The organism is Lactobacillus sp. W8093, from assembly GCF_016100925.1.
GTDB classification, from domain to species: domain Bacteria; phylum Bacillota; class Bacilli; order Lactobacillales; family Lactobacillaceae; genus Lactobacillus; species Lactobacillus helsingborgensis.
Genome location: NZ_JACFRL010000004.1, coordinates 1 through 57,671 on the forward strand (window position 1 = coordinate 1; position 57,671 = coordinate 57,671).

At 36.1% G+C, this 57,671-nt stretch carries 42 protein-coding genes and 1 riboswitch (1 of these 43 running past the window's edge); of the genes, 7 read left to right on the plus strand and 35 right to left on the minus strand.

Annotated elements, in window-relative coordinates:
* The first annotated feature begins 117 nt into the window (after window positions 1-117).
* Together H3T47_RS03490 and H3T47_RS03495 are read left to right on the plus strand one after the other, a co-directional pair.
* Window positions 118-651 carry a helix-turn-helix domain-containing protein gene (locus tag H3T47_RS03490; protein WP_199282560.1) on the plus strand — a complete coding sequence of 178 codons (534 nt, stop codon included), beginning with the start codon at window positions 118-120 and terminating at the stop codon, window positions 649-651.
* The gene (locus H3T47_RS03495; protein WP_370567570.1) at window positions 639-1,514 is read left to right on the plus strand and encodes an IS3 family transposase; all 876 of its coding nucleotides are present in this window, start codon (window positions 639-641) and stop codon (window positions 1,512-1,514) included. Before H3T47_RS03490 ends, H3T47_RS03495 begins: the two co-directional genes overlap by 13 nt.
* 211 nt (window positions 1,515-1,725) lie before the next feature.
* On the opposite strand, the gene H3T47_RS03500 is transcribed toward H3T47_RS03495, so the two are convergent.
* The 8 genes from H3T47_RS03500 to guaA form a co-directional block, all read right to left on the minus strand.
* The gene (locus H3T47_RS03500; RefSeq protein ID WP_199282561.1) at window positions 1,726-2,115 is read right to left on the minus strand and encodes a DUF3021 family protein; all 390 of its coding nucleotides are present in this window, start codon (window positions 2,113-2,115) and stop codon (window positions 1,726-1,728) included.
* A 2-nt stretch (window positions 2,116-2,117) separates the two neighbouring features.
* The gene (locus tag H3T47_RS03505; RefSeq protein ID WP_199282562.1) at window positions 2,118-2,570 is read right to left on the minus strand and encodes a LytTR family DNA-binding domain-containing protein; all 453 of its coding nucleotides are present in this window, start codon (window positions 2,568-2,570) and stop codon (window positions 2,118-2,120) included.
* 1 nt (window position 2,571) lies between these two features.
* Complete coding sequence (locus H3T47_RS03510) at window positions 2,572-3,417, minus strand: ABC transporter permease (RefSeq protein WP_199282563.1); 846 nt, start codon at window positions 3,415-3,417, stop codon at window positions 2,572-2,574.
* Window positions 3,418-4,272 (minus strand): ABC transporter ATP-binding protein, encoded by an 855-nt coding sequence (locus H3T47_RS03515; protein WP_199282564.1) that lies wholly within the window; start codon window positions 4,270-4,272, stop codon window positions 3,418-3,420.
* 166 nt (window positions 4,273-4,438) lie between these two features.
* Window positions 4,439-5,200, minus strand: coding sequence for a galactose mutarotase (locus tag H3T47_RS03520; protein ID WP_199282565.1), 762 nt, complete (start codon window positions 5,198-5,200; stop codon window positions 4,439-4,441).
* 203 nt (window positions 5,201-5,403) lie between these two features.
* On the minus strand, window positions 5,404-9,006 hold the full coding sequence (locus H3T47_RS03525; protein WP_199282566.1) for a TaqI-like C-terminal specificity domain-containing protein: 3,603 nt from the start codon (window positions 9,004-9,006) through the stop codon (window positions 5,404-5,406).
* 41 nt (window positions 9,007-9,047) lie between these two features.
* Window positions 9,048-9,803, minus strand: coding sequence for a hypothetical protein (locus H3T47_RS03530; RefSeq protein ID WP_199282567.1), 756 nt, complete (start codon window positions 9,801-9,803; stop codon window positions 9,048-9,050).
* Between the two features lie 338 nt (window positions 9,804-10,141).
* A complete protein-coding gene (guaA, locus tag H3T47_RS03535; protein WP_370567564.1) occupies window positions 10,142-11,692 on the minus strand; it encodes a glutamine-hydrolyzing GMP synthase in 1,551 nt (516 codons plus the stop codon).
* A 191-nt stretch (window positions 11,693-11,883) separates the two neighbouring features.
* Window positions 11,884-11,981, plus strand: a riboswitch (purine riboswitch).
* Between the two features lie 80 nt (window positions 11,982-12,061).
* Here guaA and H3T47_RS03540 point away from each other — a divergent pair.
* Together H3T47_RS03540 and H3T47_RS03545 are read left to right on the plus strand one after the other, a co-directional pair.
* Window positions 12,062-12,640 carry a xanthine phosphoribosyltransferase gene (locus tag H3T47_RS03540; protein WP_199282568.1) on the plus strand — a complete coding sequence of 193 codons (579 nt, stop codon included), beginning with the start codon at window positions 12,062-12,064 and terminating at the stop codon, window positions 12,638-12,640.
* Entirely contained in the window at window positions 12,640-13,953 is a 1,314-nt protein-coding gene (locus tag H3T47_RS03545) for a nucleobase:cation symporter-2 family protein (RefSeq protein ID WP_199282569.1), read from the plus strand. The genes H3T47_RS03540 and H3T47_RS03545 overlap by 1 nt, the downstream gene beginning before the upstream one ends.
* 72 nt (window positions 13,954-14,025) lie before the next feature.
* On the opposite strand, the gene H3T47_RS03550 is transcribed toward H3T47_RS03545, so the two are convergent.
* Together H3T47_RS03550 and H3T47_RS03555 are read right to left on the minus strand one after the other, a co-directional pair.
* Window positions 14,026-14,910, minus strand: coding sequence for a phosphotransferase (locus H3T47_RS03550; RefSeq protein WP_199282570.1), 885 nt, complete (start codon window positions 14,908-14,910; stop codon window positions 14,026-14,028).
* Between the two features lie 237 nt (window positions 14,911-15,147).
* A complete protein-coding gene (locus H3T47_RS03555) occupies window positions 15,148-15,315 on the minus strand; it encodes a hypothetical protein (protein WP_199282571.1) in 168 nt (55 codons plus the stop codon).
* A gap of 285 nt (window positions 15,316-15,600) precedes the next feature.
* Here H3T47_RS03555 and H3T47_RS03560 point away from each other — a divergent pair, with 285 nt between their 5' ends.
* Entirely contained in the window at window positions 15,601-17,016 is a 1,416-nt protein-coding gene (locus H3T47_RS03560) for a C69 family dipeptidase (RefSeq protein ID WP_199282572.1), read from the plus strand.
* 166 nt (window positions 17,017-17,182) lie between these two features.
* On the opposite strand, the gene tkt is transcribed toward H3T47_RS03560, so the two are convergent.
* The 13 genes from tkt to H3T47_RS03625 form a co-directional block, all read right to left on the minus strand.
* The gene (gene tkt / locus H3T47_RS03565) at window positions 17,183-19,168 is read right to left on the minus strand and encodes a transketolase (RefSeq protein ID WP_199282573.1); all 1,986 of its coding nucleotides are present in this window, start codon (window positions 19,166-19,168) and stop codon (window positions 17,183-17,185) included.
* Window positions 19,169-19,194: 26 nt separating this feature from the next.
* Window positions 19,195-20,562 (minus strand): PTS ascorbate transporter subunit IIC, encoded by a 1,368-nt coding sequence (locus H3T47_RS03570; RefSeq protein ID WP_199282574.1) that lies wholly within the window; start codon window positions 20,560-20,562, stop codon window positions 19,195-19,197.
* Window positions 20,562-20,867, minus strand: coding sequence for a PTS sugar transporter subunit IIB (locus H3T47_RS03575; RefSeq protein ID WP_199282575.1), 306 nt, complete (start codon window positions 20,865-20,867; stop codon window positions 20,562-20,564). The genes H3T47_RS03570 and H3T47_RS03575 overlap by 1 nt, the downstream gene beginning before the upstream one ends.
* Window positions 20,864-22,903: a BglG family transcription antiterminator gene (locus tag H3T47_RS03580; RefSeq protein ID WP_199282576.1), complete on the minus strand. Its 2,040-nt coding sequence runs from the start codon at window positions 22,901-22,903 to the stop codon at window positions 20,864-20,866. Before H3T47_RS03580 ends, H3T47_RS03575 begins: the two co-directional genes overlap by 4 nt.
* Window positions 22,904-23,124: 221 nt before the next feature.
* Complete coding sequence (gene scrK / locus H3T47_RS03585) at window positions 23,125-23,997, minus strand: fructokinase ScrK (RefSeq protein ID WP_199282577.1); 873 nt, start codon at window positions 23,995-23,997, stop codon at window positions 23,125-23,127.
* A gap of 199 nt (window positions 23,998-24,196) precedes the next feature.
* Complete coding sequence (locus H3T47_RS03590) at window positions 24,197-24,832, minus strand: hypothetical protein (RefSeq protein ID WP_199282578.1); 636 nt, start codon at window positions 24,830-24,832, stop codon at window positions 24,197-24,199.
* Between the two features lie 146 nt (window positions 24,833-24,978).
* A complete protein-coding gene (locus H3T47_RS03595) occupies window positions 24,979-26,250 on the minus strand; it encodes a UDP-N-acetylglucosamine 1-carboxyvinyltransferase (RefSeq protein WP_109918718.1) in 1,272 nt (423 codons plus the stop codon).
* 128 nt (window positions 26,251-26,378) lie between these two features.
* Complete coding sequence (locus H3T47_RS03600) at window positions 26,379-27,998, minus strand: CTP synthase (protein WP_199282579.1); 1,620 nt, start codon at window positions 27,996-27,998, stop codon at window positions 26,379-26,381.
* A 125-nt stretch (window positions 27,999-28,123) separates the two neighbouring features.
* Window positions 28,124-28,678 (minus strand): DNA-directed RNA polymerase subunit delta, encoded by a 555-nt coding sequence (gene rpoE / locus H3T47_RS03605; RefSeq protein ID WP_199282580.1) that lies wholly within the window; start codon window positions 28,676-28,678, stop codon window positions 28,124-28,126.
* A 47-nt stretch (window positions 28,679-28,725) separates the two neighbouring features.
* Window positions 28,726-29,130: a DUF1934 domain-containing protein gene (locus tag H3T47_RS03610; protein WP_038523927.1), complete on the minus strand. Its 405-nt coding sequence runs from the start codon at window positions 29,128-29,130 to the stop codon at window positions 28,726-28,728.
* Window positions 29,131-29,257: 127 nt separating this feature from the next.
* Entirely contained in the window at window positions 29,258-29,431 is a 174-nt protein-coding gene (locus H3T47_RS03615; protein ID WP_199282581.1) for a hypothetical protein, read from the minus strand.
* 168 nt (window positions 29,432-29,599) lie between these two features.
* Window positions 29,600-31,204: an ABC transporter ATP-binding protein gene (locus H3T47_RS03620; protein ID WP_199282582.1), complete on the minus strand. Its 1,605-nt coding sequence runs from the start codon at window positions 31,202-31,204 to the stop codon at window positions 29,600-29,602.
* A gap of 461 nt (window positions 31,205-31,665) precedes the next feature.
* Window positions 31,666-32,556: a helix-turn-helix domain-containing protein gene (locus H3T47_RS03625; protein ID WP_199282583.1), complete on the minus strand. Its 891-nt coding sequence runs from the start codon at window positions 32,554-32,556 to the stop codon at window positions 31,666-31,668.
* A 139-nt stretch (window positions 32,557-32,695) separates the two neighbouring features.
* Here H3T47_RS03625 and H3T47_RS03630 point away from each other — a divergent pair, with 139 nt between their 5' ends.
* The gene (locus tag H3T47_RS03630) at window positions 32,696-34,054 is read left to right on the plus strand and encodes an HD domain-containing protein (protein WP_199282584.1); all 1,359 of its coding nucleotides are present in this window, start codon (window positions 32,696-32,698) and stop codon (window positions 34,052-34,054) included.
* Window positions 34,055-34,104: 50 nt separating this feature from the next.
* Here the strand turns inward: H3T47_RS03630 and H3T47_RS03635 are convergent, their stop codons facing one another.
* From H3T47_RS03635 to H3T47_RS03690, 12 genes are all read right to left on the minus strand, one after another.
* Window positions 34,105-35,697, minus strand: coding sequence for an ABC transporter ATP-binding protein (locus tag H3T47_RS03635; protein ID WP_199282585.1), 1,593 nt, complete (start codon window positions 35,695-35,697; stop codon window positions 34,105-34,107).
* Between the two features lie 91 nt (window positions 35,698-35,788).
* Window positions 35,789-37,378 (minus strand): ABC transporter ATP-binding protein, encoded by a 1,590-nt coding sequence (locus H3T47_RS03640; protein WP_199282586.1) that lies wholly within the window; start codon window positions 37,376-37,378, stop codon window positions 35,789-35,791.
* A complete protein-coding gene (locus tag H3T47_RS03645; protein WP_199282587.1) occupies window positions 37,368-38,969 on the minus strand; it encodes an ABC transporter ATP-binding protein in 1,602 nt (533 codons plus the stop codon). Before H3T47_RS03645 ends, H3T47_RS03640 begins: the two co-directional genes overlap by 11 nt.
* Before the next feature lie 157 nt (window positions 38,970-39,126).
* Window positions 39,127-40,101, minus strand: coding sequence for a ribose-phosphate diphosphokinase (locus H3T47_RS03650; protein WP_038523978.1), 975 nt, complete (start codon window positions 40,099-40,101; stop codon window positions 39,127-39,129).
* A gap of 236 nt (window positions 40,102-40,337) precedes the next feature.
* Entirely contained in the window at window positions 40,338-41,234 is an 897-nt protein-coding gene (gene murQ / locus H3T47_RS03655; RefSeq protein ID WP_199282588.1) for an N-acetylmuramic acid 6-phosphate etherase, read from the minus strand.
* A gap of 39 nt (window positions 41,235-41,273) precedes the next feature.
* On the minus strand, window positions 41,274-42,710 hold the full coding sequence (locus H3T47_RS03660) for a PTS transporter subunit EIIC (RefSeq protein ID WP_199282589.1): 1,437 nt from the start codon (window positions 42,708-42,710) through the stop codon (window positions 41,274-41,276).
* Window positions 42,711-42,723: 13 nt separating this feature from the next.
* Entirely contained in the window at window positions 42,724-43,617 is an 894-nt protein-coding gene (locus H3T47_RS03665) for an esterase family protein (protein ID WP_199282590.1), read from the minus strand.
* A gap of 269 nt (window positions 43,618-43,886) precedes the next feature.
* Complete coding sequence (locus H3T47_RS03670) at window positions 43,887-44,942, minus strand: DUF871 domain-containing protein (protein WP_199282591.1); 1,056 nt, start codon at window positions 44,940-44,942, stop codon at window positions 43,887-43,889.
* Window positions 44,943-45,071: 129 nt separating this feature from the next.
* Window positions 45,072-46,169: a DUF871 domain-containing protein gene (locus H3T47_RS03675; RefSeq protein ID WP_199282592.1), complete on the minus strand. Its 1,098-nt coding sequence runs from the start codon at window positions 46,167-46,169 to the stop codon at window positions 45,072-45,074.
* Between the two features lie 18 nt (window positions 46,170-46,187).
* Entirely contained in the window at window positions 46,188-47,543 is a 1,356-nt protein-coding gene (locus H3T47_RS03680) for a PTS sugar transporter subunit IIC (RefSeq protein ID WP_038523995.1), read from the minus strand.
* Window positions 47,544-47,965: 422 nt separating this feature from the next.
* On the minus strand, window positions 47,966-49,522 hold the full coding sequence (locus H3T47_RS03685) for an SLAP domain-containing protein (protein WP_199282593.1): 1,557 nt from the start codon (window positions 49,520-49,522) through the stop codon (window positions 47,966-47,968).
* A gap of 183 nt (window positions 49,523-49,705) precedes the next feature.
* The gene (locus H3T47_RS03690) at window positions 49,706-51,049 is read right to left on the minus strand and encodes an MFS transporter (RefSeq protein WP_109918734.1); all 1,344 of its coding nucleotides are present in this window, start codon (window positions 51,047-51,049) and stop codon (window positions 49,706-49,708) included.
* Between the two features lie 353 nt (window positions 51,050-51,402).
* On the opposite strand from H3T47_RS03690, the gene H3T47_RS03695 reads away from it, so the two are divergent.
* Window positions 51,403-57,671 carry the 5' portion of an SLAP domain-containing protein gene (locus H3T47_RS03695; protein ID WP_199282594.1) on the plus strand. It continues 4,633 nt past the right edge of the window, so only the first 6,269 of its 10,902 coding nucleotides appear in the window; its start codon is at window positions 51,403-51,405; its stop codon lies beyond the right edge, outside the window.

The following is a 57,671-nucleotide window of genomic DNA, read 5'->3' on the forward strand; positions in this document are numbered from 1 at the left end:
CCATTTTCAAAGCAGTTGAATATTTAGTCATGAAAAAAGTGCTCCTAATAGTCAGATTAATGTCTAACTATTATGGAGCACTTCAATTGGACAAAAATCCAACTGGAGGGTTTTACTATGGTTAAATTTACCGTCAAACAAAAATTACAAGCGCTTAACTTGCTTAAAGAAGGCTACAGCAGCCATTCTGTGGCGCAAATGATTGGCACCGGATCACATCAACTAATTGATACCTGGGCTGCACAATACCAGCATTTTGGCGTTAAGGGCCTAGAAATTCGGCACACCTCGCAAAATTATCGTGGTCAATTCAAGCTTCAAGTCTTAAACTGGAGAAAAGAACATGACGAGACCTATCAAAATACCGCCATTCACTTCAAAATTGCCACACCCAGCTTAATTTGTACTTGGCAAAAACGTTTTGATGAAGGCGGGCTTGATGCGCTCTTTACCAAACGAGGCCGACCACCAATGAACAAATTGCCTAAAAAACCAGTTAAGTATACCAGCAGCGAGTTATCTGAATTAGAGCGGCTGCGCTTAGAAAACCGTCAACTCCACATTGAGAACGACTACCTAAAAAAAGTCGAAGCCTTAGCTCGGCGCAAAGACGCTCAACGCAAGAAGAACGGACCATCATCCAAGAGCTAAGGCATGAGCACAACTATCAACTGCAAGAACTATTGCACTATAGCTTTTTAGCCAAGAGCACCTACGAGTATCACCCGCGCAACAGGCGGAAAAAATACAGCGATCTGGCTTTACTGTCGCTGATTAAAGTGGTTAAAAGGCATAATCCCAGCTTCGGCTACCTGCCCATGACCGACACGCTAAAAATCAAGTACGGCTTGCAGGTGAACCATAAACGCATTTACCGCCTGATGAAGGAGCACAAGCTGCTGGCCCGCAAATACAACTTGCGTGCAGGCAAGTATGATTCATCAAAAGGTCCGCAAGGCAAGAAGGCGAAGAACCGCTTCCACCAGAAGTTTAAGACCGATCGGCCCTACCAAAAGGTAGTCACCGATATCAGCGAGTTTCGCTATGGCAGTAAGAGCATGAGCAAGCGGTTATATTTCTCGCCCTTTAAAGATCTTTACAGCGGTGAAATCATCAGTTACACCATCAGTCAGTGGCCGCAGACCAAATATGTTCTAGATGGACTCAAGCAGGTTTTGGCGATCCGGCCCAAACTGCCTTACCGCATGACGATTCACAGCGATCAGGGCATTCAATACCAGTCCAAAGCATATTGTCAGACCCTAAAACAGCACCACGTTTTTCAAAGCATGTCGCGACGGGCGACCTGCCACGACAATGCGGCCTGCGAGAGTCTCTTTCACATCATGAAGGTTGAGCTAGACTACTACACCTATACCTATCCTACTAAGAAGGCGCTGCAGGAGGCCATGGAAAAATGGATCAAATACTACAATCAAGCTAGAATCAGGCACACGCTAAAAGGCCGCACCCCGATTGAATATCGGAATACGGCCTTAGCAAACATGAATTAATGTTAACGTCCAATTCTAGGGGTTAACTTCAACCATTTTAGTGATTTGCCTTTTTATTTGGTGAAAAAATAATATTTTCCAATATCTTTAGATTTTAAATATTAATACAGTACAGCTAAAGAACTTTTATATTGTTATCAAAATCATTTGTTTATTATTTATCAAATTTGTTAAATCTCTTTTTAACCACCACCAGAATTTTTAATTAATTTTATTTTTTCGCATTCCTCTTTTTAATGCTGGAATTAATTTCCTTAACAATCCGCACTTGCGACAAAATAACGATCAGCCAAATAATGATATAAACTAATATAAATACGCCTACCAACCAAAAATTAATTGGCCACTTATTTATCCAGGACATTAATAACACCAGCAAAAATGTGCCTATAATATGAACACTAAAGGCAATAGCAGGTGGTACATCCATTGCAAAGATCATTGATAAAATGCCTATTAACCCTGAAATAATAAAAACAGAAATAACACCTAAACGGGTAGGAACACTAGGAGAAGCAAAAGTCAGTATTATCAAATAAGTAGCTGCACCAAAGCCCACACCGGTAAAGAAATAGTTAATGAAATTACTCAATTTCCTCATTTTTATAGCCCCAATTCTTTTTTTAATGCCGGCAAATATAATCTGGAAACGTCAGCTTTTAAATTATTTTTTAAAAGTGCGATCATATTTCCTGCAAAGCCTACTTCTATCGATTCCAGAAAATTAATATTGATAATGGCATGTTTTGAAATCTGAATAAACCCATCTCCCAATTTTTCAAGTACCTGATATAAGCGACCAGTGGTTTTTATTATGTCTTTAGTAGTATAAAATGTGATGTCTGTTGTTTGGATTTCTACTTTAATAATCTCAGTAGGTTTGATTGTGACTATGCGGTCTTCTACCTTAATTGGTAAAAGATGATATTTCTTTTCGCCGAATTTATGCAAATAATCTATTAAATTATCAACTGCTTCACTTTTTTGAGCGGCCTTAATTTCAACTTCAATGTCTTGTTTGTTTAAAGCAGAATCGGCCTTAAATTCAATCTTCACTTTACTTATTGCGCCTTCTGTCAGTGGTAAACGAAAGTAAAATAATTACTAAAATTAGTATTGCAATCATTAAAAGTAAAACAAACATATTATTTAGTCTATTATTATTAATTTTATACTGTATTCCTAAATAGTTAATTAAATGCCTTTTTACGTTAATGGGGAAAGTAGCTAATGTTGGTTTAAGTAAAAAACCTCTTAAAGCAGCTGCTTCATAGCTACTTGGTACTAATTTTACCAAATTTTGTGCTCCAGAAACCAATATACCGTAAGGTAAATAAGTTGCAACAGCGAAACCGGCAGCAGCACCAAGGACGGCAGAAAACCGGCTAAAAGTAGTGCTGGAATGCATGAAAAAAGCGATAACTTCATCTAATAAAGTTGCTCCCAGAGCGCCTAATAAAATAAACAGCAATCCGGGTAAAAGTGCTTTTTGAGGAATCGTCACGTGATCAACTAATGAAAAGTACAATGCCATTACGATAAAGGTAATGATTTGCATAAAAAAGCTAACAACTGTACCGGATAAAATGTAAGCAAAATTTTGTGCAAACTGTGATATGCCTGTTAGCTTAAAATCAGCGTTGGCTCGAGTTTCGCGGTCACTTACTTGCTGACCCAGAGCCTGAAAAGCAGTAGTAATACCAGAAACCGCAACAATGCCAGCTATCATCCACAAATCTAACATTTTAGTAACGTGAGGTAAATTTTGCCAATTGGATTTTAAATTGTTTTGCAAAAAGCCGATATAAATAAAGAAGGATATCAGTGCACCGAGGCATGACATAATTACACCAGTAATGTTAGAAAAATAGATTTTTAAATTTCTGCGAAACAAAGCAACCATTTACTGTATCTCCTTTCCTGTAATCTGCAAAAACGCATCATTGATCGTTCCCTTAGAATAAGTGAAGTCAGTGATATTTGCTTGATTGTTTTTTAATAATTCAACGGTTTCTTGCGCCGATAAAGCATCAATTTCAACTTGCTTACGATTAAGCCGAATAACTTTTTGATTAGTGTTCAAAGCCTGAATGTTGTCAACAGTAAGTATTAATTTATTAGGAGCAAATTCATTCTTGATCGTTGCGGCAGAACCACTGGCTAAGATTTGACCATTTTCAAGAATATACATTTGATCAGCATTTTCAGCTTCTTCTAAATAATGCGTTGTCAAAAAAATAGTGAGTTCTTGTTGTTGTTGCAGTTTGGTTAATAATTCCCAAATAGCATTTCTCGTTTGAATATCAAGCCCTGTAGTTGGTTCGTCTAGAAACAGTAAATTCGGTTTACTTATCAATGCACGGGCTATATCTACCCTTCTTTTTTGACCGCCAGATAAAGTACCAAACTTTTGTTTTAAAAAGTTTTTAATGCCGATTAAGTCAATTAATTGTTCAAGCCATTCCTGTGAAAATTTGGGGTACATCTTTGCTCTTAAATAAAGATTATCTTTAACTGTTAACTCGTTATCTAAAATGCTATTCTGAAAAACTAAGCCTATTTTCAAATCTGCCGCATATGAAATGATACCTGAAGTAGGTTTTAATAATCCGGTTAGCATATTAATCGTGGTAGATTTACCCGCACCATTTGTTCCTAAATAAGCAACAAGCTGTCCCTCTTTAATTTGAATATTTGCTTTATTCACTGCAATTTTTTTACCAAATTTTTTAGTTAATTCCTGAGTTTCTATTAGCATAATTGGCATCTCCTTTTTCTAATTAGAGCCATCATACTAATAAAATAAAACTTTGTAGCAAACTTATAGATAAGTGAACAGATACCAAGCATAAAAGGGCAAAATTAAATCATGAAATATAAAGAAGGCTACGTTCAGTAGCCTTCTACATAAGATTTGATAAAAATTATTTCTGCTTAAAAGCGAAAACAATTCGATGCTCCTTGGTAGTGTTAGCTAGCAACACAATATCTCCAAAATCTTGGTGATTGATTGCATCTGGCAATACTAGCGCTTCTAAAGCAACAGCTTCACTTGACTGAGCAATAGAACCATTGTCCCGCTTAAATTTTACCCCGGGCTGTTCCTGTATCATGGTATACATCACTAAACAATTGCTTTCACTTGAAATAGTAATTTGACGGCCACTTTCTTTTTCTTTCAAAGTAGCCACAGGCTTTATTTGATTTTCTTTACCACTAATAACAAACGCGTCATCGAAACCTTTATTGGCTTCTAATGCAGCAGCCAAATTGCTAAAAACATGAAAATCATACGGAGTATTGGCATTTGCCAGCATTTTTCCAGTCGGAATTAACTCAGAGTCAAGTTGTAAATGTTTCTCACTATTTATCTTAATCTCGTGCGTACTTAAATTAGGCAGGTCACTTAAATTAAAGTAAGCATGACAAGTGGGATTGAACAGTGTTGCTTGCACGCCATTTTCAGCTTTATAAGAGATTGTTACTTTATCTTCATCATCTAAAGTATAGGTAATGGTCACCAGCATATCGCCTGGAAATCCGTCATGGTCTTCTTTAATCTGGTTTGTAAATATTTCACTTGTACTGTTAGCAGTTTTAGCGGTTTGCACTTGCCAGTTTAAAAAACGAAAGCCTTTATTACCACCATGCAGTGTATTGCCATTTTCGTTGGTGGGAACTTGCACATTAACCCCTAGAATTGGACGCCCACGGTGGTACCACTACTTTGTCCATTCAAAAATCCACCGCAGACCTGTAGTAGCAGAAACATTGTTCTACGATGTCCAACACAAACTCGCATGACACCATCATGACATGTTGGCGCAACTTGACGGTACTTTAATCACACGAGTAATAATCAATTAATACTTTAAAAAGTCTTAATATTTTAAAATTCAAATCTTCTAACAGATTCTTTTTCTTCTTCGGTGAGCCCCAGCGCACTCATTACCAATTCATCAACTTCTTTATTCTCTTTAGAGTAATTCTCACCAGCTTTTGTCTTCTCTTGTATCGTCTTAGCCTGCTTAGCAATTTTATCTTGTAGATTCTTATTAACTTTAGGAATTGGGAACTCTTCAAATTCACTTACTAAAAATCTTGGAAAAGTTCTGCGTTGAAATTTGTCAAAACGCATATTAAACCAAATGGTCATAGCCTTTGAATTAATAATTCCCAACAAAGACGGTAAAAGAAAATCTTTTGGTTCAGTAACTATCATTAAACTTTGATTACTAATATAATCTTCATCAGTGTAAGTCGCTTTAATAGCATAATTGGAAGCAGTAGGGATTTGTCTAACCAACAAACGTGGTTGAACAAATAAATTAGGATCCCGCTTTGCTGCTAAATTATCACCATATTTAATATATTTACCAGCCCAAGTTAGTGAATATCTATCTACATCTTTACCAGTCAGACTTCGTTTATAAGAATCATCTTTTTTTATATCAGAATAAAATACATCATTATCTTTATCTGACTTTACTTGCTTAGGTTTACCTTTGCCTACCTCATACTCCTTAACACCTATTTTCACTTTAGCAAAATCAGATAAATGTGTGGTTATTTCATTTAACTTCCAAAAGATATCTACCGCATATTTGTACTTTACCATTGAGATACTTATCACAGGATTGTGTTTACCAAAGAAAGACTTCTTTACAGTCCCAATTGTGCTAAAATCTCCTTTTTCCAATTCACCTACCGTAATCTCGTCAGACTTTTCTTTTTGCAAAAATACAATGCAATTGTCAACACTTGCATCCGCAAATATTTTATCAAGAGAATTAATGACAACTAATCTACCAGATTTGTGTAATAAGAAGTTTCTAATTTTTTGATTATTTTGCAAAGTTAGCATGTTATTAGGAACTATATAAGCAAAAGTACCATCTTTCTTCAGCAGCTTATAACCAAGTTCCATAAATAACGTATACGTATTAGCTTGATATTCATCAACTTCATAATGAGAAAGATAATATTGTTTCGTCTTTTCATCAAAAGAATGATTTCTAGAAAAAATATAAGGTGGATTAGCAATGACAATATCAAAACCCACAAAATCACCATTAGCATCTAAAGCTTCTGGAAATTCAATACGCCACTCAAGACTATTACGATAAAAAGGATCACTTTTTCTATTTTCAAAAGCTTCTTTAGCTTCATCAGCTTTTTTTCTTAATTCTGCGTATTTTTTAGGATCAAACTTGTTATCAAACAATGCAGTTTCATCTGCTGACATTTTAGTTAGCCGATTAATAGCTTTTTGATATGCCTCACCTTCTGGAGATCTAAAGCTACTCATAAAAGCTTTTTTAATTTTCTTAATTTCTTCATCAATCTTAGCCTTATCAGATTTATTGCTGGTTTCTTTATATCTTTTTATTAAAGTAATGTATTCTTCAAGGTTCTTTGTTTTAAAATTAAATTTATCATCTAAAGAGAAACGATGAACAAGGCTATCACCTACTTTGATATTGATATCAATATTTGGTAAAGTCGTTAAGATCCTTTGTCCATACTCATTCTCCGAATAGTATGCGTTCTTTAACAATTCAATCCATAAACGTAAGCGACAAATATTTACAGAGTTAGGATTTAGATCAACACCATATAAACAATTTTCAATAATAGTTTTCTTTTGTTCAAACAATGCTTTCTGAATTCTGAGAGAAGTTGGTTGGTTAGCATCATAAGAATAATTATTACCATAAATATCTTGAATAATTAGTTCATCATTGGCAACAGTACAGCTAATATCATTAAGTAATTTACCATCTGTATCAAATAAAACTCTAAGCCATGCCTTAATTGCTATTAATTCATTTAATACTGACACCAAGAAGTGACCAGAACCGACTGCAGGATCTAATACTTTAATAGAATCGATAGCATCACTAACCTTCTTACGTTTATCAATAGAGAAAGAAATATCTCTTGTAAGCATCCCCAACTGAACAATATCTTGTACATTTGTACCGAGGGCTTCATTTACTTTAGTTAAAACAGCCTGTCTTACAGCTCTTTTAGCCATATACATTGTGATTTTACCCGGTGTAAAGAATGCGCCATCTTTATAACCATTAATTTTTTCAAAAATCAATCCCAATACTGATGCATTAATTAACTGATCTTGACTCTCCTTATTCTTAGCATCAACAGCAGAAGTAAAATCATATGCACTTAAAAATCTAAATAAATAATCTAAAATTTCAATTTTCCCAGTTAACTTTTTACCATTAGTATCCTTTAACTTTGTCTTTGAGTATACTTCTATTTTTCCTTCTCTTAATTCACTAATTGGAAAACCTTCTCTGGACATCTCAAGTTCGGTTTGTTCAAACAATGAACTATTCATATATGGAACGTTAGGGAACTTTTGCTTGATACGATCTTTTCTTTCATCAATACTCTTAGCCATTACCATAAAGAAAAGCTCATTAACATCATCAAACGTATGTAGTTTTTTATAGTTTAAGAACTTATAACTTTCACTACGATTGAAAGAAACCAATGAAGATTCCAAAAGTTTCAAAAATAAAATTCTATTAATCCAAACAACAACTAATTGAACTGCTAGATCAAATTGCTTATCTTTAGATACATTTTTTATATCTAATTGCTCAATAGCATTTTCAACGAGGGATGCATCTTGTCTTTTACCTTCTTTGAAACGAGCAATAACTTTGTTTCCACCTTTCTTTTCTTCATGAAGCCCCATTATATAAAGTAACTCATTATAGAAATTTTTATTAAGACTGTTAGAATCTGCAAATACCATTTCATTTAACAAATTCTCAACGCTAAAGAAACGATACAAACGTGTTATATCTTGTTTCTTAAATTCTGTTGTTCCCTTTTTTATTGAATTTTTTAAGTCAAAATAACCAATTTTTATTTTCTTATTCAAAGCTTTATCAATTTCAGGAGCAATGACTTCATCAAATAAGAAATCTGTCTTTGAGCTTGATAACTGTCTTCTCTCAAACTTCTTGAAATTGTCTACTAACTTTTTATTCTTATAAAAGTACTTTTCTAATTCATTGGAATCAATAACAAAAAACTGATAGCCATTAGTTACAATACCTTTTTTAACTTCGATGTTTTTGTTAATTACACGTTCACGCAAATAATAAGCTACTAATTCTTTAAAGCCTTTAGCATTCAGATTATCCAAGCTCATCATTTCTGCTGTATTATCTAACTTCTTGTATTCGACAATTACGCCTACATTACTATCAGTTGATTTACCATTATAGATAGCCAAATCAATCTTTCCTCTAGTGTTAATTTGCTTATCAGGGATAATTTCTTCTAGGAAGTCTTTAAAAACACCCTTTTGAAATTCTTCTGATTCATGCTCATTTGCTTTAATCTTGTTGAAGTAACTTTCTAAGGCATTTTTAAAAGCTTCTTTTTGATCATCTTGGGGCATAATGGCTTCAACATTACGATTAATGCTTTGCTTTAAGTTTTGTATAGTTGCCATAATTTATATCCTTAAATTTTTATATCACAATGATAATCTTACTAATTAAAATCAGCAATTAACTGTATAGTCTTTAGCTGATCTAAAGAAAAAAATGATGCTCTCTTACTTATTCCTTTTATTTTTACATTTTGGCCTTCTTGAGGAAATTTGTCTTTTGCAATCTTTATAATTCTATATTCCCTTTGATATTTAAAATAATCCTTTTTAAGATAGCAATATGCTTTGTTACCATTTTTCAATTTTAAAAATTGAGACAAGTTATATGGATCATAATATTGAACAATATCTGCTTCATATCCAGATTTTTTTATAGATGAGAAGAAATCGGGGTTAGAAAAAATAATTAAATTACATTTGTTACCAGTGAGTTTTTCTTTATCTTTAATAAGCCGTTTTATATCATCCAAAGTATCTTTTCTTAATTTGAAATATTTTCGATTATTAAAAGATCTATCTAATTTGAAATCTCTGAAAGTTAAGAGTCCAAAACTTGCTACTCCTATTCTTTTTTCAATTCCATCTTTCAATCTATATTCCATTTGGGGATCTTGCATAAAGTCTTTATCAGTTAAAGTAATTTCTTTATCACTTTCTGGAATCCTTATGGTTATTTTACTTTTCTCCTTTTTAAAAAGTCCAACTATTTTCCCCTCATCTTCATCACCGATACCTTGACTTTCTATATTCTTATAACCTTCTAGGCTCCCAAAATGAACAGAATCTTCTAAGGTACTCTTTACATACTTATTTTCAGTTACTCTAATTGGTAATGCTAAAGTTCTAATATCGACCATTCTATATCTACCCAACTTTCATCTATTATTAATTCAAAAATAGGTAAGTTTATTCACCACTAATTTTACCCCATTCTTAAAACATAGAAAAAGAGTCTGGAAGAGTCTGGGAAAAAACTCTAACCTAACTAAAAAGGCTGACAAATCACGTCAATAAAACGTTGATTTGTCGGTCTTTTTAAATTGTAAATTTTTTAATTTAACTTCAAAGAGCACTTTTTTCCCAGACTCCTTAGTAGTTTGGCAAACAACCAAACCATTTTTTATTATTTTGTCTAAGTCTTGCCTTTGTTAATTGCTGTTAAATCAGGATTTCCTCATCAACTAACATTGTCAGCTTATTCCCACTCAATCGTTGACGGTGGCTTACTGGTGACATCGTAGACTACACGGTTAATGTTGGGCACTTCATCGACAATACGCGTTGAAATTTTTTGCAAAACATCCCATGGTAAGCGGGCAAAATCAGCGGTCATCCCATCAATTGATGTAACGGCGCGGATACCAATGGTATAGTCATAAGTGCGACCGTCACCCATTACGCCCACGGATTTGATTCCGGGTAAAACGGTAAAGTATTGCCACACTTTTTCCTGTAAACCAGCTTTTTTAATTTCATCCCTCAAAATTGCATCACTGTCACGCACCAGTTTGAGTTTATCCTCGGTTACTTCACCAAGAACGCGTATGCCAAGACCAGGTCCCGGGAATGGCTGCCGCCAAACTAAATCATGCGGAATGCCTAATTTTTCACCTAGTTCACGCACTTCATCCTTAAATAACTTGCGCAAAGGTTCAATTAATTTAAAATGCAGGTCTTTAGGTAACCCACCAACGTTATGGTGCGACTTGATTGTCTGGGCGGTATTTGTGCCGCTTTCAATCACATCGGTGTACAGGGTGCCTTGAGCTAAAAAGTCCACATCTTTAATTTTCTTTGCTTCGTCGGCAAACACCTCAATAAACTCTTTGCCAATGATTTTCCGTTTTTGCTCTGGATCGGTGACACCTTTCAGTTTATTTAAAAAGCGCTCTTGGGCATTTACCCGAATAATGTTAACGCCTAAATCACGGCTCAAGGCAGCCATTACTTCATCGCCTTCGTTTTTGCGCAACATGCCGTGATCCACAAAAATTGCTGTCAGCTGGTTGCCAATCGCTTTGTGCAAAAGTGTCGCGGTGACGCTGGAGTCTACCCCACCAGAAAGTCCCAGAATTACTTTCTTATCCCCCACAGTTTTTCTAATCTCAGCAATTTGCAAGTCAATAAAATCGGTCATTGACCAGTCAGCCTTAGCGCCGCAGACTTTAAAGGCAAAATTACGCAGGATATCAAGTCCATATTGCGTATTGCGTACTTCCGCATGGAACTGAATACCATACATTTTGGCTTGATCGTTAGCAATAGCGGCAATCGGGCAATTCTTACTTGAAGCGACCGTTTCAAAGCCAGCGGGTGCACCTGTGACCAAATCACCGTGACTCATCCAGACATATTCATCTTTGGGCAAACCGGCAAATAAAACGGAGTTAGTATCTTCAACTTCGATGTCGGCACGACCATATTCAGAATTAGCAGCTTTTTCAACCTTGCCGTTTAAATAAGAAGTCATCAGTTGCATTCCGTAACAAATGCCCAGAATAGGAATGCCCAATTTAAAAATTTCAGGGTCAACTTTCAGGGCATTTTGGTCATAAATACTGTTAGGACCCCCGGAAAAAATAATACCCTTAGGGTTAATCTGCCTAATTTTAGTCATACTAATATCATGGGGCAACAATTCAGAATAAATACCAAAATCCCGCAACCGCCGCGTTATTAGTTGATTATATTGACTGCCAAAATCAAGCACAATAATTTCATCAAAGTCACTAATATTCTTTTTCACCGACACCAATACTCCTTCACTATCCATATTTAATACTACATCAACTTTACTAAGAAATACGGTCATGGTCAATAATTTTTTACAGAAAAGCATAGCTTTTACGAACTATTTTATAGCTGCTAGCGCAAATAATTCGTTAATATCTCAAAAAAATAATCTTGCACATACTTTGTGACTCTGTTACAATGCTTGCAACAGGAAAATAAAAAATCTATATATTGCCGTAATAAGGTCGGTAGTTTCTACTCAGAACCGTAAATTCTGAACTATGGATAATTTAGCATTTAACGCAGCCGGTTACTGCCTTTAAGGGCTTTTTTTACCATAGTTTTGGTAGAAAAAGCCCTTTTTGCTATGAAGGAGGAAAAAGTGAAATTATTGGAAGACCGTATTCGCAGTGACGGAGACGTTCTACCAGGTAACGTTTTAAAAATCAACTCGTTTTTGAACCATCAGGTAGATCCCGAACTAATGAAGAAAGTCGGGGAGGAATTTAGTCATTTGTTTAAGGATAGTGGCATCACCAAGGTATTGACCTGCGAAGCCTCGGGAATCGCTCCGGGAGTGATGACAGCTTATGAATTGCACGTACCACTGGTCTTTGCCCGCAAGAAAAAACCGGCTACGCTTAATGACGCAGTTTATTGGGCTGATGTTTATTCTTACACTAAAAAAGTTACTAACCAGATTTGCGTTGAACAAAAATTTTTACATAAGGGTGAGCGGCTATTGATAATTGATGATTTTCTGGCTAATGGAGAAGCAGTTAAAGGCATGATTAACATTGCTAACCAAGCTGAAGCCGAAGTCGACGGTGTCGGAATTGTAGTCGCAAAAACTTTTCAGGGTGGCAGCGAATGGCTTAAAAATCACGGCTATCGCCTTGAAGCACTTGCCGAAATCGATAGTTTAGCCAATAATCAAGTACATTTTGTGGGAGAGAAATAATGGCGGAAAAAGAAGTTAGCCAACAAAAAGCAGCAGTTTTAGGTTTACAGCACTTACTAGCGATGTATTCCGGTGCAGTCGCCGTACCACTTCTAATCGGTAATGCACTGAAATTCTCTGCTGCCCAAATGACCTATCTTGTTTCAATTGACATTTTCATGTGCGGCTTAGCTACACTGCTGCAATTATTACGCAACAAGTACTTTGGGATTGGTTTTCCAGTTATTTTAGGTTGCGCTATTCAAGCCGTTGCTCCACTGCAAATGATCGGGCAAAAGTTTTCAATCAATGATATGTATGGCGCTATCATTGTTGCCGGCATTTTCGTGGTTCTAATCTCAGGTGTTTTTGCCAAAATCAAAAAATTCTTTCCACCTGTTGTCACCGGCACATTAATCACTACTATTGGCTTAACTTTAGTTCCAGTGGCAATCCAAAACATGGGTGGCGGCAATTCAGCTGCTAAAAGTTTTGGCAGTGGTCAGAATCTCTTTTTAGCCTTTTGCACCATGTTCATTATCTTGGCTTTAGAAATTTGGACCAAAGGCTTTATCAGGTCAATTTCAGTTTTAATCGGCTTAGTTGCTGGAACTGCTATTGCAGCCTGCATGGGACTTGTTTCCTTCACTCCTGTCATGGAAGCATCTTGGTTTCACTTGCCGCAACTCTTTTACTTTGGCGTACCAAAATTTGAATGGTCTTCCAGCCTGACGATGATCATCATTGCTCTAGTCTCAATGGTTGAGTCAACCGGAGTATTCTTTGCAATTGGTGACCTTTTACACCATGACGTCACTGAAGAAGATTTGAAAAAAGGTTATCGTGCAGAAGGTATCGCCCAAATTTTTGGCGGTTTATTCAATGCTTTTCCCTATACCACTTTTTCGCAGAACGTTGGACTTTTACAACTATCAGGCATAAAAACCAAGCGTCCGATTTACTGGGCCGGTGGATTACTCATGGCTATGGGATTGTTACCTAAAATTGGCGCAATGGTAACAATCATCCCTACCCCAGTCTTAGGTGGAGCCATGCTTGTCATGTTTACCATGATTGCTGTTCAGGGCATTAAGACTTTAGCTAAAGTTGACCTCACTGACAACAACAATGTCTTGATTATTGCGATCTCAGTTGGACTGGGACTAGGCGTTACTATTTATCCGCAATTTTTTAAAAACCTGCCGGCAACCGTTCAACTGTTCTTAAGCAACGGCATCGTGATTACCAGCTTGTCAGCAACAATTCTGAATTTCTTACTTAAAGGAGGTGATAGGAAGACAAAACAAGAAACACAACCTGCAAATATCATGTAAATAAGATTGTTTTTACCCTTGAGACAATTTTATTTGCGCCAAAAAAGTATCTTCTTATAAGAAGATACTTTTTTAATTTGCATATATTAAAGCGTGCATGTTAGCCTTGTCGTTATCGTGACTGTCGACACCTAAAAATGAAAAACAAGTTGCCAGCATTTGCTCACCAATTTCCTTAAAAGGTTCGTCCACAATTTTTTCAGTATATTTCATAATACCAATTGCAGTTATAAAAATGAGGAAAACTTGCGTCAAAGGAGTCACTGCCACTTCTTCACTACATTCCTGATAACCGTTGATAAAGGAAGTTATTAATCCTTGATTTAACCTAAAATCTTGGTAAAAGAGTTTTATGAAGTCCTGATAATTTACCCCCATGCGAGTTCGTTCAAAATCAATTAAACTCAAATGACCTCCAACAATCTTATAATTACGCAAGCCAACATCCCCATGTAAAACTGTAGTTGCATGAGCCGTTAGGTCTTCTACAATATCCGCTTTTCGCGCTGTGAATAAAGCTAACACTTGCAGCAATCTGCTTTTAATTTCTTCATTCTGCAAACTATTACTGTCAAATTTTGCTTTCTCAAACAACCGATTATTAAGGTATATTCCAGGAAATGGTTTGACGGTTTGGTGAAAACGAGCTAACTGTATTCCCATCTTAAATGCTAAATCAGAGGTAATTCGTCCTTTAACATCAGTTGGCGCCAAATCTTTCATGACCAAAACAAATTGTTGCGTTTGTTTGACAGCAAAAGAGTCTAAGACACGAGTATTTAGTTGCTCGTTCACAGCTTTTTCAGTTAAAAATTTTCCCTTTTGTGCAAAGACTTTGACAAATATTTTTTGCTTAAACTTTGCACTATCACCAACAAAAGTGCTGTTTTTTGACTCGTGTGTGATCTTTGTTAAGTCAGCTTGCAGTTTTTCTTGTAAAAATTTTTCTATAATCATTAGCCTAATTCTTTCATTTCACCAATATGGGTAATGCCAAAGCAACATAGCATAAAAGTAGTTTAACGATTTTCTTGCCAATCAAAGTAGCAGTATGAATACGCAAAAGCTGTTCCTTCAAAATAATTATTCTACTAATAACTCAAAAGAAGGATGAAATAGAAGTAACTAAGCGTTGTAACGGCAACTTTTCAATAAATAGCTAAATAAAAAGTAAAACAGGAGAGCAGAATAAAGTTACTCTACCACAATATAGTATGCTCGCAGCATTAAGTTCCATTCACGTTCATCATTATGTGACATACCGACTGGATACCTATCACTTTTCCGATCTAATGTGCGCTTGAGGTTTAAACCGAACTTTTCTACTTGCACTCTTTCTAAAACTGAGCACACCAATTCCAATAGGATAATGGTCAATCTAAAAAAGAAAGGAAAATTTGGGGAAATCGCAAATAAAACTTGCAAAGTAAACACAACTGCAATTAAAAACGCACTATAACCCTAAAATTAGAACAATTTTAGCAAAACTTCTTTTACATTTTATGTCAATCATAAATTAGAATTTAATTAAAAGCAATAATTGACAAGAGTAATAAATAATTTAGGTTTAAGCTTACTCATTTTTTTGCAAACAACCTACTTTTTTTAATACAATATAGGTTAAGTAATTTTGAAAGGACAGATTAAATGAAAAAAGCAGAATGTACGACTATTCTTGTCGGCAAAGCCGCATCAATTGACGGCTCAGCAATGATTGCCAGAAGCGAAGACGGCGGTCGTGAAATAATTCCTGAAGGATTTGAACTTATTACCCCTGAAAAGCAACCTAAGCATTATGAAAGTGTCATTAGTCACCAAAAGATTGATGATGAAGATTTAGTAGAAAAGCCTTTACGTTATACCAGTGCGCCTGATGTTTCTGGAGAAAGCGGCATCTGGGCTGCAGCCGGAATTAACTCAGAAAACGTGGCAATGACTGCTACTGAAACTATTACCACTAACGCACGTATTCAAGGGATCGATCCACTGGTTACTGAGGGTGGCCTTGGTGAAGAAGACTTTGTTACTTTAACTTTGCCTTATATCCATAGTGCTCTTGACGGCGTTAAGCGCATTGGCTATTTACTGGAAAAATACGGTACTTACGAAATGAATGGTATGGCTTTTGCCGACCACGATGAAGTTTGGTATCTGGAAACTATTGGTGGTCACCACTGGATTGCACGTCGTATTCCTGATGACGCCTACGTTGTTGCTCCTAACCGTTTAAACATTGATGAATTCCACTTTGGTAAAGATGGTTTCTTAGCTGACGATACCCTAGAAGATTTAATCGCTGAATATCACCTCAACCCTGACCGTGAAGGTTACAATATGCGTCACATTTTCGGTAGTTCAACTATCAAAGATGCCCATTACAATAATCCGCGCGCTTGGTTTGTTCATAATTACTTTGATCCAGAATTTGGTGGCAAGCCGGGCGACCAAGATCAGCCGTTTATTTGTCATGCTAACCGCAAGATTAGCATTGAAGACATCTGTTTTATCGAGAGTTCACACTATCAAGATACGCCATTTGATCCTTATGGCGATCAAGGCACACCAGAACAAAAGAAGACATTCCGTCCAATTGCTCTTAACCGGAACTTTGAAACTCATATTCTGCAAGTTAGAAATGACGTTCCTGAAGAAATTGCAGGTGTGCAATGGCTTTGCTTTGGTCCAAATACCTTTAACAGTTTTGTCCCATTCTACACCAACGTTAATGACACACCAGCAAGTTTCCAAACTGGACCTAAATTTGATTTGAACAAGATTTTCTGGTTAAACAAATTAACAGCACAACTTGGTGATACTAACTTTAGAGTTTATGGAGAACTCGAAAATGACTTTGAACAAAAATCTTTAGCGCAATGCCACTTTATTCAACACGAAACTGATAAAAAAGCAGCCGGTCTTTCGGGCAAAGAAGCTGAAGACCTTTTAACTGCAGCTAACCAAAAGATGGCTGACCAAGTTTACAAGAACACTATTGAACTGCTCAGTAATATGGTCAATGAAGGCCACAACCTAGCAACACTTAAGTTCGATTTATTAGATTAAACTCTTAGTGTCTTTTAAATAGATTACTTAAAAGCCGCTGACATTAAATAGATGTCAACGGCTTTTTATTTTTGACAATTCTGACAAAAAAGTGCTGGGATTTCTCCCAACACTTTTTTATTATTCACTTAAATCATATTTAAACAAAGCATTACAGCTTACTGTGCTACTTACAAATATCTAGGTACGCCTTGACAATATTATCAACCGTGAACCCAGATTTCTTTATTAGTTCATCACCATCACCACTTTCACCAAAGTGATTAATGCCGATAGCTGCTCCATCTAAACCTACAAATTGTCCCCAGCCATAAGTAGATGCCATTTCAATTGATACACGGTGCTTAATTGATTTAGGTAGAACTTTTTCTTGGTATTCTGGGTCCTGCTTTAAAAATAGTTCAAAACTTGGCATTGATACCACGCGGACATTTTTGCCACTTAGTGCCAATTCTTTTTGCGCTGCTAAAGCTAAACTTACTTCTGAACCGGTAGCCAGTAAAATTCCTTCCGGTTCACCATTTTCTACTTCTGCTAAGATATAACCGCCTTTTGAAACGCCAGTTTTAACGCTGTCTTGATAATTCAAGAGAGTTGGCAAATTCTGACGACCCAATATAAACGCTACTGGGTTGTCTTTTTGATTAATCGCGTATTGCCAAGAATAAATTGTTTCCAAGTAATCAGCCGGACGAAATACTATTAAGTTAGGGATTGCCCTTATTCCCGCTAATTGTTCAATCGGTTGATGAGTAGGACCATCGGGTCCTAAAGAAATGGAATCATGACCAAAAATGAAGATTGACGGTATTTGCATTAAGGCAGACATTCTGATCGCATTTTTCATATAGTCTGAAAAGATAAAGAATGTGTTGGCAAATACTCTGGAACCACCGTATAAAGTAATGCCATTAATTGCTGCACCTTCAGCAAACTCGCGAATACCAAAGTATAAGTTGTTTTTATCGTATGAATTTGGTTGAAAACCTTCATCACCATCAAAGTAGGTTTTGTCAGAACTACCTAAATCTGCAGAACCGCCCCAAAGATTTAATTCTGACTTGCCAGTTTGCTGTATAACTTGATGAATAGAATCTCTTGTTGAAAGAGCATCTGGTATTTCTAATTTATTTTCGTCAAAATTAAGTTTGACATTATTGTTAATATTCTTAATTAGTTGGCCGCCAAGTTCAGGATTATCTTCAATGTAGTCTTGCAAAAGTTCTGACCATTGCTGGTGAGCTTTTTGTCCTTCTGCTTTAACACTCTCAAAAGCGGCATAAGCTTCTTGAGGAACCTCAAACGGACCATATTCATAACATAAGTACTTTTTAGTGGCAGCAACTTGTTCTGTATCCAAAACCGCTCCGTGAGCTAAATGGCTATCTGCGAGTGGGGACCCGTAGCCTAAAACAGTGTTTACTTCAATTAAGGTCGGTCTTTTCTTTTCATCTTGAGCAACTTTAATTGCCGCATCAATATCGTTTAGATTATTGCCATCGGCAACTTTAAGGTAATTCCAGCCGTATGCTTCAAATCTTTGTGCAACATTATCATCGCATTCTTGCGCCATACTTGCGTCCATAGTATTGCGGTTTGAATCGTACAACACAATCAAATTATTCAGTTGCAGGTGACCAGCTAAACTGGCAGATTCATGGCTGATACCTTCCATTAAGTCCCCGTCACCAACAATTACATACACCTTATTATCAATTATTTGGTAATTAGGCTTGTTGTATAGCGAACTGAGGTGTTTTTCTGCCATAGCCATACCGACTGCCATACCGAAGCCTTGTCCTAATGGGCCAGTAGCAACATCAACTCCCGGAGTAGTAATTTCCGGGTGACCAGGAGTTTTACTACCTAAAGTTCTAAATTTTTTTAAATCTGCGATTGAAATATCAAAACCAAGTAAATGTAAAGTAGCATATAACATTGCTGACCCGTGACCTCCTGATAGCACAAAACGGTCACGATTGAACCAATGTGGATCAGTCACGTCAAACTTCATATTTTGATAAATAGTATAAATTAGCGGAGCAGCACTTAAAGTAATACCACTATGTCCTGAGTTGGCTTTGTGAATTTCATCAATACTTAGGGCCCTAATAGCATTGACTGCTAAGTTATCTTTTTCCGTATATTTCATTTTTGACTCCTTAATTTTTATAAATTTTATTTGGCTGAATTAACTGCGTTCTTTTGCTTTTTATCTAAAATAATTGATACGATAAAGAAAATTACCAAAGCAGCTACCAATGCAGCAATGATTAATGAACGACCGCCAAGTAAACCACTATAGCCTACATAGGAGCCGACAATACCAAAGTCAGCGTCTGCATAACTAGCTGTGCCTAAGCCCAAATGGCCTAACACTGGGATTAAAATAATTGGTACAAAAGAAATTAATAATCCATGAATAAATGAACCAATGATACAACCACGACGACCACCAACTGTATTTCCAATAACGCCGGCAGCACCACCACACATGAAGTGAGCCACAACGCCGGGAATAACGATAGTCATGTGGCATAAAACCATTAGTAATGTGGCAACCAAGCCGCCTACAAAACTAGAAAAGAAACCAATAATTACGGCATTAGGTGCGAATGTAAACAGGATCGGGATATCCAAACCGGCTTTAGCATTAGGAACTAATTTAGTTGAAATACCCTTAAAGGCAGGAATTAATTCGTTTAAGATCATTCTTACTCCGGCTAACATAATGTAAACACCGGCAGAAAATGAACCAGATTCAATTAAGGCATAAATTATATAATTGATTCCACCGCTCAATTTTTCAACATAAACGGGACCTGCAAACAATGCAATGATCAGATATGCCACTGCCATCGTGATTGTAACGGCAATCGTGTTATCTCTTAAAAATGATACTTTCTTAGAAACGTGCAAGTCTTCCGTTGATTTGGATGGATCACCTACAACCTTTGCAACTAAACCGGCAATTAAATACCCAAAGTCACCCGTATGCGCAATCGCAATTTCATCACTCTTAGTCACCTTTTTAACAAAGGGCTGAATTAAGGCCGGCATAATCGTGTCAAACAGACCTAAAAAAGTACCACCAACTATAATTGAAGGTATTTCTGTAAAACCTGCTACTGCAAGCAGTACCGCCAACATACATGACATGTTAATCATGACATGCCCTGAAAGATAAATATATTTAAAGTGCGATATTCTGGCTAAAATGACATTGACTATCATCGCAATCAGCAAGATCATCGCAGTAGCACTGCCGTATTTTGTTAATGCAGTGGCAGTAAAAGCTTCATTGTTAGGGACAACGCCTTGAACGTGGAAAGCCTGCATAAACATTTTGCCAAACGGTGTTAAGGCATCTGTAATTACTCCCGAACCACCAGTTAAAACTAAAAAGCCGACAAAAGTTTTCAAACCACCTGAAATTACTTCTGTTGAATCTTTTTTCTGCAGAAGTAAACCTAAAACTGCTACCAGTCCGACTAAGATTGAGGGAGTTCTAGCAATACTTAAGAAGAAGTTTAAAATTTCATTCATTAGTTATCACCTTCACTTTTCTGATCAGCACTATTCAAATAAGCTTGAATTTTTTCCTTTAATTCTTCTTTATCAATGATGCTGTTCAACTCTGTCACGTTATCTTTACCAACAACATTCGCTACAGCATCATACATATCGCGTCCTACAAAAAAATGATCAGCCACGCTCGGATTAAGTCCAGAAAGATCAATGTGAGTAGTTTCTACATCCGATCTTCCTATTTCTTTAAGTACATCTTGCATATTCATGTCTACCATGAAAGATGACCCGACTCCTGTACTACAACATGCTCCTAATTTCATTTTTCGCCTTTCTTAATCAATTCTTCTATTTCACTTGCATTTTTAGCATTCATTATCTTGCTTACATCTTCTTTGTTACCTAAAATTTTGGCCAACTCAGAAAGAGCCTTTAAATGTGAAGTTGAGTCTTGGGCTGCAAGCACAATAATCAATTTAATTTTGTGTTCTTTATCTACCAAATCAATGTCATGATCCAATAACAACAAAGACATTCCTAATCTGTTAACCCCTTGACTTGGTCTTGCATGCGCCAAGGCAATTTCAGTACCAATATTAATATATGGTCCGTTATCTTTAACGTTGTTAATCATCGCAGTCACATAGGATTTTGTAATGTTACCTGCTGTTAATAATGGCTGGGAACATAATTCGATTGCCTGTTCCCAATTTAGGGTTTTGTCATGACTAAATTTAATTTTGTCTTCTGTTAATACTTCACTTAGCAATGGTCCAGTCCTTTTTTTCTTTTTCTCATGTTTCTTTTTATCTACCAATATCTGCTTAATTCCTTTTTCCAAAGCCTTGCCATGAATAACGTTCGTATTGTCATAGATAGTTTCCATGATTGCTTTAAATTCAGTCTGGAGGTTTTCTGAATTAGTGATACCGTTAAGCTGGAAAAAATTGTCAATATTTTCAAAATCTTTACTGGTTAAGACTGAATTGACCTTTAACCACGGTAATTTTGTGTCAGTCAAAGAAATATTAGTAATAATCGCCCTTTCTTCAATTGGTCTATTTGTTAATTCGGAGGGAGCTATTGGCAAACTAAAATTGACATTAGGGTACTGTTCTACCATCTGGGTCATGAGAAACCCGGCAGAGCCATTGCTACCTGAACTCACTAGAAGTACTTTTGGATCATTTTCATTCTTACGTGAAATTTCTGATGCAAAATAAATCGAAACTAAACCAACTTCGTAGTCGTTTAAACTGGCACCAATAAATCGTTCAAAAGGGTGAATGCTCATTTTGGTATAAATATATATATCTGGATAATTTTCTTTGATTGAATCAAAGTCATTATTTTGATATTGCTGCCGGTATTTAACACGGAAGAAAGTAGTTGCCAGATGGACAACCAAATCTTGATGCAATTTACTTTCATCTTTAAAAGCACAATCTGCTAAATTCTTGAAACTATTAATAATGACATAAACAATCTTACTTATTTCTGTATTAATACTGTCTTTAGGAAGTTTGCGTTTTTGACCTCCTAAAAGAACAGAAGTCAAATAATTATTCTCAAACTCACTGTATCTATCTCCTAAGAGGATAGATAAAAATGAGGAAGAAAATTTATATTCGGGTGTTTCCTGCAATTTCGCACTAATCTTATACTTTTTACCTTTAAGTACAGCATTATTATTAAAAATTCTTTTTAAAATCAGTGCGTAAAAATTAGCGAAAACATAAATGAATTCATCAGAATAAATGATGTTGTTAGAATTTTCAAATGAGCTCAACCATTGACTGATTAACACCTTTAACTCTTTTATTTCCCGCGTTTCGTAAATACCTGCTAATTCATGATCAGAATAAAGCCATGAAAAAAGGAACTGCCTAATTTTTATTTCTTGTCCCTGCAAAAAATGTCCCCGATAGTTCGAAACTATCGTTATTTCAAAACTTTTCATTTTTTGTTTAAGACTTTGAATATCTTTTAAAATTGTTTGTTTACTGACACCACATCCCTGCGCAATTTTTTGAACACTAAATCTACTGTCAATCAGTAAATTAATAAAAACTATGTACTGCCTTTCTAAAGAACTGTATTTACTTGAACTTTCAGTGGCTAAGTACTTCTGTATCTGTTGTTTGCTTTTTTCGCTCAAATAATAGCCTTGACCATAGACATTGCGTGTTCCTTCAATGTCTAATGTCTTTAATTTCTTATTGAGTGAACTTAGATTTTTATAAACACTCCTTTCTGATACTTTAACTTTTTCAGACATGTCACCAACCGTCATGAAATATTTAACTTTTACAAGGAGATCTATAATTTTAAGTTGACTCTGGTTAAACTGTACCTGCATCTACAATGCCTCCTTGTTATTTTTTATTATGAATAAATCGCTTCCAAGAAAAAAGTTAACAAAGTTCAGTACAAAAACTGAACTAACAAAAAAAGCATGAAGATTTTTATCTTCATGCAATTATTAATTATCTTATTACTTTCTGTTTATGCAAAATCAATTCTAAAATATGCACGGTAAACTGCTAAAGTGCCGTATTCTAGTGGTTTACGAAAAAATATTTACTCCCTTAACAATCTTTTTGCTAAAGCAAAATCACCGACTGTTGCTGAACCATTATTAATTATTTCGGGCATTGTGATGTATTTTTCTAATGAAGGAACATGGACGTAGTCATTTAACAAAGACTTAAAATCACGTCGCACTTTTTCTAGGAACTTTTCACTAGTGACTCCCCCACCGAAAACAATTTTGTCTGGGCGCAAAATTAACGTGGCTTGCAAAGCAGCTTGTGCCACATAATAACTCATGATATCCCATACTGGATTTGATAACGGAACTTCTTCGCCCGGCTTGTTAAGGCGCGCTTTAAACGTCGGACCTGAAACCAGGCCCTCCAAACAATCCTGATGAAAAGGACAAACACCAGCGAAATTCATATCATCCGGATGATGTTTAACTTTGACATGACCCATTTCAGGATGACCTAAAGAACCCACTAATTTACCATTAATAATTGCTCCGCCACCTACACCTGTACCAATGGTGTAATAAACCAGAGAATCCACGTCTTCATTTGCAAGTTGCGCCATGACGTATTCACCATAAGCAGAGCCGTTAACATCGGTAGTAAAGAAAACCGGAACTTTAATTGTCTTAGTCAATCGCCCTACAAAGTCTGTATTAGCCCAACCTTTTTTCGGAGTATCAGTTATATAACCATAATTAGGTGCTGTTTTTCTGACCTCAATTGGTCCAAAAGATGCAATACCAATTGCATCGACAGCAAATTGCTTAAAATAATCTACGGTTTTTTGTAACGTTTCTGCCGGCGTTGTCGTGGGAAAAGTGATTTGATCCTTTATTTGATAATTTTCATTGCCAATAGCACAAACAAACTTGGTACCGCCAGCTTCAATTGATCCTAATAACATTTATAACTCCTTAATTGACCTTTCGTTTCAATTACTTTTTTATTATAACTCTCAATTTTAGACAAAAAAGAATTTTATTAAATAAAGGCCCGCCTAACTTTTTACAACTTAAACACCGATTATTAAATTCTATATTATGCAAAAAAGAACCTGAAGTTATCACACTTCAAGTTCTTTTTTCACTTAAGCAAAGTTATTTCTATTTTTGGATAACAGGATAAAGACCAATAAGAAGCACAGGGATTTCACCCAACGTGCCATATTTAATAAATTCCTTCACTTGTTCAATTGAAGTCAGTGCAATTTTCTTCTCTCGGCCAGTCAGTTTATTTGCCAAAGCTGCAGCTTTACCTAACAATTTTGCAGTTGGCTTTTTATTAGCCTTAGCAGTCATCACACTTAGTTCTGCCTTAATTAGAGGCTGCAGTTTCTTGTCATGTACATGTTTGTTATAAATACCGTTTAAATAGACGGTAGTGCCCTTATATTTGCCACCTTTTGACACCAAGTCAACAAGCATACCATTGTGAATTGGTCTGACTTTTTTAACTTTAAAAAGAGTATTATTTTTAACAATCTTTTGCAGTACTTTTGGACTATAGGATTTACCATTAGTTTTAATTAGTGCCCCGTCTTCTGCATCAATTAGTTTAAAAACATAACCTGCACGAGCAAACTTGTTAGTTAACTCCTTATTAGAATAATGGTAAGGAGCAGCGTTAACAACAGTTGTTTTTGCAACAACATTATTTACTGCCAAGGTTGAACCTACTGGTACACTTAAGAGTACTGCTGCTATAAAAGTCTTAGGAAGACTGTGTAATTTAAATTTCATTATTGCACCTCGCTATTTAATTAGTAATGACTAAAGTATATTACAATTTATTTACAAAAGAAACAATAATGACATATTTACTTATAAAAACACTAAAAAAGACTAACCGTAACGATTAGTCTCTTGCTGAAAATTAAACTAGCTATCTAGTCTGCCACATCCTGAATTTTTACATCAGCACCCAGCAAACGCAATTTTTCTTGTACTCGGTCGTAACCCCGTAAGATATTGCCAGCATTATTAATTACCGTTTTGCCCTCTGCCATTAATCCGGCAATCATTAGGCAAGCTCCTGCGCGAATTTCTCCCGCAGAAACTGTAGCACCGTGAAGTTTAGCGGTAGGATGAATTAAAATAATGTTGTCTTCAACTTTGATGTCTGCACCCATTTTGCATAATTGCTTGATATGGCCAATCCTTTTGGGATATATCTGGTCAATAATCACGCCTTCACCGCTTTTAGCAGATAGTAAAAGAGGTGTAACCGGCTGCTGTAAATCCGTCGCAAATGCGGGATAAGAACCCGTTCTAATCTGCGTCATCTTCAAGTCACCAGCAGGATAGACAAATAAAGAATCTTCAGTAGCATCTATCACTAGACCCATTTCTTCAACTTTGGCTAAATATGAGTCCAGGTGTTCCTCAATAATGTTATGAATGCGAATACCATTTCCAATACAGCCAGCTAACGAAATATAAGTGCCGGCTTCAATCCGGTCAGGGATAATTGTATGAGGTGTCTTGGCTTCAAGCCGCTTGACGCCCTCAATCCTAATCGAATCTGTTCCAGCACCCCTGATAACAGCTCCCATATTATTCAAAAAAGTTGCTAAATCAATTATTTCTGGTTCTTTAGCAGCATTGTTGATAATAGTTTGGCCCTGAGCAGTAACGGAAGCCATTATTATATTCATCGTTGCGCCCACGGAAGGCATTTCTAAATGTATTGTGGCTCCATGCAAACCATCAGCCGGAGCCGTAATTTTTATTTGATCATCTTCATTTTTTACACATGCGCCTAAGGCTTCAAATCCCTTAATATGTTGGTCAATGGGGCGGGGACCGATATCATCTCCACCAGGGAAGCCCACAACAGCCTTACCAAAACGACCAAGAAGAGCTCCCATAAAGTAATAGGAAGCACGTAAACTCTTGATTTTACCACTTGGCAATGGGCTCATCTTAATGTGTTCTGGATTGATACGCAATGTCGTATTATTAAAGTCACTGACGACATCCATTTCACTTAGCAGATCCATTAAGTTGTCAACATCTGCAATTCTGGGAACGCCCTCCAAAATTACTGGTGTTCGCGACAAAATTGAAGCTGGAATCAGTGCAACGGTTGAGTTTTTGGCACCACCGATCCAGACATCACCCTGCAGGGGCTTTCCACCATGAATTATCATTTGCTTCATTGGCGAAAAAATCCTTTTCTATTTCGTTTAGTCATAATAATGTTAAAGGAATTTAACAGAAAAAACAAGAGAAGACCTTCGCCTTCCCCCGTCCAAAAATTTGATTTTGTATTATCTAATTACGCCAATTAAAGCTTTTCTTCAGGAAGACCGCTAGCAGCGCCAATAAATGCCTTGTATAGACCTTCTGGTCTTTGCGGCCTACTTAAAAATTCTGGGTGATATTGTGCAGCGATAAAGAATTTATTTTTAGTCAATTCAATAATTTCAACTAAATGATTATCTGGTGAAACACCGGCAAAAGTCATGCCTGCTTTTTCAAACGCATCACGAAATTCATTATTAAATTCGTAACGGTGACGGTGACGCTCTTGGATGACATCCTGATTGTCATAGGCAGCAGCCGTCTTTGTGCCCTTCTTCAAGGTTGCAGGATAAAGACCCAAACGCAAAGTTCCGCCGATATTTTCTTCATCTCGCTTATCAGCCATAATATCAATTACATTGTGCTTAGTTTTAGGATCAGCTTCAGTTGTATTCGCATCTTTATATCCCAAAACATCACGGGCAAATTCAATAGTAGCCATTTGCATACCCAAGCACACACCCAAAAATGGAATATCATTTTCGCGGGCATATTTAATCGCGGTAATCATTCCTTCAAAGCCGCGTGAACCGAAGCCGCCAGGAACAATTAAACCGTCGGATCCTTGCATGTAGTCAGCAATATTATCTTCAGTGATATCTTCTGCTTGCACCTTGTTAATTAGAACATTAGTGTTATAAGCATAGCCGGCATGTTTGAGCGCGTCGGTTACAGAAATATAAGCATCTTCAAGTTCAACGTACTTGCCAACCAAGGTAATCTTAGTTGTATGTTTAAGATTCTTAACCCGCTCGTCAAGTCGTTGCCATTCTTCCATATCAGCTTCATCTTTAGGACTCTTGATATGTAGGAAATCACAAACTTTTTGATCCATTCCCTGCTGTTGGAAAGCTAGTGGCAAATCAAAAAGTGATGGAGCGTTAATGGACTCGATAATGCGGTCAACCGGTACATCAGTAAAGTTCGAAATCTTATCTTTATGTTCTTGGTCAATTGGCATTTCTGCACGTAAAACGAGCATATTAGGTTGGATTCCGATACTCCGTAATTCAGCTACTGAATGTTGAGTTGGCTTAGTTTTCATTTCTTGAGCTGCGTGGAGATAAGGTACTAAAGTACAGTGAATGTACATCACGTTTTCTTCACCGACTTCACGCCGCATTTGTCTAATAGCTTCCATGAAAGGAGTAGATTCAATATCGCCAACAGTACCACCAATTTCTGAAATGACAACATCTGAATCAGTAGTTAAACCGGCACGCATAATTTTTTGCTTGATCATGTCTGTAATATGAGGAATTACTTGAACGGTCGCACCGTGATAATCGCCCCGGCGTTCTTTTTCCAATACTTCTTTATAAATCTTACCGGTTGTGACGTTTGAATATTTGCTCGTCCTTACATCAACGATTCTTTCGTAGTGACCCAGATCAAGGTCCGCCTCAGTACCATCATCAGTGACGAATACTTCACCGTGTTGATAAGGATTCATTGTTCCGGGGTCAATGTTAATGTAGGGATCAAACTTTTGCATCGTAACCTTTAATCCGCGGTTTTTTAATAGTCGACCTAAGCTAGAAGCGGTAATTCCTTTGCCCAGTGAAGAAACAACACCGCCAGTAACGAAGATATATTTTGTCATTAGCCAAACTCCTTTGCAAAAAATAAAAATAATCAAAAATAAAAAAAGCTCCCATACGGGAGCTTAAACGCACATAACGTGCCCAAGTAAAATACTATCTATTTTAAGACTCAAAGTCAAGAAAATTATTCTTCTTCATCTTCATCGCCGTCATCATTTAATTCAGATAACTGACCTTCAATGCCGTCTGGTAAATCTTCATCATCTTCATCATCGGTATTGACATAATCTTCGTCATCGTCAAAGTCATCAGTTTCATCATCTGCGGTGGCGTCTAAATCTTCATCTTCTGGATCATCATTATCATAATCAATAATATCATCGCTACCAGTAGCACTGGCTAAAAAGGCGTTAACTTTCTTATGGTGGGTACGAGTATCCTCCTCGTCCTCATCTTCAGGGTGGTTAACTTCTTCATCCACTGATTCATAAGGAAACCATGAACGAAGTGCCCAGACATTTTCACCCATAGAAATGAACTCACCATTAGTGTTCATATCAGTATAAAATTGGGGCAAACGTTCCCTTATTTCTTCATCACTCACGCCTAAGTATTTTTGCACGGCATTAACAATATCAGCAAAAGCCATTCTTTTATTGTTGTCTTCCAGAATTGCGCGAGCAACTTCAATCATTGATAATTCATTGCGATTTTTATTTTTAAAGTCGTTTAATCCCACAATTGTATTCCTCTCTCTTAAACAGTCTTTTTTATTTTACTAGGCGTTCAAGTAAAAATCAATGTGATGGTATAGTTACCTATTAAGTATAGACCACTATAAAGGTCATATTCAATCTGAAGTTCACGTGAACCATCATTTTTAGGGAAAAATTTAATAAATTTTGTCGTGCTTTGTAAGTCCATCTGATAACCTTGCGCAATGTAGCGGCAATTCATCCGCTCACCAACAATAAAATGTAATTGCGAGTAATTATTCTTATCAGTTCCACGCCTAATTATTACATTATTTTCTCTAATTAAAATTTTAACTGGAATTTGATTGTCTTCCAAGTATGAAACTCTGACAGCTCCCTCTGATTCAGTTAGATTACCTTGAGCTTGTTTTTTAAAAGTTTCACTTTCTTTACCTTGAATAATTCTACTAGTAAAATCAATTTTTACCTTAGTCATATACTTGATTTCTTTACAATAAAAAAGCTAATCAGGTTGATTAGCTAAAATAGCTCATTATTTTTATATCATTTTAGCAGACAACATTATAAAATAAATTATTTTATTATGCCAGTAATTACTCTAATTATTTCTTTTTAGGCACTGACAGCAAAATATTAATACCACCAATTATAATTAGGCTTGTACAAACAACAACAATAAATTTTTCACCAACATGATCAAGAATTATTCCAGCAACGACTGACGAAACGGGTCCACCAATATTGGCAGCGGTAACCCTTTGAGAATTTTTTACCAATATTTTGTTAAGCCTTCATCTTATTCTCTTTTTCTAACATGATTTTTCTCTAAAGGTTTTCTTTTTAATAATATCATTTCCCATTAATTGCTTAAAATAAGCAATTATTTTTTAATGGTTTGCGTCACATTTAAGTTATATTTACCAAAAACGGTAATTATTAGTTAACTAAACATTTATGAGTTGGTCAAATTTATCTTTATTTTCTTCGTGTAACTGGTGACTGACGAATAAAACAGTAATTTTAGGCAGATTTAAAAAGTCATTTTCTACTTTAATTGCGGCTGTTTTGTCCAAGCTGCTGGTCGATTCATCGAGTAAAAAAAGTTTACGCTTTCTAAGTAATCCGCGAGCTAATGCCAAACGCTGCTTTTGTCCGCCAGATAAACTAGCACCACCTTCGCCAACTGGGGTATCTAACTTTTGCGGCAAAGAGCTCACAAAGTCCCATAAATCAGCCTTTTCCAGTGCAGATTTTATTTCTTCATCAGTAAAATGTTGACCGAGTTCCAGATTATAGCGCACTGTATCATTAAAAAGATATGCAGTTTGATCAATGTAAACTATATTGGCACGTAAGGTACTATTATCAATATTTTTATATTCAGTATTATCTAATTCAAGTTTTCCCGTATAATCGGTTAAACGGCCAGCCAAAATTTTTAAAAGAGTACTCTTGCCACTGCCTGATTCGCCATCCACCGCAATTTTTTGTCCGTTTTCTATTGTAAAATTAAGTGGTTTTTTAAATACTGGTTTATCTGGATGATATGCAATTTGTAAATTTTTAGCTGAAATATTGATAGTAGCAATTTTTCTATCACCTTCAATATTAGCTTTAATCGGTTCATCTAATTGATATTTGCTAAAAATCGGATTGAGTGCCTGCAACTCAGTCAAAATCGGTGCAATAACAGCTAATGAATTAAAAACATTAAAGGCCAGCGAAGTAGATGAATTAATTACCCCAATAGTTACCTGCTTTTCTAAAATCAGAAAACCTGTCCAAGCCTGAATAGCTACTTGACTAATAACATTGCTGGCGCCAGCTATACTGCTATTATATGAACTGTATTTTGCTTGCCGAACTTTTGCCCCAATTAACTTTTTAACGGCGCTAGTAATCCGCTTTTCTATTTGCTGTTCAGCGGTAAAAATATTATAAGTGGCAAAGCCTTGCAGGCAATCATTAATAACATTAACTACTTTTTCATTTTCCTTACTAGTAGTGAAGTTGCTGCTGGCAACTTTTTTACGCACAAGCTGTGGCAATCCTAAAGTAAAAAAGGTTAAAATGATCACTAGTGGTAAAAAAGTCCAATTAAATTTGAGCAATGCAATTAAAGAGAAAACTGAATCGCCAAAAATTTGCACCATTGAGAATAAATTGGTAAAACCATTTTCTTCGATTAAATTCATATCATTAGTCAGCCATGAGGTGTAAACTCCAGTATCATGTTGTTCAAAACGTGAAACCGGATAGTTCTCTAAGTGCAAAATAATATCTTGCCGTAATCTTAAACTTAGGAATTGAACTGTTTTTACACTTAAAACCTGCTCACTAATTAGAAAAATGGTCATTACCAAAAATAGTAAAATATTGAGCAAAATGTACTTAAAAAAAGCTTGAAAATCAAGTTTTATCAAGCTATTCAAAATGAAAACATTAATTAATGAATTAAGCACCCGAAAAACTGAACAAATCAGTTGTAGAATAACTACCACTGTCACTTTTCCCGGTTCTTGTTTAACGTATTTAAATAGATTTTTCATAGTAATGTGACCTATAAGTTTTTTATTTCATAGTTTATGTGACTTGCTGTAGCAAAAGCTGTTTGTAAATAAGTTTATCATGATTAATCCTAAATTAAAATCTCATTTTTACTTAATTTATGCTGTAAAAATTGGCTAAATTATCATAAAAAGGAAGATACAAAAAAAGAGCAAAAATACTTTTGCTCTTTTTTACTCTGTAACAAATATCTTTAAAGAAAACCAAAATATTTGTTATTTAAACTAGGTATAAACTTTCAAATTTGTTCATAAAACATAATTAAAGTTCTATTACTTAATAAATTCAAAGTAAATATCAATTTACCAGTCAGGTTCTGGTAAGATGACAATTACATCTCTCAACAAATCCATAATATATCTCCTTTTATATCAATATTATTAACACCTTTTATGCTACTACTAATAGCACCATTTACAAGTATATTTTCATATTTGAAAACTTATTTAACCAGCTTATTAACAAACGTGCTAAATCCTGCTTTATTTAATATGTACCTGATTTCAGTAGCTTCGTTATTCTTTTGCTTAACAAGGTCACTGAAATATAGTCCTAATATTTTTGTAAGAGCTAAATTTATTTTCCCAGGTAATTTTCTCAAAAAATCCAATGGCTCGTAACAATAATCAATTTTTCCTAATTCAATACACCAGTTGACATAATTAACCATTAAGACACTTAAAGCAACCTCAGTTTTATTTTCCCTTTTTTCAGAGCCATTATAGCGTCTAATGACATTTTTAACCAAGAAAGTAGCTTCTTCAATGTTATATATACGAATGATATTTGCTAGTATCACAATGCGATAATATTCATTTTCATCAGTGTCTTTTTGGAAAATCATTTTCTTAATCTGATTTTTTTGTTTAGTTGTTAATTTTTTGAGAGCTTTTCTATCATGAGTATCAGCAATCAATTTGGCTGCTATTTTAGTAAATTTAATAGCAGGAGTTTGAATTTTGATCTTCTCTAGGTCTTTAATCACTTTATTGATTTCGTCATCATTATCTTCAGTTGCAACCTTTATAAATTTATTGTATAAGTCAGTTGCTTTTTTCTGATCATTTTCTTTAATTGTAATGTCTCCGAAAAATTCCTTAGGATTGACATCATGGCTTTTTAAAATTTCTAAAAAGTCGTTTATACCAATATCATTCAACCCCCGCTCCACTTTAGAGTAAAAGGATACAGAAATAACACCAGCTGCCATTTCTGTTTGTGTTAATCCCAATTGTTGGCGCAAATTTTTAAGTTTATCACCTATATAATTCATTAACTCACCTATCTCTTTTTGTTTATTTATGCACTTACAATTATGCTCACAATTGCTCAAACTAGCAAAATTTATTATTTAATTTTAATAAAAAACGCGAAAAAGACAAACAAGTTAAACTATACGGCTTAAATTTGCTATAATTTAAGTAATTAATAACATTTTAAGCAGATTTGTTAAATAGCTATAGGGGATATACATGCCAAACTTTCATAGTAATAGACTAGCTAAAGAAGTAGTTTTAAGAGATCCGGTACACGAATACATTCACATTGAAGATCAGGTTATTCTGGACATTTTAAAGACTAAAGAATTTCAGCGCATGCGTCGTATCAAGCAGTTAGGACCGATTGCCTATGTTTTTCCCGGTGCTACTCATACCCGCTTTGAACATAACTTGGGTGTTTATGAATTAACTCGCCGCATTTGTAATATTTTTGCCAAAAAGTATCCTTCAAGACGCTCAGGTGATGGACTTTGGGATGACAATAACAGGCTTTTAGTGGAATGTGCTGGTCTTCTTCACGATATTGGTCACGGCCCCTATTCTCACACTTTTGAACACCTTTTTGGAACTGATCATGAAAAAATCGGGCAAAAAATTATTATGGACCCCAGCACCGATATTAACCGCGTCTTAAGCCAAGTTTCGCCCAACTTTCCTGCCTTGGTTGCCAGCGTGATTGCAAAAACGTACCCTAATCCCCAAGTAGTAAAAATGATTTCGAGCCAAGCAGATGCAGATCGGATGGATTATCTTAAACGTGATGCCTATTTTACTGGTGTTACTTACGGTGAATTTGACTTGTCCAGAATCTTGCAGGAAATTCGTCCATACAGTGATGGCATTTGCTTCACTATGGCTGGAATGCACGCTGTTGAGGACTACATCGTTTCCCGTTACCAAATGTACCAGCAGGTCTACTTTCACAGGGTCGGACGCTCAATGGAAGTTATTTTGCAGCATTTACTTGAACGAGCAAAAATTGCTTACCAACAAGGTAATTTGCCGGTCACACCTAGCTTAGCGAAATTTTTAGCTGGCAATTGGGATCTTGCCGACTATCTCAAATTGGATGATGGCGTGATGGAAACTAATTTTTCAATGTGGACTAAATCAAGTGATCCTATCCTAGCTGATTTGAGTAAACGTTACCTTTTCAGACGACCGCTTGCCAGTGTTTGCATTGATGAAGAAACTAAAAGTTTGTTGCCCAAGCTAAAAACCTTAATAAAACAAGCCGGTTTTGACCCTAATTATTATACTGATACCAACTCTGCATTTGATGAACCCTATGACGCTTATAAACCAAGTGGCAAAAATGCTAACAGTCAAATTGAAATCATGCAGAATGACGGTCAATTAATAGAACTATCACAACTAAGTCCGCTTGTCCGTTCACTTAACGGAACATTGCAGGGCGATGAGAGGTTTTTCTTCCCCAAAGTTATGATGTCTAACAACCTTGAACCACAAATTTTTGATCCCCTGTATCAAAAGTTTCAACGTTACGTCAAAAATGGTACTCTACGCTATATTAGAAAACCCAAAAAATAAAAAACTGAATCTGCTAGATTCAGTTTTTTGCTGTTTATTCAAAGACAATTTCACCCTTTAACATTTTTTACCAAGTGAATTTCTCTATCAAACAGCTGTTTCATTTGCTTGTTAAAACTGTGAGCGATAAAAATTACTGTAGCAGGGGTAGCTATAACCTCATGCAAAATTTGCATTGTTGCTTCTTGGTCAATGGCACTAGTGCCTTCATCAATCAAAATAATTTCACTCTGATGAACTAAAGCTCGTACCAACACAATCTTTTGCCTTTGACCACCTGAAATATTCAATTTATTAAGATCAATCTTTTGTTCCAACCCGTTATCAAATTTGGCAATGTCTCCAGCTAATTGCACTTTCTCAGTCAGAGCTGGTAAAGCACTCTTTAGTTTATCGACAAACATCGTCATGTTATCGGCAATGCTGACGGGAAAGAGAACTGGATCTTGGGGAATATAACCAATTTTACTCATATCGGGTGTAACCACGACTCCGTTTTTATTTTTAAAAATGACTTGACCAGAACTTGGTTTAATTTGACCTAAAATCAGCTTAAATAATGTTGATTTTCCGGCTCCAGAATCACCAGTTAATAGTATTTTTTCGCCAGGTTTCACATTAACGTCAGGAAAGAGCAAACTCTCACCATTGGGAAATTTTAGGCTCAGATCATGCGTACTAATTGCAGCAGGCGTTGCTACCTTTTTAGTCTCTACTTTTTCTATCGGTGCAGCCGTTTTAGCAATTTCTTTGTTTAAAGATTGGGTTCCCTTCATTTGACCATAACGATTAACTATAAGTTCAATACTTTGCCTTAAATAGAAATTACAATTGCCTACCCCAGTGATTGCACCAAATGCCACTAAGTTAACTTGGAACAAATAACCCGCTAGTAAGAATAAAATTAATGAAAAAGAAACTGATACCAATCCGTTAATTATACTTAGTAATTGCGTAACCCCATTTTGCTTAACATAAGAATCTTCTAGCTCTTTAGCTGCATCATTAGTTACTTTAAATAGCTTTCCTCCGGCAAAATAACGTTGTAGTTCTTCAAGGCCATTAAGCCACTTTTCTAAACAATCGAGATATTGATTATTACTCTTTGAAATCTTGGTCATTGAATTTTGTAGTGGCTTTTCTAATAGTTTTGGTAACAATAACGAAATAGCCACCATCAAAATAATTGTTAGAAGTAAACTCCAGTGTAATGAAATAAGCAGAACAACTACAGATACTAGATTAATAACACCACCAATTAGACTAAAAAATGGTGCAAAATAATTTTCTTGGCTCTGATTCAGGTCATTTGTTAATCGATTTTGAATCTGGGCAACAGAATGCTCTTTTTGATCCGCATAAAAGTGAGATACAGATCTTTTTCTGATATGAAAATTAAATTCCTCTTGTTGTTTTGATAGAAGGAACGCATGCAGTCCTTGTATTATATATTGAAATAGGAAAGGCATAAATGAAATGACATTTATAATTAAAAACTGTTGGAATTTCTGTTGCTGAATTGCTGTGGTTAAAAGCATAATTAATTGTGTAGTTACAATTGGTAAAGTCCATTCTAAAACGGTAATCAAAATTAGTATCATGAAGCGTAAAGGACTTTGTCTGTACAAGTCTTTGATTGTCATAGTGGTTTTTCTCCTTTCTTTTAGTTTATTTTTATTATCTGGGTTAAAAATTCTTAATACGAAAATATAATTTGAGTTGCAAGTCACATTTTTATTTTGTTTGTTTAACTAGGTGAATTTCCCTATCAAAGAGTTGCTTCATTTGTGTATTAAAACTATGAGCAATAAAAATCACTGTGGCTGGTGTTGCTGTAACTTCCCGTAAGATTTGCATTGTTGCTTGCTGGTCAATAGCACTAGTACCCTCATCGATTAAAATAATTTCACTTTGGTGAACTAATGCCCGCACCAGAACAATTTTCTGTCTTTGCCCACCTGAAATATTCAATTTATTTAAATTAATTTTTTGGTTCAAGCCTTTATCAAATTTAGCAATATCACCTGCCAGTTGCACCTTCTCTACCAGTTGAGGTAGAGCACTTTTTAGTTTATCGGCAAACATTGTCATGTTATCGGCGATGCTTACTGGAAAAAGTACCGGATCTTGGGGAATATAGCCAATTTTACTCATGTCGGGGTTAACTATATTACCATTTTTGTTTTTAAAAGTGATTTGTCCCGAACTAGGTTTAATTTGCCCTAAAATGAGTTTGAATAACGTTGATTTACCTGCTCCAGAGTCACCGGTTAAAAGAATTTTTTCACCGGCTTTTACATCAATATCAGGAAACAGCAAACTTTCACCATTAGCAAATTGCAAACTGAGATCGTGTGTAGTAATTGCAGCGGGTGTCGCCACTTCTTTTATTTCTTTTGTTGTTACTGGCGCGGCCGTTTGGGCAATTTCCTTGTTCAGAACGCCCGAACCTTTCATTCTGCCGTAAGAGGTTACTATAAACTGAATTCCTTGTTTCAAGTAGTTTAGGCAATTGCCTACTCCTGTAATGACGCCGAATACAACCAGATGTTGTTTGAACAAATAACCTGCCAGTAAAAATAAAATCAATGAGAAAATTGTTGATACCAAGCCATTAATGATAGTCAATAACTGCATGACTCCATTTTGCTTAACATTAGCATCTTCTAATTCCTTCGCTGCAGCACTTGTTACCTTAAATAATTTTGCACCACTAAGATAACGCTGTAGTTCAGCAAGTCCATTCAGCCATTTTTCCAACTTGTCAAGATACTTTTGATTGCTCTTTGAAATATTAAGCATTGACTTTTGTAACGGCTTCTCAAGCAGCTTGGGTAAAGCTAAAGAGATTAGCACCATGATTAATATTGTTATGAGCAAACTCCAATGTAATGAGAGCAATAAGACAACAGTCGCAATTATAATGACTATTCCGCCAATTAAACTAAAAAGAGGGGAAAGAAAATTTTGCTGACTTTGAACCAAGTCATGGGTTAAGCGGTTTTGAACTTGTGCTACTGCATGGTCTTTTTGATCTGCATAAAAATGTTTAGTGGTTTTATCCCTGATTGCAACATTATATTGCTCTTCCTGCTGAGACAAAATGTATTGTGACAGCCCCTGCAGTAAATAATCTGACATTGCACAGACAAAAGCACATACAATAGCAATTAAAAACATTTTAAAATTGCCTTGTTGAATTGCGGTTGTTTCAATAATACTGAATACCGTACTAAGAATTAACAGTGCATAGAAACTGACATTGATTAAAAGTAAAATAATAAAACGTAAGGGATTTTGTTGATAAAAGTCTTTAATTGTCATCCGAATTACCCTTCTTTTTATTTGATTGTAAATGAATTTGATAATCAAATTTTTCTTTTAATTCGGGGCTAAAGTTATGAGCAATCATTAAAACCGTCTTATCAGTATCAAGTAAATCACCAATGATTGCACTAGTGGCATTACTATCTATTGCACTAGTAGCCTCGTCTAGTAGCAGAAACGGCTCATCATGAACCTCCGCTCGAGCTAAGACTACCTTTTGTCTTTGTCCACCTGATAAATTGCCCTGATCCAGATCAACCACAGTATCAATTTGCTTGGGAAACTTGGCTAAATCTGGCACTAACTGAACTCTTTGAATGACTTCTTTGAGCTTGCTAGTCAATTTACGATTAAACATCGTAATATTATTAGCAATAGTGTCAGGAAAAAGAGTTGCATCTTGAGCGACATAACCTAACTGAGTGTTTTGCGGTAAAATTTTGGTGCCGTCTTTAGCAGTGAAATAAACTTCACCTGTTTCAGGTTTAAGTTGTCCCAGTAAAACTTTGAATAAAGTCGACTTGCCTGTACCAGAATCACCAGAAAGTAAAACTTTATCACCTTTGTTGATCGTAAAATCAGGATAGGTAATACTTTCACCATTTTGGTATTGCACCATTAAATTGTGACACTCTACGCCATAAGCAACAGTACCTTTTTTTCTTTCAGGTAGTGGTTCTGTCAATTGTGCAATTTCCTGACGCAATTTTTTGGTGGATCTCATCTGCGTCATTGCACTAATAACTGACCAGAGACCATTAAAAATTGTTGAAGCGAAGCTACCAGCTATAAACCAATCACCTAAAGTAATCACATGTGCAAAAAATAGCAGCCCACTCCATAAGCTTGCTCCTATTTGACCAATGGCATTGCCTAAGCCATTAATGCTAATAGAAATTCCTTGCACTTTTCTTCTATAAATATTGGCTGCTGCCAGTTTCCGGCTGTCTTGGCCAAGTGCTCTGTCCAAGCGAGCTCCCGCACTGTAACGGCGTAATTCTCCTAATCCGGAAAACCAATTTTCAATGGTATTTAAAAGCTGTGCGTTTTTCTTAGCTGCTGCAGCTGTAGAATTCGATAACTTTTTGGTCATAATTTTAGGTAGCATCAGCACAATAATTGCCGCTACAGCAACAAATAAAATTAATGACCAATGCAGAGTTATCAATGTGCCAATTGCAAAGACAAGACTTAACAAATTGGTCCAAATTTCAATCCAAGGTGTAGCATAATCATCTGTTAAAATCTTGAGATTGTTGCCTAACTCATTTTGCATTTCTGATACTTTATAACCGCCAGAATTGTAATACCGCCGCATTATTTGGGCACGAATGTTGTGCACGCATTCCTGAATTTGTTTGTTGAACAAAAAAGTACCTAACGGCAAAGACAAGACTGTGAATATAGAAAAAGCAAAATCAATAAGCATCCACAATACAAATCTTTCCCAATTACCTTTAGTTAAATCATTAATTGCATATTTAAAAAGATAGGTCGAGATTGTTCCACCCACGGCATAGGCAAAAAAGATAAACAGAATGAAAATTGCTCGTGGAATATTAGTTTTTAATAGCTCTTTGAGTGACATCGCTTTTCGTCCTTTCATTTTTACTATGATTTTATTAAACTTTAATTTAATTTTAAATGCAATCAAATTTTACCAAAAGGTCATTTTATTGAACTAAGTGGTCATTTGCCCAAACTAAAAGACCTGCTTTAATTAAGCAGATCTTCTAGTTTATCTTTTATTTGTGTTTATCTTTTTCATATCTGGTATTAAATAAAGGACTAAGTGCTTCGTGCTTTTGAATGCACTTGATTGCATCCCCAATAAGTGGACCAACCGAAACTAAAAGTGTTTTTTCCAGTTTCTTTTCAACTGGTTGATTGATGGAGTCCGTTAATACCAAGTTTTTAATCGGAGAATCGTTTAATCTTTGAATAGCAGGACCTGATAAAACTGCATGTGTAGCACTAGCATAAACTTCTGTTGCTCCAGCATCTATTAATGCTTGTGCAGCTAGGGTGATTGTTCCTGCTGTATCAATCATGTCATCAATAATGATAGCGCGCTTACCTTTAACGTTACCAATGATATTCATTACCTCTGAAACATTGGCACGTGGGCGACGTTTATCCACAATTGCAATTGGTGTCTTTAAAAACTCTGCTAACTTGCGGGCACGAGTCACACCACCATGGTCAGGTGAAACTACCACGGCATCTTTTTGCAAATTATTCCTTAAAAAGTAATCAGCAAGTAAAGGTGCACCCATTAAATTGTCAACTGGGATATCAAAGAATCCTTGAATTTGTGGGGCGTGAAGATCGAGTGATAAAACTCTAGTTGCACCAGCTTCTTGCAACATATCAGCTACTAGTTTAGCAGTGATTGGCTCACGGGGTCTTGTTTTACGATCTTGACGAGCATAACCATAGTAAGGAATTACAATATTAATCGTCTGTGCACTGGCACGGCGCACAGCGTCAATCATGATTAGCAACTCCATTAAGTTATCATTAACCGGCACACTGGTTGACTGAATTAAATATACATCTTTACCCCGGACAGATTCATCAATATTAATTTGAATTTCGCCGTCACTAAAGCGTTGAACGCTGGACTTACTTAGGGGTACCCCCACACGTTCGGCAATTTTTTCTGCCAGCGGAACGTTTGAATTAAGGGCAAACAACATCATATTGTCTTTATAAGACATAATTTCCTCCGTATTAAAATTGTTAACAACTTATTATTTTACCAAAAGTTGTCTGAAAAAGTTACTTCCTATATTATTATTCAACTTTAATGAATGACATTCAAGCCTTGAATACTAGATTAAACCGTAAAATAGGACTTTTTAACAAAATAATTCATAATTTATCAAAGAAAAACCTTTCAGTTGGTTTAAATACCATCTGAAAGGTTAGCCAAAATTATTCGTAGCCAAACATTTTATTCTCCCTGTAATACACGGCTAACATTGCCATGATATCTTGTGAGCAACTTGCCAGCAGCATTTTTATCTTTTTTAGTTTTTGCCATTATTATGGCTAAGTCAACTTTGTTATCGGCTTGTTTTAAGTAAGCTAAAGCCTCCTCAGTGGTAACACTTGTAGTCTCACTTATAATGCGACATGCACGGTCAACTAACTTCGCATTAGTCGGTTGCACATCAATCATCACATTCTGGTAAACTTTACCTTGTTTGATCATTACACCGGTTGAAATCATATTTAAAATCATTTTTTGTGCTGTACCGGCTTTCATGCGTGTTGACCCTGTGACCACCTCAGGTCCAACAACTGCCTCTATCGCAATCTCGGCTGCTTGACCAATAACTGAGTTTGGCACACAAGCTACTGCAATGGTTAAGGCACCCTTTTTCTTGGCATATTCCAGTCCGCCAACAACATAAGGAGTCCTACCACTAGCAGCTAATCCAATAACCACGTCATTAGCAGTTATTTTTATTTTGTTTAAATCAGTACTGCCCAGTACAGTAGAATCTTCTGCACCTTCTACGGCAGAAAACATTGCACCTTTACCACCGGCAATTAAACCAACTGCTCTCTCCGGTTTAATACCATACGTAGGCACTAATTCTGCAGCGTCCAGCACGCCTAAACGGCCACTGGTGCCAGCACCCATATATACTAAACGGCCACCTTGCGCATATCTTTTTGCGGTTTCATCAATCGCAAGTGCAATTTGTTTTTCTGTAAGTGCAACAGCTTGAGCTGCCTTTTGATCTTCTACATTAATCGTCTTTACCATATCAAGTGTGGACATGGTATCAATGTGAGTCGTAGCAGGATTACGAGTTTCGGTCACTAAATTTTTTATTGCCATATTATTCCTAACTTATTTTTTAATTGATATAGTTAAATCTTATTCTGGAAATAGTTCATTAATTCGGTTTTGATCAACACCAAAGAACCAAGTACAAATGAAACCACCTAAATATGCGATTAACATGGCAATCACAAATTGTAACTGTTGTCCTGGTTGAATTATTAGTAAACCAAAAATTCCTGAAACGCCCTGAGAAACAGTCCCTAAATGAAAGAGTGAGGCTGCTATACCGCCAAAGCCGGCACCCAAACACGCAGTAATAAAGGACCTGCCTAATGGAAGTGTGACAGCGTACATTAAAGGTTCGCCAACACCTAAAATCGCAACTGGAATTGAACTCATGACCAGTTTCTTAAACCTTTTGTTCTTACTCTTAAAGTATAAAGCAAGTCCAGCTCCAACTTGACCGCCACCGGCCATTGTTAAAATGGGTAATAAATAGTTAATTCCGTGAGTAGGACCAGTAGGGTCATTCAACATAACGTGGATAGGAGTTAGAGCTTGATGCAATCCTACAGAAACCAAGCCTAAGAACGTTGAGGATAACAGATAACCACCGATCCAGCTTAATTTGGTGTATAAGAAATCAAGGACTACATAAATAATATTTGTTAGCCAATTTCCGACAGGCTGCAGGAAAACTACTGAAATCAAGCAGCAGAAAATCAGTGTCAAAATCGGAGTGAAAAATGTATCGAATATATTAGGCATCCATGTTCTAATCCATCTTTCCGTCAGTGCGATAAATATACCCATAAATAAAGCGGTCAGTAAGCCACCGACACCCGTAACATAAGGTTTATTTGTGAAGGGCATAGAAATTGCAAGCGAAGCTAAAGGAAATGTTGGTAAACCTAGACTTAAACAGAAGATACCGCCAATACCGCCAAGGATTGGACTACCTTTAAATTCTTTGGCGGCGTACATCCCTACAAATACTGGTAAAAAGGCAAACAGACCCCAGCCAATTGTTTTAATAGCCATGTACCACCAGTCATTAGCAAATGCACTGCCAGTTTGGTAGTCAATAACATTGGTAATACCATTTACCAGTCCTGCGGCAATAATACCTGGTAAGAGCGGTACAAAGACATTAGCAATATGATGTAACCCTCTTTGGAGTGGTTTGTCATGCTTAGCCTTTTGGGCAGCTTTATTTTCCTGGGCTTGTTTTTTCACCTCTGCTAAATCACTGTTACCATCTTCAGTAGTGAGGTTGATATCAGCTAAATTAGCCATTATTTGAGCTACTTTCGTAACTTTTCCGGGTCCTAAAACAATTTGCAGCGTTTCTGATTGTACAACTCCTAAAACACCAGCGACTTTTTTCAAAGCATCAATATTAACTAGTGAATTATCTTTGACAGTTAAGCGCAACCTTGTCATACAAGAAACAATTTCACTTATATTTGATTTACCACCGACTAATTCTAATATTTCTTGTGCTAAATCTTGCTCAGATTTTTTTGTCATTTTGCTCACCTCACTAGTTCATTTCATCCAAAGCCCAATTATAGGCATTTGGTGCAGCTTTGGCCCAATAAGTCCAGTTGTGATTATCGCCACTGTCTTTGACATATTTAACACTGATATTGTTACTTTGCAATTTTTTCACAAAGCGGTTAACATCTTTTACCGGTACAGTAGTATCTGATGATGTGGTTTCGACAAAAAACTTGCTTTTGGCTGATTGATCACCAAGGTAATTTGTCGGGAATAAAGACTGGTAAACTTTATCCGACCAGCTCTTTTTTCCATCAGTAAACGCGTGCATGCTCATTTTAATAGGGTTAGTGTTAGGCAGGTTATACCACACTGAAGGTGAAATCAAAACTGCCTTACCAAACAAGTTAGGATATTTCAGGACAAATCTGGCTGCTCCATAGCCGCCCATTGAAATCCCACCAATAGCCGTGTGATCAGGATCAGTTTTAGTTTTATAAAGTTTATTAATTGTCGGGACCATGTCGTGAACGATGGCATCTTCCATTGGCAAACCGTCTTTTTGATTAACATAAAAACTGTTAAACCCATCTACAAAAACCACTATCATTTTCTTGTTCTTGCGGTGGACTAAACCATCCAAGATCTGTTGAGAATTAAACCTTTCAAGTAAGTTCCTGTGATTGCCGTTTACACCGTGCAGCATGTATAAAACAGGATATCTTTTATTGCCACTAGGGTCATAACCCGCTGGCAGATAGACATCATAATTCCAGTCCAAGTGCATTTTTTTGGAATACATCGTAGTAGTAACTACTTGACTCTGATTTGGCTTGACAGCAGGATTAGCTGCCTTCTTTTTACTGCCACAACCAGCTAAGAAGAAAACAATCGGAAGTAGCGTTAAAATTGCTAATCCGCATTTTTTAATTTTCATTTTCGACTCCTTTAATAAGATTACAGAAAAATAATTTAAGTGAATATTTTTATATCCTTCGACAAAATATTTACTCAAAACAGTGTCAACACAAAGTAAGTATAGTATTAATTATACCAATTTTCAATATTATAAATATATTATCTAAAATTTAGGTAATTATTGCACTATACCAATTTTATGATTAATAGATTGCTTGACCTAGTATTTTAGCTGGAAAAATCGAGACATTCCTGCTAGATGGCTTTTTAATTTTACACAAATAACCCCTAGTCTTTTTTCAGTTCCACAAAATGAATTTTCTGACCTGCACCTATTTGATCTAAAAGCGGTAGGTCTTGAGGCACGACATGTCCCAAAATGTTAACTTTCTTATCTACTGGTAAATCACGCTTAGTTATTTGTAATTCACCCTGATAACGCAGATATAATTTATTATCACAGGTAATTGTTCCCTTAGGACGTGCACTTACTTTTGTCTGTGGTTCTGTGTTAAAAAGCTGGCGGCTACGCCCCTCCGTCAACCTAATCACATCTCGTGCCACATCTGGACGATTGCTCCATTCATAATTGAATAATTCAGGCAGGTTCCCATCAACGTGAAGTGTAATAGTCTGCTGTTTGATGTAATTTTTAAAACAGTCAATCATATTCGTTGTTAGGGAACCATCACCAATAAAGACATGATCGCAACCAAGCTGTTTCAATTCCAATGCGGCAGCTAAAGGATTCTCACCTCTATGTTTTTCAAGAGTTGGCAGTCCAGCATGAATAGGTCCACGCAGAACATCATCGCCCGCAACAAACGCCATCGTTTCCAAATTCATTTGGTGTAACCAATTATTTTTTTGTTCCAACCAATTTGCATCTAGGCCAGTTTCTGGGCGCGGATAAAAGTTATGCCAAGCTTGTAAATTTTCGAAACTGGCGCCGTGTTCTCGTAAAGCTGTGATGTCATCTTCATTTATAGTGCTGGCATTCAGAGCAATGGGCATTTTCTGCGAAAGTTTAGCTATAGTAGCTGACGTCACACCATCATCTATTCTTAGTCCAGTTAACCCCAGACTTTCAATCTGCTTTTCGTTATCTAATGCAATACCTAATTGCTCTAATCCCTCCTCAGAAACGTCGGCAATTATGTCTGTTTCTAAATTCTGACACCACTTCGTTAACTCAGCTAATCTTTTCAAAACAACTTTTTGATCATCTTCTGGTATATGCAATGAGGTAAAGACAGTGGTTAAACCAGCATTACGCATTGCCAGCAAATAATTATAATCTGCAGCCGTTAAGTCGCGGTTGAGATATATTGAAAAACCTAGCATGTGTTTCTATTTCTCCCTTTTTATGAAATCACTTACATCAATTATTATACTATTTTATTTACGGTAAAAAATGAGCAAATAAAAAAACCGTGAACAATTTGTTCGCGGTTTTTAAAACAAAACTACGTATTAGTTTTCTTGCAAAATGAATGTACTCCACGGCTCAATTTTTTGCAATAAGTCTAAGTCATCTGCACATAAACGTCCAACCAAGTTACGTCTACCATCATTTGGAAAAGGTGTTAAGACAATCTGCAATTCACCTTTATAACGAGGATACTGGTCATTAACAACTACAATATCTCCGCGTTCAAAAGTTGGTTTATTATTATTGTGAGCTGGAATATCTTCCTTTGCATAAATAACACGTGGCTGAGTATCACGTAGTAAGAATTCTGAAGCATCGCCACGGTATAAATGTGGTTCTTTTAAGCAAATAGTTCTTTCAATTGGCTTAGTTCCCTCATCAAATTCCATTGTCAAAGTGGCAAAAGGACTCTTAAAAGCCTTAGCTGCAGCAGCTAATTCATCTTCACTAGCAAAAGCGTTACCAATAATTATATCATCAATCTTTTTGCTCAAACGTAAGTGAGTAACTTGACTAAAAATATTGCGTTGGCGATCGCTCTCCATAGTCGGAAGCCCTTCATGAACAGGCCACGGACCAAATTTCGCATTCTTTGATGAAATAAACGCAGCTGTATGTAATCCATAATCACGATATTTCTGCGAATACTCATTAAAAAATTTTTCACTTAATCCAGTGTACTCTTGAGGATAAAAGTTATGACAACCGATCAAATTATCAACTTCAGGATCATAAGCCATAATACTGTCAAGATAATTTGTACCCCGACTCATATTTAACTCAATCTTAAGCCCATAGGGATTATGAGTCATCGCAGCCTCTTCCATGCCGCTGAAGCCTTCATCTAACCTTAAGCCCCAAACACCTAAGTCCTTGAAAAAGACCAGATCGTTATAGTCAATTTTTAATTCTTTAAATAAAACAGGGTTAATATCTACTACAGTTTTAAAGCCTAGTTCATTAGCATAAGCTACATCTTTCTTTAACTTTGCGAGGATATCTTCTCCACTCGCACTTTTTAACTGCAAAAGTGATGTAAATATTCTGCTATAGCCATAATGATGGGCTAAATCCATATATTCTTTATCCTGTTCAAATGTACTTTGCTCGGGATAAAGTGAAATACCTAATTGCTTCATTTAAAACTCCTTAAAAGATTATTCAGCTGCAGGTTTAACATTGTTAGCGGCTTTAACAAATGGTACATAGATTAAGAAGCCTATAACCATATTTACCGCCTGTAAAATGATTGAACGCCAATCCAATGTGCCGATAAACGCATTTAGAAATGGTGGCATACACCATGGCACATTAGCCTTAATTGGTGCTACCCAACCAAGATTTAGTGCCGCGTATGAAGTTGAAACCATTACAATCGGAGCTAGAATGAATGGAATAAAGTAAATCGGGTCCAAAACAATTGGCATACCAAACATTACTGGTTCGTTAATATTAAATAATCCTGGAACCAATGAAACTTTAGCAACTGCACGTTGATCTTCACGCTTAGAAAATGCCAGAATAGCCAAAATTAGAAGCAGAGTTGAACCTGCACCACCGATCCAGACATAAAAGTCAAAGTCAGTTCTAGTCCAAACGTAAGGTAGCGGTTTACCATTTTGACCAGCATTAATATTTGCAATCTGTGCTGTCATCCAAATAGTTTCGGTAATCGGCATAAGTACATTCGTACCGTGAATACCAAAGAACCAAAATACTTGGACCAAAATAGTGATAAGAAGCACACTACCATATCCTTGACCAATCTTAAGCAAAGGATCCTGAATAGTCTTAGAAATAAAGTCAATCACCGTTGTTTGGTTGAGACTAAATAGGTAATCAATTACGCCAACAGCGTACAAACCTACTGTTGCAGGAATAATGCCAGTAAAGGCATTAGAAACTGCAGGTGGGACACTATCAGGCATTTTAATAGTTATATGTTTCTTAACCAAGTAAATATATATTGTAACTGAAATAGCACCCATAATCATGACGGTAAAGAACCCGGCAGATCCAAAGTATTTATTAAAGTTAAAATAACCCCAAGCACTAACATTTTTACCAGTTACTGCAGTACCAGCGTCAGTTAAAGTTTTAATATCACCCTTAGTTAAGGCATTCTTCAAATCAACAGTGAAGTTTTGTGGTAATCCCATAATGAAAGTACCCAAACTGACTAGACCACCAGCGATTGGTTCAACTTTGTATTGCACACATAATTGATAACCAAATGTGAACGAGAATAACAGACCCAAAATGGCCATAGTACCCGTCCAAACTAGTGAGTTGAGGCTAATCAGCCACTGCATTGAATTGACAAAGCCAATCCAACCAAAATTAGTTGGAATGTCCCTGACTAAAGCATTAAGAACGGTAGCGAAAGAACCGGCTAATGTTAATGGCATAATTGCAATGAAAGCATCACGTAACGCCACGAGCCAGCGAATCGAACCAATCTTAGCAGCAATCGGAACGACATGCTTATTTAACCAGTTAATCAAAGCATTCATAATTATTTCCTCCTACTAAATTTTTACTCCACTTGTATTATACCACATTGTTTGGAAACGCTTTACTTTTTTCGCTAAAATTGTTGCGGCAGTAAGCTTTTCGGCTTTGGTATACACCAAAATATGTAGTACATATAGAGTATATTTTGATACAATATAAAAGTGGTATATACCATAATTTTTTTGTATTTTTCTTTTAATAGATATACAAATTAAAATATAAACATAGTTAAACACAGCAAATTCAATTGAATACTAAATAATTCAAACAAAAGTGTCTGGGAAAAAGTGCTCTTTGAAGTTAAATTAAAAAATTTACAATTTAAAAAGACCGACAAATCAACGTTTTATTGACTTGATTTGTCAGCCTTTTTAGTTAGGTTAGAGTTTTTTCCCAGACCCTTTTTTAAATTTGTTAAAAACTATTTATTAGTTGCAGCATAGTCTGCAATATTTAAAATTTGCTGGAAACCATTAGCACTCGTAACAGTTAGCATTGAATTATTATTAATAAACTGCACTGCACTCTTGTCTACACCATTCACGCTAGCTACCAAGTTAACAATTTCTTCGGACTCTGCAAAAGACAAATTCTTCAAGTCATTGACAATAACTTTTTTACCGTTTAAAGCAGCTTTCGCAGCAGTGATTTGATTTACAGAATCGGTAATATGAGCAACAGTAGAGATTGCACTGTTAACCTGATTGCCCGTTGCAATTGCACTATCATAAGCATCACGAGCTGATTTAGCAGAAAGCTTATAGGTATCACTTGCTTTTACTGAAGCATCCTGACTTAGTAAATCACTAAGTGCCTTTTTATCTGTGGCTGTGGCAGTGACAGTTTCACTCTTAGCAGTTTCTGGTGTGTTAACCGGAGTTAACTTGGCACCACTTACTAAGCTGATATCTTCTTCTTTAAGATACCCATTCTTATCACTTTGCAGTTTATAGAATAATTCTGCCTTATTGTCAGCACTTACCCAAATATAACGAAGTTCAGTTACTCGTGCTCTATGTCCTTTAGCAAAAGTTTTGGTAGGTTGAACTACACCCTTGTTGTTATAAACATTTGTATTCCGTGCCAAAGTGACAGTAGTTACATCAGTATCATTTTCCGGCTTGGAATTTGAAGGTTTTAATTGCTTACCATTAACAATTCCTACATTATTCTTCTTTACCCATTGGTCAGCACCCGGATAATTTGTGTCATTTAGGTGATAATACAATTTCTTGCCAATGTATTTTAATTCATCGACTGTAACCTTTTGTCCTGTTCTGATTAAGACTTTAGTAGACTTACCATTACCATCATATATGTAAGCATTGTGGCTCAAGGTAATTACAGTTGGATCATTTTGGTTGTCACTCGGGGCATTATCATTTTTACCGGGCTTTTTATTAACAGGTTTTAATTTTGCACCAGTTGTTTTACCCACATTGGCTGCCTTAATAAACTGATTATTTTGACCATTTATTCTGTAGAAAAGCTTTTTACCAATGTAAATTAACTGATCAACAGTAACTGTTTGCCCTTTTTTAATCTTCTTCTTTTCTGTCTTACCTTTAGCGTCATAAATATAGGCATTGTGCTTAATCTTAGCTTTTGCTGTAGGTGCTGATTTAGTAACTTTTTTACCATTAACATAACCTACATTAGCTGCTTTAACGTAGGCATTGCCACCTATATCATAGTAATCTTTATTATTGATCGTAACTTTGGTATTAAAGTTTAGGGTAATTCCCTTACCAATTTTGGTTCTTTTGGCACTACCCATATAGGTTTTTAACCTCTTACCATTTTTATCATAAACATAAGCATTATGATTTAACTTGATCGTATTTTGTTTGACATTGTTTTTCTTTGCTGCAGGCTTATCAGCAGCTTGCACTACTACAGCTTGACTGCCGCTTAATACTGGGCTGATACCAATTAACGCAGCAGCCGATACCATCATAAATTTATGACTAAATTTCATTTACTCTCTACCTCGTTATTATATTAAAAATCTATCAACATTGTTTATTGTATACTAAAAAATCGTTCGCAAGCCGTCAGTAAAGAATTGCTTACCTTTTCTTAATACAATTGCACAAATGTAAAAATACGGTAAAACTAATCTTTTTCAAGCAAGTCAAAGCGCGAATTACTGGTAGCTTAATTATTTAGCTGCTTCTTTACGGAGTTTATTTTCACTAATCGCAGTATAAAACAGAAAGATTAAAGCAGCAAAGGAAGCAACATATAAGACCGAGTTGCTGGCAATCCAGCCAAACTTGTCAACCAAAATACCAATTAAGGCTGTTGCCAGAGTTTCACCAAAAATATACTGAAAGAAGCCCATGAAACCAGTCGAAGCACCTACAGCATATTTGGGAACAACCTCATTGATCATTAAACCTACAAGAGTCAATGGAGCGTATATTAAATTACCCATAATAATCAGCGCAATAATAATTAAAGTATGATTATTACTGAAAAAGTAAAACGTTAAACAAATTAGCGTACCAATCACGCATGCAATTGAAACTAGTGCGCGGCGTCCTTTGAGAGCGTCCGAAATAGCACCAATAATGATTACTCCGGGAACTGATGCCAATTCAAAAATACCAATAACCCATTTGGCAGCTGCAGGATCAAACCCCTTATTTTGAACTAAATATGACGGAATCCAGCTTTGAATACCATAACGAACAAGGTAAAGCGACATTGACGTCAGGGTAACGGCCCAAACCAACTTATTTTGTAATATGTATTTAACAAAAATTTGACCAACACTTAAATCTGTTTGATCGGCAGTAGAAACCTGACCGTTGTCCAAAATGACTTTATCACCTGTATAAGTAGAAATATCCGGTAAGCCTACAACTCTAGGCCTATCAGCTCCTAAAACCAAAATTAGGATACAAATTAGAAATGAAATTGCAGATGACGTATAAAAGACTGCGGGTATTGAGCCTGAAAATAAGAAAACAGCCAATTGAACAATCGCAACACAAATAAATGATCCGGCATTATGAGCGGAAGACCAAATGGAATACATTGTTCCTCTCATTCTAGGTCCCCACCACAACTGAATCATTTTTTGGCATGCGGCAGCACCCATTCCTTGTGTAACAGCCATTAAGAACATTAACAGCATCATTAAATACAGGTTACGTGTTGAACCTAAAAAGATATTTAATATTGCTGATAACAAAAGTCCCATCATTAAGTAACGGTTAGAATCACATTTATCCGCTAAAACGCCCATAAAAAGCTTTGCGACTCCATAGCCAATACCAAAACAAGATAAAATCAAACCAATATTAGCAGTAGTAAAATGATATTCTTTCATAATATCATTCTGTTCAGTTGTAAAAACAAGGCGAATAATATAGTAACCAATATAACCTATACATGTTGCTAGCAAAACCCCGAATTGTCTCCACCTGTAGGTACTGGCAATTTTAGCTTGAGGAACCAACCTATCTGAGTCAGGTTGTTTCATAATCCATTTAAACATGATGTAACCTCCTTCTATTAAATTTATGATAGCACTTTCTTGTATTTTACAATAGTGTTGCAATACCAGACTCCTAACAAATCTGCTATTTTTGTTAATTATTTTGTTTAAAACAATTGCTAAATGAAATTTTTATTAAATTTATTTGGCTTTAGTTATAAAAATTTTGTTATCTAAATTATAAGTAGCATTGTATTTTAAAAGTCCTGTTATGTATAAACTAATGATATTATAATCGCAATAATTGACATTTATATAGGCATCTACTAAATTGATAATTGTATAGCAGTTGCAAATAAGAAAGGACATTTGTTATGTTAGGAAAGAATAATAACAATGAACGGGTGAAAAAAATGGCAATGCAAGCTAAGCAAGACCATTTCTCAATTCGTAAATTGAGTATTGGCGCTGCCTCAGTATTGCTTGGCTTTACTTACCTAGGACTTAGCAGTAAAACAGTTAGTGCTGATACTGTTATTCCACCCCAACAAATAAGCAAAAAGTCAAAAGTAACAGCAAAAATTGACGCTCAGGCAACTCCCACTCCTACTCCTAGGGATAATGCTGCTCAAAATTCAACTACTGCTACTAATAATATGACCAAAACCACAAAGCCAGAAAGCGAACCAAATTTAGGAACGTTTTCTGGCTTAAGTTCTTTTTTAAGGGAAAATAGCAGCAATAGTGAGCAAAGTAATGCAGAGGTCAAAACGGACGGCGAAGACACCAATGCGGTTAAAGATGACAAACAGAATTCTGTCACTGACAATGTGCAAAACGATAATGCGCAAAACGATAATGCGCAAAAAAGCCAAGATAAAACGGTTGATTCTACCGCAGTTAATATTTCAGATAGTGCTCAACCTGAGCAAAAGCAAGACAGTTTAACTAGCAAAATCACCAATAGAGATTTAAGAGATGCTGGCGAAAAAAGAAGCGTAGGTAACTGGAAGGACTTTATTAGTGCTCTAACAGATAGTAGTGTAAGCGAGATCGATATCACCAATAATATTAGTGCTGACAAAGATAAACGCCACTCCAACTTTCAAGGCAGAAAATTATTAATTAAGTCTGCTGGTAATGCGAAGTACACTCTTGACTTCAAGGGTATCGATCCTACTCTTGCCAGTAATTCTTCTTTAGATATGACTTACGAAAACCTGATACTGAAGAGTACTGACTATTATGGTGTCATTAATACCTCTAATATGAATAGAGACCAAAAAGCTAGAGTTACTTTTAGAAATATTGTCTTTTATGGTTCACAGTTAGTCTTTACCAGAAATAATACCGATATTATTTTTGAAGGACAAATTCATGCGGAAACTGTCAAAATTCCAAGTAGTGTCGGTTGGTTATTTGATGGTAGCAATCAGCAACTTTTAGAATTTACCAATAGCAATAATAGCATTACTTTTAAAGCGGGTTGCCACTTTGACGGTTCAACATTTGGCGGCACCTTGATTGAAATGAGAGGAGAAGGCAACTCCTTAAATGTTGAAGAAGGAGCAGTTGTTAACCTAACCCCACTTAAAACGTACGACGGCACAAATGGTGCTAATAACAGTGAACACGGCAATCCAGTCAGTGCCATCTTTATTAGTGATGATGGACAAGTAACTGTTCATGGTCAGGTGAACATTAACATCGGACAAAGTGAAGGAATTAATTATGCTGGCAAACAAAATAACGGTCAAGCCAGAGCTATTTACCTAGATAATGCCAAATCAAAAGTTAATATTGGTAGAGGCGGCATTATTAACGTCAACACAAATGGTAATATTTCTACAAGAGATAAACAAAATTTGATTTATATTGGGGGTGACTTTGCCATTAACTCCGGCGGTGCTCTCAAGATTACTGGGCAAAACATGGGCAATTATACTGGTTCGCTAGTGCAAATTGATGGTACAGCCAATGTCCAAAACGGTGGTTTTGAAATTCAACTAGTTGGTAATGCCGGTACAGGTGCAATAAAGCTGGTTGATGTAGCAAACACCGGGCAATTGATTGTCAATAACCCAACATCTCTTGTTTTAGATGCTCATCTGAACAACAACGACCGCACCAGTATTATCGGTGAAAACAAAATTACCGTGACAAATGTTCGTCAATCCTTAAACCTTAGTGATCTTTTGAATGGATCAGTTGATAGCAACAACAATATAGTGCTACCGCCTTTCCATGTCTTACAAGTTGAAAAAACCGCTAAAACTGTTGCAGTTAACAATTTGGAAGTTTTAAACGGTCAAAGAATCTTTGACTTAGAAAAAGCAAAAAAAGATAGTCCACAGCTTAATGCTATTCTCAATAAAGCGCCTGAAAACTTCCAGAAATTGCTGCAAAAGTACAATCATCAAAGGTATGACCAGCTCTTTCGGGCTATCGTCGAAGCAGCTTTTTCCAGCAAGGATAATCCAGGCTACAATAACATCAGATTTACGCCGGCTAATCAAAGTGGGTTCTTAGACATAGACCCAGAAGATGTGACAGTAACCAGTCAAGAAGATGGTTCAAAACTAGTCAAAGGTCATGTATTATACTATGATCCTGCAAAAGATGGTCCTGATAGTGATAACTTTTTTAAGAATATCTTACCCGGTGGTACTGAAGCCTATGTTTTAGCCAGGTTTAAAGATAGTGGTGTATACAAAAATGGTCAACCTGTTATTGATTCCACCATAGCTAATCCATACGCTGAAACAGTTGATACTTATCGCGGTGAAGCAAATGATTTAGCAGCATTACCTACCAAATTTGCCGCTAAAGTAGCTCCAGACGGCACCTTTACCATTACTATTCCTGCTGAAATCACCACTAAAATGGCTAAAGACGCTACAATTCAACTAACTCCACATGCGAACTTTATTGAATACAGTCCGTTAGACGTTGCCAATGGCGTTCGCCCTACTACAGTTAGTCTGGGAATTAAACCATTTAGTGCAATACAACAAGAAGCAGCTCAGGCAATTAAAGATGCCATTAACAAAGCTAAAGCCGATAAGCCAAATAATTTGACTGCAGATCAGGAAAAAGCATTCACTGACGCACTGAATGAAGCCGCTAAGTATGCCGCAAATAGTAGGGACAGCAATTATGATTCCAGCAAATCAGTTTACGGGGTGCAACCTTCCAAGACTGCGATTAGCGAAGTAAATAATAGAAAAAAGACGGTTTTAGACTTGGTTGAGAAGGCTATACAAACAGTCCAAAGTCAAGCAGAGTATGAAAATGCCAAAAAGGATGCAAAAGATAAGTTAGCTAGCCAAGCTAATGAGCAAATTTCTAAGTTTCCTTCACAGACAGAAAAAATAAATGCAGCAAAAGATAAGGCAATAAGCACTGTTGATGCTCCGGAAACAAACTCTACCAACCTCAATCAGGTTGTTAGTGACGGGATTGATGCCATCAACCAAATTGGTAAAGATTATCGTGAAAATGCCAGAACAGACATCAAGCAAGCAATTTCAAACGTGGAAAATGCTATTGCTGAAGCTGCTAAAGATGACAACGTCCAATCGCCTGTTGACGAATTGATTACTGGTTTAAAAGATCGGCTAAAGCGACCAAAAGAAATCGTTGCTACCGAAGGTGATCTTGATCAAGACGATAATGAAAAAACTATTGATAACCATCAAAAAGAAGCAAAAGGCGCAATTCAAGGCGTTCAGGATACTATTGCTGCCGTCAAAACTTTAGAAGATGCTGCTAAAGAACAAATTACGCAGCATGCAGATGATAAAGAAGACATTCAAAATGCCTTAAATCAGGTGATTAAAGATATTATTAGCAGCAATAATCCGAAAGAAGACGTTAATAAGGGTCTTGATCATATTAAGGGTACCCATACCGGTAAGCAAAAAGACCAGGCAGCAAAAAATATTAAAGAAGCAGCTACCCAAGCTAAAGAACGGATTCAAAATTCTGGTTTATCTGAGGATGAACAAAAACAATATCTTGATGACATAGACCAAGTTGTTGCTGCTGCAACAGTTACAACTGGTGATACCAGTAAATCTATTTACGGCACTGATGATGACGAAATTATCAATAAGAGAAAAGCTGCTGCTAAAAGTTTAATTAACAAAGCAGCTGCTAAAGCAGAAATTGTTGGTTATACTAAAGTCTATGAAAATGTCCTCGGTCAAGTTGGCAAAGCCGAAACCGCCATGACAGATGCCTTAGCGGCAATTGATAAAATTGAAGATAATGCTGCAAGTAGCCAAAATATTGTCCAAGCGGAAAAAGCAGCTAAAGAAAATATCTTAAACGCATTTAAAGAAAATGCTAAAGCACAAGTTAAACAAGATGCAGATACTGCTAAGACTAATTTAGGAGTAACTAAAGAAACTAATATTGATGACGCAGTCACCAATGCCGGTAACACGATTGACAGTCACAATTCTGCTACTGATATTAAACAAGACATTATTAACGGTAAAAAGAATGTTTTAGACGCTTATAAGACAGCTGTTAAAGCGCAAGTTAAACAAGACGCAGATGAAGCAAAAAGTAATTTAGGAGTTGAGCAAGAGTCTAATATTGATAACGCGGTCACTAATGCTACCAACACGATTGATAGCCATGACTCACTTACCGCTATTAACCAGGATATTATTGACGGTAAGCAGAACGTTTTGAGTGCTTATAAGGCTGCTGCTAAAAAGCAACTGGAAACAGTTAAACAAGACATTGTTAACAAAATTCAGAATAATCCTAACTTAACGGCTAAAAATAAAGATGAAGCCTTGAATAAAGCCAATGATTTGCTTACTGGTAATCAGGGATATTACGACCGCATTGATATGGGAGAAACTCCAGCAGACATTGACAAAGCTACCAAAGAAGGTACTGCTGCATTAAACGATTTGCTTAACGAACAGAACATCAAGGGCCAACGCAATCAAGCTATTACGGATATTCAAACTGCTAGAGACAAAGCAATTGCTGAAATTAAGGGCAATAAGAACCTGAGTGATGCAGATAGTACTAAGTATCAAGATCTAATTAACGCTGCAGCCGATAAAGGGATTGCCAATGTTTCTCAAGACGAAGATGAAAATGCAATTGAAACAGATCGAGACAATGCCATTAAAAATATTACAGACTATCAGAATAATGCCGCGAACGCTGCTACCAATAATTTAGATCAACAACACAAAACTGCAATTACAGAAATTGAAAATGCAGCTCAAGCAGCTAAAGACAAAATTGATGGCTTTGCTGACTCCGATTTAAGCCCTGAAGATAAACAACATTTTAAAGAACTGATTGCTAAAGACTTAGCTAATGCCAAGGCAGATATTAATGCAGCTAAAGACACTGATGGTATTAATTCTGCCAAGCAAGCTGCTAAAGATAGTATCAACAAGGACTTGGCAGCTGCTCAATTGGCGGTCGCTAAATCTCAAGCAAATAAAGCTTTGCAAGCCGAGAGAGAAAAGGACTTAGCCACTATCAATCAGGCTTTTGCAGATAATAAAATTAATAGCGAGCAAAAAGACGCCTTAACAAGTAAGATTAATGGCTTCTACGAAACAGCAACCAGCAAGGTTTATAATGACTTTACCATTGACCAAGTAGTTAAAGATAGAGATGACGGCGTTGCTGCTATGGCTAATGTTGCTGGCAGTATTACAAGCGAAGAAGCAAAATTCTTAGAGCAACAAAAAAATGAGGCATTAACTAACCAAGATAATGGACTAAATTCTTTAGCTGAAACAATTCGTGCGGATATCGAACAAAATCCTAACCTTTCCGGTCAAGAAAAGAATAGCTACTATGGAGAAATTGCTGCAGCATTAACGACAGCAAAAACTAATATTCAAAATGCCACTACTAAAGAAGAAATTGCTGCAGCAGCTAATGCTAGTCGCGAGGCCTTAAATAAAATTCGCGATAAAGCAGCCCTACAGTCAACTAGAAATGCTGCGCTGAAAGAATTATTGAGCGTTTACAACGATGTAAACGATAAAATTTCAGGTTTACAAAATGTCAATAGTAGTACAAAAGACGGGCTAATTAAGCAGTTAAACGATGATTACAATGATGCAGTTAACAAAGTTAAGAATGCTCCTATTGATCAAGTTGATACTGAAAAGCAAACAGGCAACGATAACATGCGTAAGGTAATCCGGGATGCTCAAAGCCTTGATACCAATATTAATAACGCCAAGAACGAAATTGATAAAATTGCTACACAAGCAATTGACAACATTAATCAGTCTTCAATGTCTGGTGCTGATAAGAGCAAGACTATCTCAAAAATAAATGACGAACGGGATAAGGCTAAGCAAAATATAGAGTTGCAAAAGGCTAATGATGCAGTTGATCAAGCTAAAAGCGACGGCAAAAATGCTATTGACCAAGTAGTAGCAGATGCTACTGCTGCTGATTTGGCAGAGGCCAAAAATAACAGCGAAAAAACTATAAAAAACGCAGTTCGTGAAGCAATTAATAGGTTGAATTCCTCCTATAATTCGCTGACCGAAGAAGAACAGGCTGACGCTAAACCCCGATATGATCAGGCAATCACAGCTATTAATCAGGCTGCTGCTGATGCCATCAACAAATTACAAAACGTCAAAAGCAAAAATGACGTCAATAAAATAACTACCGATAC

Coding starts and splice junctions, on each gene's coding strand:
- H3T47_RS03490 (WP_199282560.1), top strand. CDS start 118: ATGGTTAAATTTACCGTCAAACAAAAATTACAAGCGCTTAACTTGCTT.
- H3T47_RS03500 (WP_199282561.1), bottom strand. CDS start 2,115: ATGAGGAAATTGAGTAATTTCATTAACTATTTCTTTACCGGTGTGGGC.
- H3T47_RS03510 (WP_199282563.1), bottom strand. CDS start 3,417: ATGGTTGCTTTGTTTCGCAGAAATTTAAAAATCTATTTTTCTAACATT.
- H3T47_RS03515 (WP_199282564.1), bottom strand. CDS start 4,272: ATGCTAATAGAAACTCAGGAATTAACTAAAAAATTTGGTAAAAAAATT.
- H3T47_RS03525 (WP_199282566.1), bottom strand. CDS start 9,006: ATGGCAACTATACAAAACTTAAAGCAAAGCATTAATCGTAATGTTGAA.
- H3T47_RS03530 (WP_199282567.1), bottom strand. CDS start 9,803: ATGGTCGATATTAGAACTTTAGCATTACCAATTAGAGTAACTGAAAAT.
- H3T47_RS03545 (WP_199282569.1), top strand. CDS start 12,640: ATGGCGGAAAAAGAAGTTAGCCAACAAAAAGCAGCAGTTTTAGGTTTA.
- H3T47_RS03550 (WP_199282570.1), bottom strand. CDS start 14,910: ATGATTATAGAAAAATTTTTACAAGAAAAACTGCAAGCTGACTTAACA.
- H3T47_RS03560 (WP_199282572.1), top strand. CDS start 15,601: ATGAAAAAAGCAGAATGTACGACTATTCTTGTCGGCAAAGCCGCATCA.
- tkt (WP_199282573.1), bottom strand. CDS start 19,168: ATGAAATATACGGAAAAAGATAACTTAGCAGTCAATGCTATTAGGGCC.
- H3T47_RS03570 (WP_199282574.1), bottom strand. CDS start 20,562: ATGAATGAAATTTTAAACTTCTTCTTAAGTATTGCTAGAACTCCCTCA.
- H3T47_RS03575 (WP_199282575.1), bottom strand. CDS start 20,867: ATGAAATTAGGAGCATGTTGTAGTACAGGAGTCGGGTCATCTTTCATG.
- H3T47_RS03580 (WP_199282576.1), bottom strand. CDS start 22,903: ATGCAGGTACAGTTTAACCAGAGTCAACTTAAAATTATAGATCTCCTT.
- scrK (WP_199282577.1), bottom strand. CDS start 23,997: ATGTTATTAGGATCAATTGAAGCTGGCGGTACCAAGTTTGTTTGTGCT.
- H3T47_RS03590 (WP_199282578.1), bottom strand. CDS start 24,832: ATGAAATTTAAATTACACAGTCTTCCTAAGACTTTTATAGCAGCAGTA.
- H3T47_RS03595 (WP_109918718.1), bottom strand. CDS start 26,250: ATGAAGCAAATGATAATTCATGGTGGAAAGCCCCTGCAGGGTGATGTC.
- H3T47_RS03600 (WP_199282579.1), bottom strand. CDS start 27,998: ATGACAAAATATATCTTCGTTACTGGCGGTGTTGTTTCTTCACTGGGC.
- H3T47_RS03610 (WP_038523927.1), bottom strand. CDS start 29,130: ATGACTAAGGTAAAAATTGATTTTACTAGTAGAATTATTCAAGGTAAA.
- H3T47_RS03620 (WP_199282582.1), bottom strand. CDS start 31,204: ATGAAAAATCTATTTAAATACGTTAAACAAGAACCGGGAAAAGTGACA.
- H3T47_RS03630 (WP_199282584.1), top strand. CDS start 32,696: ATGCCAAACTTTCATAGTAATAGACTAGCTAAAGAAGTAGTTTTAAGA.
- H3T47_RS03635 (WP_199282585.1), bottom strand. CDS start 35,697: ATGACAATCAAAGACTTGTACAGACAAAGTCCTTTACGCTTCATGATA.
- H3T47_RS03640 (WP_199282586.1), bottom strand. CDS start 37,378: ATGACAATTAAAGACTTTTATCAACAAAATCCCTTACGTTTTATTATT.
- H3T47_RS03645 (WP_199282587.1), bottom strand. CDS start 38,969: ATGTCACTCAAAGAGCTATTAAAAACTAATATTCCACGAGCAATTTTC.
- H3T47_RS03650 (WP_038523978.1), bottom strand. CDS start 40,101: ATGTCTTATAAAGACAATATGATGTTGTTTGCCCTTAATTCAAACGTT.
- murQ (WP_199282588.1), bottom strand. CDS start 41,234: ATGGCAATAAAAAATTTAGTGACCGAAACTCGTAATCCTGCTACGACT.
- H3T47_RS03660 (WP_199282589.1), bottom strand. CDS start 42,710: ATGACAAAAAAATCTGAGCAAGATTTAGCACAAGAAATATTAGAATTA.
- H3T47_RS03665 (WP_199282590.1), bottom strand. CDS start 43,617: ATGAAAATTAAAAAATGCGGATTAGCAATTTTAACGCTACTTCCGATT.
- H3T47_RS03670 (WP_199282591.1), bottom strand. CDS start 44,942: ATGCTAGGTTTTTCAATATATCTCAACCGCGACTTAACGGCTGCAGAT.
- H3T47_RS03675 (WP_199282592.1), bottom strand. CDS start 46,169: ATGAAGCAATTAGGTATTTCACTTTATCCCGAGCAAAGTACATTTGAA.
- H3T47_RS03680 (WP_038523995.1), bottom strand. CDS start 47,543: ATGAATGCTTTGATTAACTGGTTAAATAAGCATGTCGTTCCGATTGCT.
- H3T47_RS03685 (WP_199282593.1), bottom strand. CDS start 49,522: ATGAAATTTAGTCATAAATTTATGATGGTATCGGCTGCTGCGTTAATT.
- H3T47_RS03690 (WP_109918734.1), bottom strand. CDS start 51,049: ATGTTTAAATGGATTATGAAACAACCTGACTCAGATAGGTTGGTTCCT.